We start from the raw sequence: 57,671 nt of genomic DNA, 5'->3' as shown, positions 1-57,671 counted from the left end.
AGAATGCCAAAACCATCGCAGTTGTAGGTTTATCTGCTAATCCGGAGAGAACCTCCCATCAAATTGCTAAAAGGATGCAGGAGGAAGGATATAAAATCATTCCGGTAAATCCGACAATTGATGAGGTGCTAGGGGAAAAAGCTTTCTCTACCCTGGCAGAAGTAGATGAATCGATTGATATTATTAATGTTTTCCGCCGGCCAGAGTATCTGATGGAGGTTGCAAAAGATGCCGTACAAACAGATTGTAAAATGTTCTGGGCGCAGCAGGGAATTGTAAACGAAGAAGCTTATGATTATTTAAAAAAACATGATTTTGACGTAGCGATGGATCTTTGTATTAAAGTGATACACGCTGTTTTATTAAAATAACGCAGGGGCAATTACGACCTTTCGACAGCGCGTAATTTGTTGGTTGAAGCCGCTTTGTTATTACCGCAGAAGAAAAGCTGAATCCGGGATGATAAACCGTTTTTCAGCTTTTCTCATGTTAAAGGTTTATTTGTTACTATTCACAGCCACCAAATAAAAATAATATATTTTCAGAGCTCTTCACCAAAATTTATGGTAGACAAATTAAGTTTTAAGGGTAGCCACCGCTACGGCGGACCGTTTTGCTTTCCTAGGGGCACGCTCTTCAGCTAACTTTTGCCAAGGAGATCGCTTGGCAAAAGTGGATCTTCAGAGGGTGCTAATCCCTCAGGAGTCAAAACGGTCCGCCTCCGCTAACGGTGTGTTCTATCCTGTTTGATATAGCTGTGTTAAAAACGTTAAACCAGAAAAGAATCTATTTAGAGCATAACCCCAGCACAGCTATTTTCTTTTCGCCAAAGCTATTCTTGATATGCATCATCTATGCTCCTTCAAACTGCTGAAGCAGCCATTTGAAACACAGAATGACTTTGTTATCCGACGTAAAATGATTCATTAATCACTTTATCAGATCATTTTGTATTGCATTCGCTGTAGAACGCTATATGAGCGAAGGAAAAACATGGAGACTCCTATGGGAACAGGGCGAGCTGAAGATCCACTTGAAAAGCGGTCTTCTTTTCAAGTTAGCTGAAGCCGTCCCCATGGAAAGCGGAATGTTTTTCCGTAGCGGTCATTATTCTCTAAATTTAGTTGATTTTGATGAGGAGCTCTGATGAAGCCAAATAAGTTGGCTGTGAATAGTAACGTTTATTTCATTTGCTCATACCTAAAATAAATGATTATCTTGCTTTTCTGCGATTTTTCCAATAAGATATTAATGATGTAAATATGGATATAGTGCGTTTTATCCTGATTTGAATACGTTTTTTTGAAGGTTTATCGGACCGGAAACATGTTTAGACTAGACGAAAAAACAAATTCTGCTCTATAGTGGATAAACAAGGTATTTGCTGAGGAAATACTTTTATGGAGTTAAATAAAGCTTTTATTCTTTTTTCTATTTGCGAATAAAGAACGAATGTTCTATGATGTGTATATGAGGTAGTTTGAAAGGAGAAGATGATTCGTGGAAAATGAATATCAATACTCTGACAGCTCCATCCAAGTGCTGGAAGGGCTGGATGCAGTACGAAAACGACCGGGAATGTATATCGGAAGTACAGATATTCGCGGATTACATCATCTTGTTTATGAAATTGTAGATAATGCTGTAGACGAGGCGCTAGCCGGTCATGGCAATCAAATCACGGTAACCATACATAAAGATGACAGTATTTCTGTGGAGGACAGCGGCAGAGGAATGCCGATCGGGATGCATGCGACGGGGAAACCAACCATCGAAGTTATTTTTACGGTGTTGCATGCAGGCGGAAAATTTGGTCAAGGAAGCTATAAAACAAGCGGAGGGCTGCATGGAGTAGGGGCTTCTGTAGTCAATGCTTTATCGGAGTGGCTGGTAGTAACCACCTACCGTGACGGACATAAATATGAACAACGTTTTGAAAATGGCGGTCATCCGGCAACGACGTTAGAAGATAAAGGGCCTTCCAGAAAAAAAGGTTCTTCTATTCACTTCAAACCGGACCCAACCATTTTCTCGGTAACCGCATTTAATTTTGAAACTATTTCGGAACGTTTAAGAGAATCTGCTTTCTTGCTTAAAGGTTTGAAAATTGAACTCAAAGATGAGCACAATGATGAACAGCAGATTTACCAATATCCGGATGGGCTTCAGTCTTTTGTGAAATGGCTGAATGAAGAAAAAGATGTGCTTCATCCGGTTGTCTCCTTTGAAGGAGAACAATCAGAAATGGAAGTGGACTTTGCATTTCAATTCAATGACGGTTTCGCTGAAAATATGCTCTCTTTTGTCAATCATGTACGGACCAGAGATGGCGGGACACATGAATTTGGAGCAAGATCAGCCATTACCCGCACGGTAAATGATTACGCCCGAAGAGCAGGGCTTTTAAAAGAAAAAGACAAGAACCTGGAAGGAACGGATATCCGCGAAGGACTGACAGCCATTGTATCTGTACGTGTACCGGAAAATAAGCTGCAATTTGAAGGGCAGACAAAAGGCAAATTAGGAACAACAGAAGCACGTTCTGCTGTGGACGCAGTTGTTTCTGAACACCTGAATTACTTTTTAGAAGAAAATGCAGAGACTTCTTCCCTGCTGATTAAAAAATCGATTCGTGCCAAAGAAGCACGGGAAGCTGCAAGAAAAGCGCGGGAAGAAGCCCGTACCGGAAAGAAACGGAAAAGAAAAGATTCCTTGCTGAGCGGAAAATTAACGCCGGCACAATCCAAAAATCCAAAGAGAAATGAATTATATCTAGTCGAAGGAGACTCCGCGGGCGGTTCTGCAAAACAGGGACGTGATCGTAAATTCCAGGCTGTGCTTCCGCTAAGAGGCAAGGTCATTAACACAGAAAAAGCAAAACTGGAAGATGTGTTTAAAAATGAAGAAATCTCAACCGTTATTCATACGATAGGAGCTGGTGTCGGCGGAGATTTTAATATGGATGATGTTCAATATGATAAAATTATCATTATGACAGACGCAGATACGGACGGAGCCCATATCCAGGTGCTGTTGTTAACATTTTTCTATCGCTATATGCGGCCTTTGGTAGAGGAAGGAAAAATATTTATTGCGCTCCCTCCGCTGTTTAAAATTACGAAAGGAAAAGGAAAACAGGAAAAAACACGTTATGCCTGGGATGAAGGGGAACTCCAAAAAGCAGCAAAAGAACTAAAGAATGGCTATGATATCCAGCGTTATAAAGGACTGGGCGAGATGAATGCGGATCAATTGTGGGAGACGACCATGAACCCGGAATCCCGTACGCTTATCCGTGTCTCCATTGATGATATTGCACGTGCGGAACGCAGAGTAACCACTTTGATGGGAGATAAAGTAGAACCCCGTCGTAAATGGATTGAGGGGCATGTTAAATTTGGTTTAGCAGAAGACGGAACCATTTTAGAAAATGAAAATATTCATAAAGAAGAATAGTTCGGAATTGTAAGGAGTGATTCCATTTGGATCAAACAGAGAAATATTTAGACCTTCCTTTAGAAGAAGTTATAGGGGACCGTTTCGGGAGATATAGTAAATATATTATTCAGGACCGTGCGCTGCCGGATGCCAGAGATGGTATGAAACCTGTACAGCGGCGTATTCTTTATGCCATGCATACCGAGAGAAATACGCATGATAAGAACTTCAGAAAAGCTGCTAAAACAGTCGGAACTGTCATTGGTAATTACCATCCGCATGGAGATTCTTCTGTATACGAGGCAATGGTCCGTTTAAGCCAGAATTGGAAAGTGCGTAACAGACTGGTTGAAATGCACGGAAATAACGGCAGTATTGACGGAGACCCTCCTGCAGCTATGCGTTATACCGAGGCCAGATTGTCCCCGATTGCGTCAGAACTTCTTCGGGATATTGATAAAGAGACCGTTGAATACATTCCTAACTTCGATGAAACAACCGATGAACCTGTTGTTTTGCCAGCCAAATTTCCGAATCTCTTAGTAAATGGTTCTACAGGAATTTCTGCAGGATATGCAACGGACATCCCTCCTCATAATCTGGCAGAAGTAATCGACGCAGTCATCATGCGGATTGATAAGCCCGCATCGAGTGTGGATGATTTAATGCATGTGCTGAAAGGGCCTGATTTTCCGACCGGCGGTATTATACAAGGCGTTGAGGGGATTAAAAAGGCATATGAGACCGGTAAAGGAAAAGTTGTCGTTCGCGGAAAAGCAGCGATTGAAACATTAAAAGGCAACCGGGAACAAATTGTTGTGACAGAAGTACCTTTTGAAGTAAATAAAGCCACGATGGTGAAAAAAATAGATGAACTCCGCATTGACAGGAAAGTGGAGGGCATTGCTGAAGTACGTGATGAAACAGATCGGACAGGGCTCCGTATTGTTGTTGAACTGAAGAAAGACGCAAATAGTGAAGGCATCTTAAATTTCTTATATAAAAATACCGACCTGCAGATTACGTATCATTTCAATATGGTAGCTATTAAAGATAAAACACCGACGCTTTTATCACTGCCGCAGCTGCTTGATGCGTATGTCAGCCATCAGCGCGAGGTTGTTACGAATCAGACAAGGTTTGATTTAAATAAGGCGAAGAAAAGAGCGCATATTGTGGAAGGGTTAATCAAAGCCATTTCCATTTTGGATGAATTGATTGCAACGATTCGTGCATCAAAGGATAAAGCAGATGCCAAGCGCCAGATTATGGATAAATATGGTTTTACTGAGCAGCAGGCGGAAGCCATTGTTACCTTGCAGCTGTACCGGTTAACCAATACGGATGTTGTCCAGCTAGAGGAAGAAGCCAGCGAGTTGCGGGAACAAATGGAAAAGCTGTCGAGCATTTTGGATAGTGAAAAGAAACTGCTGCAAACTATTAAAAACGATTTAAGACAAATCAAGAAAAAGTTTGCAGATAATCGCCGCACACATATTGAAGATAAAGTGGAAGAGCTGAAAATCAATATCGAAGTGACCGTGGCAAGTGAAGATGTCTTAGTTTCTGTAACGAGAGACGGTTATGTGAAACGGACCAGTTTACGGTCTTATGCAGCTTCCAATAATGAAAATTTACCGCTTAAAGATGATGACCATCCAATCAGTCTGCTGGAGGTTAATACAACGGACGATGTCATGCTGTTCACAACAAAAGGAAGATACATTCTTTGTGCTGTTCATGAACTTCCTGATATTCGCTGGAAAGATATGGGGCAGCATATTTCCCATATTGTCCCGCTGGAAAAGGAAGAACATTTGCTGAAAGTGATTCCTGTCCGTGATTTTCAGGAAGAACAAGGGTATTTAATGTTCTTTACGAAGAATGGCATGGTAAAACGGAGCGAGTTTCAGCTTTATCAGGCACAACGCCGCGGGAAAGCACTCATTGCTTTAAATCTGAAAAACGATGATGAACTCGTTCATGTTACCCGGACAGACGGTCAGAAAGATTTATTTATAACAACCCACAAAGGGTTTGGTTTATGGTATGACGAAAGTGACGTTTCCGTTGTCGGACAAAGGGCAGCCGGCGTGAAATCCATTGCCTTAAAAGATGATGATTTCGTGGTCAATGGACAAGTTTTTGATCCGGAAGCACCTAAAGATTTATTTATCATCACACAGCGCGGAGCCAGCAAACGTATGAAGTTAAAATCCTTTGAAAAGGGAACTCGTGCTAAACGCGGGTTAACGATGCTAAAAGAATTGAAGAAAAAACCGCATCGGATTCAAGGTTTCTTTATGGTGGATAATCATCAGCAAATAATTTGTTATGAAACGAAGAATGGCGAAACGCAGAAAGTCAACCCAATGGAATATTCCGTATCCGATCGTTATGGGAATGGGTCATTTATGTTTGATGCTGATAAAACCGGTGAAGTCATCGAAGTATATCAAGAAACTGTTTATGAAAAACCATTTGAGGATAATGAAGCAGAATCGTAATGGTCATATGATCTCCTTAATCATGCCAAAAGCATGATTAAGGAGATTTTTTTACCTTTTGCTTTGCCTAACTCCTAGCTTTTGATAAAATAAATATGGAAACGCATTCATTAATTGCAAAAAGGGGGCACGAGAATGGATTTTGATTTAACGAAAGAACAACAAATGATTCAACGGATGGTTTCTGACTTTGCAGAAAAGACCATCCGGCCAAGAGCAGTAGAAATTGACGTCAATGCAGCCTTTCCAAAAGATATTTTTCAAGATATGGGAGCGCTCGGTTTATTGGGGATTCCTTTCCCTGAAAGTTATGGCGGCTCAGGGGGCGATACCGTTTCGTATGCCGTTGCTGTCGAGGAAATCGGGAAGCGTTGCGGAAGTACCGGGTTAAGTTATGCAGCAGCAGTGTCGCTGGGAGCCAGCCCGATTTATTATTTTGGAACAGAAGAACAAAAACAACAATTTTTAAAACCCATCGCTGAAGGGAATTCTTTGGGTGCTTTTGGTTTAACAGAGCCAAACGCGGGTTCCGACTCCGGGGGAACGAAAACAACTGCCACCCAAGATGGAGACGAATATGTGATACAAGGCGAAAAATGTTTTATAACTAATGCCAGTTTTGCAGATTTTATTATTGTGACCGCAGTTACCAAAAAAGATGCGAATAATAAGAATAAAATTTCTGCCATTATTGTGCCGACAGACGTAGAAGGGCTGACCATCCGCAGTGATTATGACAAAATGGGAGTCCGCGGCTCAGATACCGCAGAAGTTATTTTAGATAATGTTCGTGTTCCCAAAGAAAATGTATTAGGAACAGAACATCAAGGTCATCAACAATTTTTAAAAACATTAGATGGGGGAAGAATTTCCATTGCGGCATTAGCTGTGGGAATCGGGCAGGCTGCTTTAGATCGTTCTTTGCAGTATGCGAAAGATCGGAAACAATTCGGAAAATCGATTTCCAGCTTCCAGGCAATTCAATTTAAATTAGCGGATATGGCAATGGAAATTGAATTGGCACGTAATATGGTTTATAAAGCAGCATGGTTAAAGGATCAGGATAGAAATTTCTCCAAAGAAGCTGCGTACGCCAAATTATATGCAACGGAAATGGCATTCCGTGCGGCTAACCAGGCGATTCAAATCCACGGCGGCTATGGATATATGCGTGAGTATGAAGTAGAAAGGCTGCTCAGGGATGCGAAATTATTAGAAATTGGCGAAGGGACATCGGAAATTCAGCGGCTGGTTATTGCCAGACAGTTGGGCTGCTAGAAAAGGAGAGAAATCTATGATAGAAAAAGTGTTAATTGCCAATCGTGGCGAGATAGCCAGAAGAATTATACGCAGTTGCAAACAACTGGACATCCAGACAGTAGCTGTTTATTCGGATGCCGATGAAAATGCTCTGTTTAAACAAGAGGCTGATGAGGCATACCATATTGGCCCCTCCCAAGTGCAGCAAAGCTATCTCCAGTTAGATAAAATAGTAGAAGTTGCCAAAAAGGCCCATGTCGATGCAATTCATCCCGGTTATGGTTTTTTGAGTGAAAGTCCGGCATTTGCGGAAATGTGCCGGAACGAAGGGATTATTTTTATAGGGCCGGAAGCGTCTATTTTAAAATTGATGGGAAGCAAAATCGAAGCCCGGAAAGCGATGATAGCAGCTGGCGTGCCTGTCATCCCCGGTACGGACCGTGCTGTAGAATCGGTAGAAGATGCCACCCGTTTCGCAGAACAAATCGGTTATCCTGTTATGTTAAAAGCATCTGCTGGCGGCGGCGGTATTGGAATGGAAATCGTCCATTCTTCCGAGGAATTGCAAAAAGCTTTTGAAAATAATTCTAAACGGGCTGCCTCTTTTTTCGGTGATGGAGCGATGTTTTTAGAAAAACAGATTACGAACAGCAGACATATTGAAGTGCAGGTATTAGCAGATCATCACCAGCACACCGTTCATTTATTTGAAAGAGAATGCTCGATTCAGCGCCGCAATCAGAAGGTATTGGAAGAAGCGCCTTCTCCGTCTATTTCGGAAGAACTTCGAAAGAAAATCGGGGAGACAGCTGTTATCGCTGCGGAAGCAATTCATTATACCAACGCTGGAACGATTGAATTTCTGGTCGACGAATCGGAGCATTTTTACTTTTTGGAAATGAATACACGTATTCAAGTAGAACATCCGGTGACAGAAGAAATAACAGGGCTGGATATTGTACAGGAACAAATCAACATTGCTAATAACCAGACGCTTCCCTTTACACAGGAAGAGATAACTAGAAACGGGCACGCGATTGAAGGAAGGATTTACGCAGAAGATCCGGTTCGTTTTTTCCCGTCTCCAGGTAAAATTACCGCCTTGGAACTACCTCAAGGAGAAGGTGTGCGAAATGAATGTGCGGTTACTTCCGGGGATACAGTAACGCATTTTTATGATCCGATGATTGCAAAACTCATCGTCTGCGGAAAGACACGGGAAGAAGCCATTTATAAGCTGGAAGAAGCCCTGCAGCAATTTAAAGTAGAAGGAATAAAAACGAATATACCGATGCTTCAGGAAATTATCACCTACGAGGCATATAGGAAAGGGAATACGCAAACAAACTTTTTAGATAAATATTATCAACCAAATACAGGAGGGAATTAAGATGGAAATCAAAGCATCGATGGCAGGAAATGTATGGAAAATCACAGTACAGCAAGGGGAAGCAGTGGAAGAAGGACAGGATATTGTTATTTTAGAGTCTATGAAAATGGAAATTCCGATTGCAGCAGAGAAAAAAGGTGTTTTAAAGGAATGGAAGGTGCAAGAGGGTGATTTTGTAAATGAAGGCGATACCATTGCGATTGTTGAATAAATCAGTCTGGGGTGAATGTTTATGGAACTGGTAAACTATGAAACGATAGATAATGATATAGCTGTTATCACATTTAATCGGCCGGAAGTCGCAAACGCTTTATCTTCGGATTTAATCACAGGTTTAGAGCAGTGTATTCAAAAGGTGAAAACGGACGATAACATTCGCTCGGTAATTATTACCGCCAGCGGGCAGAAGGCTTTTTGTGCCGGTGCTGATTTGAAAGAAAGAAAAACAATGAATGATGATGAAGTTGTGACTGCCGTACAGAAAATTTCCAGTGTCTGCGATGCCATAGAGAAATTAGATGTACCCGTTATTGCAGCTATCAATGGCGTTGCTTTTGGCGGAGGTCTGGAAATTGCTCTGGCTTGCGATCTGCGTATTGCAGCGAATCATGTGAAGATGGGATTAACAGAGACATCTTTAGCCATTATACCGGGAGCAGGAGGAACGCAGCGGCTGCCGCGATTAATTGGAACGGGGCAAGCAAAACTGCTTATCTATACAGCTCAATCCATCTCCGCAGAGGATGCTTTTGCTATTGGACTGATTGAGCGGTCAGTCGCCGCTTCTTTTTTACAGGATGAGGCTGTCAGTATCGCCCGGAAAATCACCAAAAATGGACCAGCCGCAATCAAACAGGCTAAAAAAGCGATTAACCAGGGGATGGATCTTCCGATGGATGAAGCGATTCAGCTGGAACATGCATCTTATAAAAAACTGATACCGACAAAAGACAGAAAAGAAGGTCTGCTTGCATTTCAAGAAAAAAGAAAGCCGGATTATCACGGAAATTAAAAGCCGGGAAGGAGCATGTTTATATGCGTAAGGAAGAAGAACTGGAGCAGTACATTGAAACAATAAAACAGGGCGGAAAACAAAAATATCATGATAACAATGCCGAAAAAGGAAAGCTTTTTGCTAGAGAAAGGATTCAACAGCTGTTTGACTCACATGATGTTATCGAAGACGGCTTATTTGCCAATGCAATGGCAGCGGATTTGCCGGCAGATGGCGTGATTACTGTAACAGGGAAAATAAACGGGCAGACGGTTTGCGCGATGGCGAATGATTCTACGGTCAAAGCCGGAAGCTGGGGACAGCGTACGGTGGAGAAAATTTTACGCATTCAAGAGACCGCAGAACGATTAGAAGTACCGATGATTTATCTGGTTGATTCTGCTGGTGCCAGAATAACAGATCAAATAGATATGTTCCCGGGAAGAAGAGGAGCGGGACGTATTTTTCATAATCAAATCAAGCTGTCCGGCAGAGTACCGCAAGTTTGCTTATTATTTGGACCCTCGGCAGCCGGCGGAGCATACATCCCCGCCTTCTGCGATATCGTTGTTATGGTCGATGGGAATGCCTCTATGTATCTGGGTTCTCCGCGCATGGCAGAAAAGGTTATTGGCGAGAAGGTTTCCTTAGAAGAAATGGGCGGAGCAAAAATGCATTGTACGACCTCGGGAGTAGGCGATGTTTTAGTAGATACCGAAGAGGAAGCGATTCAATTTGCACAGAAGTACTTAACCTATTTCCCTGCTAATTTTCGGGAAAAACCCCAACAGGTGGCGCCTGTAGAACCAAAAGCTTTTGATAAGCCCATCAGCGACATTATTCCGGAAAATCAAAACGCGGCATTTAATATGTATGATCTGATTGACCGTACAATAGACGAAGACAGCTTTTGTGAAATTAAAAAACGGTTTGCTCCGGAATTAATCACAGGTCTGGCGCGTATTGACGGACGGAGTGTAGGAATTATTGCAAACCAGCCGCGTGTCAAGGGCGGTGTTCTTTTTACCGATTCAGCAGATAAAGCAGCAAAGTTTATCCAATTATGCGATGCGTTCGAGATTCCGTTACTGTTCTTAACGGATGTGCCCGGATTTATGATTGGAACAAAAGTGGAGCAGCAAGGAATTATCCGCCATGGAGCGAAAATGCTGTTTGCGATGAGTGAAGTAACCGTTCCTAAAATTTCCGTGATTGTCCGAAAAGCTTACGGAGCCGGTCTTTATGCGATGTCAGGACCTGCTTTTGACCCTGATTGCTGTTTGGCATTTCCGAATGCACAGATTGCTGTTATGGGACCGGAAGCAGCAGTAAATGCTGTCGAAGCAAATAAAATTGCCCAAATGCCGGAAGAAGAAAGAGCAGCTTACATTCAGGAAAAGCAGGCGGCCTATAAAGAGAACATTGATATTTACCGCTTAGCTTCGGAAATGATTATTGATGATATCATTCATCCCGATCATCTCAGAAGTGAGCTGACAAGCCGCTTTTCCGTTTATCAGAATAAGAAAAAACAATTTACTGAACGAAAACATGGAGTGTACCCGGTATAGAGATATAATTGAAACGCTCAGATTTATTTGAATCTGGGCGTTTTTATACATAATATTTTAGTTTACAATAATATTATTATGTAAACTAAAATAAGTAATCCTAGAAATCAATACAAATATTCCGTATAATGAAGATATCATGCTAACTTCGGAATAACAGCGATAAAGCGATAAACAGATAGGAATAAGTTGGAAAAGGGGTAAAGGCTTGTGATCACGTATATGGAAAAAAAGGTAACAGAACAACAAATTGCAGCCCTCTATCAGGAAATGATGGATAAAGGGGATGAAGTGAATGCAGAGAAGATGCTCGATATGCTGGAAAAATACACGAACCAAGAATTTATTATTACCTTGACAGGTCATTTTTCTGCAGGAAAATCTTCACTGATTAACCATCTTTTAGAGGAAGAAATTTTAGCGAACAGCCCGATTCCTACCAGTGCAAATGTGGTTAAAATCACATCTGGAAAAGGAACTGTCAACGTGTTTTTTCATAATGGAGAAGTAGTAGAGTATCATGAACCGTATAATTTAGAACAAATTAAACAGTTCACTCAAAATAAAAATGATATTAAAAAGATGCACATCAGTACAGGAGAAGTCATTTTGCCGCCGCAAACAGCTGTTTTGGATACACCTGGTATTGATGCTGCCGATGATGTGGACAGAATGCTGACAGAAGCATCGCTGCATTTATCGGATTATCTGATTTATGTCACCGATTATAATCATGTGCAATCAGAAGTGAATCTATTATTTTTACAGGCGATGCAAGAAAATGGCCTGCCGTTTATGGTGGTTATTAATCAAATAGATAAGCATAATGAAGCGGAATTGCCTTTTGTCGAATTTGATAAAAAAATTAAACAAACGTTTGATCAATGGAATCTCCATCCTTCTTCCATTTTCTACACATCTCTCAAAAACGCTGAAGCACCGCATAATGCGTGGGGAGAATTGAAAGACACGGTATTTCATATGCTGCAATCAAAGGATGAATACATGACGATGGATGCAAGCATTCGACAAATCGTCCGTGATCATAAAGAAAAAATTCATCGAGAAATGTCGAACCAAAAAGCATCTTTGGGAGAAGTTGACGGAGTTTCCCTGACTCAAGAAATGGAAACCCTCACGCAAGAAATGGAAAAGTTGGAGCAACAGCCGAAAAATATAGCGGCCTCCTTTTTAGATGAAGTGGATCAGACCGTCAAAAATGCTTATCTGATGCCGGCTGATTTAAGAGATCTTGCAAAAAATTATTTGGAATCCGTGCAACCCGATTTTAAAGTGGGCGGCTTATTTACAAGCAGTAAAAAAACAAAAGAAGCGAAAATAGAACGAAAACAAGCCTTTATGGAAGCTTTAGAAAAGAATGTGGAAACAACTTTAAAATGGAAACTTCGTGATAAGTGGTATGAACATATAGAAACCCATCAACTTGATTCTTCTTATCAGGAAAAAGGTGTCTCTTTCCTGGAATGGTCTTTAAGTGAAGATTTGCTGGAAAGTCATTTACGTAAGGGTGCGAACCCTAATGGCGACTATGTTTTAAACTATACGAATGAAATTGCTTCCAGTTTAAAAACATATTTCAAAAAACAAATGCGGCAGTTAGCAAATGAAGTAAAACAAGAACTGGAGGCAAAGAATGAGAACGCGTTAGAAGAACGGAAACGCACGTTGGAAAGCTTGCAGGAGAAACAGGAAGAGCAGGAGGCTAATCAGGCGCTTGATAAGGAAGAGGAAGCTTATTTCAAGCATTTAGATGAACAGGAAGCCGCTCCGGAAGTATCAACAGATATTATCGCTGCGATGAAGAAAGAGCTAAAAGCCCGTCAAGTTACTCCTAAGCAGGGAACCGCGGACTTGGAAATGTTGAAAGAGGAAGCGCAGGCCGATGAACCTGCAGGTGAACAAGGTGAGACAGAAAATAAGCAGCATCATAATACTGATCAAGACGTTGTCCGTGATATAGATGATGTATTGCAAGTTGTTCAATTACCGGGTTTTGAAAGTTATCAGCAGGATTTAAAGAAACGAAAAGTATCTTTAACAGAACGATCTTATACCATTGCTTTATTCGGTGCTTTCAGTGCTGGAAAATCATCCTTTGCCAATGCGATTCTGGGCGAACGCGTTCTGCCGGTATCGCCGAATCCAACCACTGCAGCAGTCAATCGGATTCGCCCGGTCACGAAGGAAAATCAGCATCGGGACGTTATTGTCACTTTTAAATCCGAAGCCATGCTAAAGGATGACATCCAAACCCTGGCAAAAGAATGTGAGCCGCCGGATGCTTCTCTGGATGAGCTTATTACCTGGCTGGAAACAGAAGAAGTGCTGACCGATGCGCGTTTACCAAAAATGTATCAAGCGTATTTACGGGCGATGATAGCAGGTTACGGGCAGGCGAAATCGGTTATCGGCTCATCTAAGAAAATCACCTTTGATGCATTTGCATCTTACGTGACAGATGAAGAAAAAGCATGCTACATTGCATCGATGGACCTTTTTTATGATTGTGCTGTAACAAAGCAGGGCATTACGCTTGTCGATACGCCTGGTGCAGACTCCATTAATGCCAGACATACGAACGTATCCTTTGAATATATCAAACAGGCAGATGCTATTTTATATGTTACCTATTATAACCATGCGCTTTCCCGCGCAGATAAAGATTTTCTGATGCAGCTGGGAAGGGTAAAAGATGTGTTTGAATTAGATAAAATGTTTTTTATTGTCAACGCCGCAGATTTGGCCAGCAATCAAGAAGAGTTAAATCTGGTGACCGGATACGTTAAAGAACAATTAACGCAATTGGGAATTCGTTTTCCGCGTCTTTATCCTGTTTCAAGCAAGCTCTCCTTAGCAGAGAAATTAGAACAAAAACCATTGAATCAGCAGATGCAGGCTTTTGAATCTCGCTTTTATGATTTTATTCATTATGATTTAACGGCACTGGCGAAAAGAGCTGCTATCAGCGATATAGAGCGTGCAGATGAAGCGCTGGAACAATTTATTCAATCCTTAAAACTGGATCAATCAGCAAAAACAAAACGAAAAGAAGATTTACAGCATGCGTATCAGCAAATCATTCAATATGCAGAAAACCTGGATGTCACTTCAACAGAAAATCGCTGGCATCAAAAATTAGAAAAACAAACGTATTTTTTAAAAGGGCGTTTTGCTATCCGTTTCCATGACCTCTTTAAAGAAATGTATAATCCGGGGACCATCACAGAGTCCGGGAAAGCAGGACGGGAACAATTGGTGAAGCAATTTGAACAGCTGGAGTTGTATATGGAAACCGAATTGCATCAGGAGTTATTAGCTATTTCTTTACGAGTGGAGCAGCTCTTGAAAGATTTATTAAAGACCAATCAGCAGGAAATGATTGCAAAAGCGAAAGATCTGGATCCGGTTTTTTCGATAGCAGAATGGGATATGATCTCGTTTGACACACCTGATATCACGACAAAATTGTCGGTTGAACAGGAGCAAGAGCTTCAAAAATTATTTGCGCGATTTAAAGATACAAAAACGTTCTTTGTTCAAAATCAAAAAGAAGAAATCAAAGAGCAGTTATATACCATCATTGAATCAGATATTCAAACTTTCATAGAAGAAGGAAGAAGGTTAATCCAGTTGTCTTATCAAGCGCAGTGGGATCAAGGAATAGAACAGGAAAAAACAACCCTTGTCCATGAAGCGGATGTCCTTTATCAGCAATTTATCGAGCGCTTATTTGTAGAAGTGGATATGGATGATTTAGAGCAGCGCAAAGAACGAATGAACCGTATTTTGGATGCATATAGAGAGGAAGGAAATAAATCATGACAGCAAATAAAGTTTTATTAGTAGATGGAATGGCGCTTTTGTTCCGGGGATTTTTTGCAACATCTTTCCGAGGGAATTTTATGTACAATTCTAAAGGTGTTCCGACAAATGGCGTTTATCAGTTTTTACGCTATTTAACAGATGCCATTCATACGTTTGAACCGACGCATGTTGTCTGCTGCTGGGATATGGGGAGTAAAACATTCCGGACCCAGATGTATGACGGCTATAAAGCCAATCGCGATGAACCGCCGGCGGAGCTAATTCCTCAATTTGATTTAGTAAAAGAAGTAGTGGATTCTTTTGATATCCCGAATGTCGGACTGGAAAACTTTGAAGCGGACGATTGCATGGGAACACTTGCCAATATGTATAATCCGGAAAATGACGTATTTATTCTTTCTGGTGACCAGGATTTACTGCAATTGGTGAAAGAAAATATCCGTGTGGTTATTATGCGGAAAGGTCAAGGCAATTATGAAGTCTTTGACAAGGATAACTTTTATGAGAAAAAAGCACTTTCTCCTGCGCAGATCATTGATTTAAAAGGACTGATGGGAGACTCTTCCGATAACTACCCTGGAGTAAAAGGTATTGGAGAAAAAACGGCATTGAAGTTACTTCAAGAGTTTGGAACTATCGATTATTTAGTTGATAATATCGCCAATCTGCCTAAAGGGGTACAAAATAAATTACAAGCAGATATGGATATGCTTTATTTATCAAGAAATCTTGCTGAGATAAAATGTGATGTTCCGATTTCTTGTGATTTAGAAAGTTTTACATGGCATTTTCAAGAAGAAAAAGTAACCACGGAATTAAGTAAACTGGAATGGAAACATTTGGATCGGTTACTGGCACCATTAAGAGACAATTCACCCATATCATTTTAGGATGAACTGATAAAAAAAGAGGGGTATCCGTTATACCTATTAGGGGTATATCGGATACCCCTCTTTTTTGTGAGGACAATTTGGCTAAAAGGCGAACAGAATTGGAAATGACTCGTGACAAACGGGCGCCAAAGGTATATAAGTATTTGTTATTGTTAAAAATTTGGAAGCTGAAAGGGTGACATTTGGTAAAAAGGATTTCCGCCGTTATAATAGAAGAAGATAAGTTTGGAAGAAGAAATAAAGAGAAATGATAATGAAAGCGATAGAATAGACAGAAGGGAGAAAAAGTATGAGAGTAGTAGATAACATTACGGAATTGATTGGCAATACGCCTATGGTGAAATTAAATAAACTGCAGCCGGAAAATGCTGCGGAAATTTATGTGAAGCTGGAAATGTTTAACCCGAGTGGGAGTGTCAAGGACCGGGCTGCTGCGCATATGATTAATGTGGCTGAACAGGAAGGACTGATTTATCCGGGGGACACAATTATCGAACCAACAAGCGGGAACACCGGGATAGGGCTTGCGATGGCTGCCTCTGCCAAGGGTTATGAGGCCATTTTGGTGATGCCGGATAACAGTACGGCAGAAAGAAGAAATCTTTTAAAAGCCTATGGAGCGAAGGTAGTATTAACGCCAAGTGATGAAAGAATGCCGGGTGCCATTAATAAAGCGTTGGAATTGCAAGAGGAAATACCTGCAAGTTTCATCCCGCAGCAATTTAAAAATATCTCGAATCCTGATGCCCATCGTAAAACAACAGCTACGGAAATTTTAACAGACATGAATCATCAATTAGATGCTTTTATTTGTACAGCAGGCACAGGAGGAACGGTAACAGGTACAGGTGAATCATTGAAAGAGTATATTCCGGATTTACATATTTCTGTGGTAGAGCCTAAAGGTTCCCCGGTATTATCCGGGGGAGAACCGGGTTCGCATAAATTGGTGGGAACAAGTCCGGGCTTTGTACCTGAAATTTTAAATACTTCTATTTATGATGAGATTATTCAAATTAATGATGAGCAGGCACTGCATTTATTAAAAGAACTTTCACAGAAAGAGGGGTTATTTATTGGACCGTCTGGAGCAGCGGCTGTTTATGCAGCAATAGAAGTTGCCAAGCGTCTTGATCCTGAGCAAAAGGTAGTTTGTATCGCACCAGACACTGGAGAGAGATACCTGTCCATGGATTTTCTGCAAGAAGATAAATAAAAAGCAGGCGAATCACCTATTTTCTGATGTTGCATAGTTTACCAGTAAAGAAGTAAAAATACTGATTCATTATTTTAAAGCATTATTTTACTGGCGGAGCAGTGTGTACTCCGGGCAATGTCATACCAATACAAAAAAACCTTTATTTTTCATTGTTTTTCTTTTTTATTCTTGCTATAATACAGACAAATTCATTATTCATAGGTGAACGATAGAGGTGCAGAAACCATCAGTATATATGCGGAGTCAGAACAGGCCGGCGATGAAGCATATAGAAAGGGGAATTTGCCGAAGCACAATAAGCCCTGTTCTTATTGTACTGGAACCAGGATTGAATAAATCCGGTGCTGTCATATAGGGAACTATGTGGAGGGCTATCAGCTGAGAGGACATGAAAATGTTTATGCAGCAGCGGTCTCCGTTGGTGCATTTTATTTTGTGGAAATTGTTGAAGTAATGGATCATGATAAGAGAAAATAAACTTGGGAGCAGTAAAAAATAACACTGACTCTGCTTATCTTTATTACTTTCCACCCTCTAGTTTTCGAGGCACTTTAATAAAGTGCTGCCGTCTATTTTTCATTATGAAATGTTGATACTATAAAAAGGGTGTGTTGTTATGAATTTTGGGAAAGTGGTAACGGCGATGGTAACGCCATTTAATGAACAGCAAGAGATTGATTACGAAGCTTTGGATTATTTAATCGAGCATCTGATTGCCAATGGTTCCGATGGATTGGTGGTCGCAGGAACGACTGGCGAATCTCCAACGTTATCAAATGAAGAAAAGCTGGCATTATTTTCACATACGGTACAGAAAGTAAATGGAAGAATTACGGTAATTGCAGGCACAGGGTCCAATCAGACAAAAGGATCTGTTGCGTTATCGCAAGCTGCTGAAAAAACAGGTGTAGATGCCATTATGCTGGTAACGCCTTATTATAACAAACCTTCTCAGGACGGTTTATATGCGCACTTTAAAACGATAGCTGATTCCGTACAACTGCCTGTGATGCTATATAATGTACCTGGAAGAACTTCGGTTGATTTGGCAGCAGAAACGGTTATCCGCTTATCTGCGGTTGATAATATCGTATCCATTAAAGATGCAAGCGGTAATATGGATAAGGTAACTGAAATGGTGGCACAAACAGACGCGAGCTTTTCTGTTTATAGCGGAGAAGATGCAATCACATTGCCAACGCTAGCAGTCGGAGCGGCAGGAATTGTTTCGGTTTCTGCTCATGTTATCGGCAATGAGATGCAGGAGATGATTGCTGCATACGAACAAGGGGCAGTGAAAAAAGCGGCTTCTATTCACCAGCGTATTTTACCGGTTATGCAGGAAATATTTGCAGCACCAAGCCCGGCTCCGGTAAAAGCAGCATTGAACCGGAAGGGTGTAAATGTCGGCGGCGTTCGTTTACCATTGCTTCCATTAAATGATGAGCAGCTGCAATCATTAAATCAAAAATTAGACTTGTTTGAGCAAGTAAAATAATTCTATCCGATTATAAACCTCTCTAAGGTGCTTAGAGAGGTTTTAATATGTTTTTATGGTATATACGATATTTCTGAAAACATGCCACAATACCTATTAACTTGGTAAGAGGAAATGATAAAATATAATACACATCATGTACAACAGGGAAGGGAAGGGAAATCGATGAGCGAAACGTTCATTCAAGCTGACGATAGTATTACACTATGGGGAATTATTATTATTTGGGCATCTGTCAGTATTTATTTGGAACAGCGTTACAGTTGGGCGTCTAAAGTTACTGGAGCAATTATTGCGTTAGTCGGTGCTATGATTTTATCTAATACGGGTGTAATTCCGTTAGAATCACCAGTATATGATGCGGTCTGGTCTGTGATTGTTCCATTGGCGATACCGCTTTTATTATTTCACGTAAATATTAAAAAAATATGGAAAGAAAGCAGCAGATTATTGCTTATTTTTCTGCTGAGTTCGATTGGTACGGTAGCTGGAACGATTGTTGCGTTCTTTACATTGCGGAATCATATTCCGTTTTTAGACCAATTGAGCGGTATTTTCAGTGCTACATATACTGGTGGCGGAGTGAATTTTGCGGCGATGTCAGCTAAATTTGATACTCCTGAAGCCATTATCTCTTCAGCTGTGGTCGCCGATAATCTAATGATGGCATTATTATTTATTATTCTGATGATGATACCAGCTATACACCTTATCCGTAAATGGTATCCTGCACCGCATGTGGAACAAGTCGAGCAAAGTCAGTCGGATGACGATAAGACATTAGCGGAAAGTTTCTGGAAGAGAAAAGAAATTTCTTTGAAGGATATGGCGCTCTCTATTGGAACTGCTTTTCTTTTGGTTATTGTTTCGTTGAAAATTGCGGAATTCTTTGCGGCTATTATACCGAGCGGAGACAATGCTTCTTTTTTCAATAATTTATTGAGCGGTATCATTGGAGATCAGTATCTGGTTCTGACAACACTGACATTTATAGCGCTGGCTGTATTTCCCAATTATTTTTCCGGGTTAAACGGAAGTCAGGAAATTGGTACGTATCTGATCCATATCTTTTTCGTCGTTATTGGAATACCTGCTTCCATTCCTTTAATTATTCAAACAGCACCGTTATTATTGTTATTTGCATTTATAATTGTTGTGATTAATTTATTGTTGTCTCTTGTTTTTGGGAAATTATTCAAGATGAGCTTAGAGGAAATTCTTTTAGCAAGCAACGCAAATATCGGCGGACCGACTACTGCAGCTGCTTTTGCCATTGCAAAAGGCTGGAAGCAGCTGGTTGGACCAATATTAATCGTCGGAACACTGGGGTATATTCTAGGAAATTATTTAGGTACCTTCCTAGCTGTTTGGTTCGGATCTATTATGTAAGGAACTCAACTTGCGCATCTAAGAATAAGTATATAACCCTTGGTGTTCTAGGGTGAACATGATTTCTATTATCGTCCTTGCTATTAATTAAATCATCCTTCTATTTTTGGAACAGGATATGGTGTATAGCAGCCGCTCCGGCCAAGCCCTCCGCCGCAGCGGTGCCTTACACTTTACTTTCTATCCTAGTCCACAAATGTATGGAAAGACAGTTACTTTTTTAAAGAAAAATTGCTCAAATTTGTTGAAAGTGTTTCAAACATAGTATAATTTACATATATCAGTACGTTAACTGATGATGGAAGGAGTAGCGGCGGCTGATTTGGTAAATAATGGAACAGCAGCTGTGAAAGACCCGTTTGCTGCATCAAAGAGACAAAAAAGGTTGGGATAGCAATTTTCAAGCAATTATTATTTTTGCTGTTTATTATATTATTAGCTGTTTGGACAAAACCATTATGGGAAGATTCGGTTCGTGATCTAGTTCCTGATGCTGTCAATGATACGCTTTCTTCTGCAAGTGACTTTGTGACGGATGCAATCGATAATGACTTTTATTTTCGACAAATAGCAGATCAGGCATCGTCTGTGATCGATTCCATAACTGGTTCAGATACAAGCACAGAGTATGAACAAGTAGAAACACCGGAACTCACTAATCCGGAAGAACAGTCTTTTTCTGTCGGCAATGTGGAAATTGGAGATACGAGAGAACAGGTGGAAAATACGTATGGCGAACCGGAACGCCGGAGCCAAAATGAGTATGGTGTCGAGTGGTCCACTTATCATGAAAACTATCAAAACTTTATGATGGTAGCGTATGATGAGCAGGAGGTTGTGCGTGGACTTTTTACCAATCAGGATTTACTGTCCTCTCAGGATGATATTGCATTAGGTGATACTAAGTCGTTTGTCAATGAGACATTAGGTGAGCCGGAAGAAATGATTCAGAACGGCTGGTTTAATTATAACATTGAAAGTGAAGGGGAATATGATATATATCATATGGATGGAACGTATGCAACTATCTTCTATGATTTGCATGAATCAGAGGAAGTCACAGCAATACAGTTGATAGATGAGGATTTAGAATCTGCCAAAAGTACCCTTTATACGCCTGGTAGTGAAGAGTTGAAAGAAGGGCTGGAGTATCAATTATTTGACCTGACCAATGCCACTCGCGTGAATCATAATTTGTCTATTTTGGAATGGGATGAAGATGTGCGGGAAACAGCGAGAAAACACAGCACGGATATGGCTGCCAATCAATTTTTCAGTCATACGAACTTAGATGGACAATCACCCTTTGACCGAATGCAGGAAGACGATATTTCCTTCTTAAGTGCCGGTGAGAATCTTGCATATGGTCAATTCAGCAGTGTTTTTGCCCATCAGGGGTTAATGAATTCAGAGGGGCACCGGGAGAATATATTACAAGATACGTTTAGTCATTTAGGTATAGGCGTTGACTTTAACGAAAGTGATCAGCCGTTTTTCACGGAAAATTTTTATCAATAATGCGTTTTCAAGCGCCCGCAAGCAGTCAGAAAATAAAATCTGACAGTTTGCGGGTGTTTTTTACAAGGGAAGGATTCGTTTTCTATTCATTCTAATTAATAGAAGTTGTGACAACAGTGGCAGAATCTCCTTTTATTTTTATGACACTGTTTGTTACCATGATGATTTGATTCGCAGCATTTGTGATGATGGTTGTTGTTGTGATTATCCTTGCAGTGACAATGTTTTTCATGTTTGTTTTTGCATCCGCAACGTTTTTCATATCCGCTGTCACAATGATAAGATTTATAATCTTTTTGACGATAGTCGCCTCCTCGACGGCTGGTGTTGCGACAAGGGTCTTTACATTTTTCTTTAGATGAGTGATGACCGCACATAGCTTATCCCTCCTTTCTCATTCAATATACGCAAGAAAGAAAAAAGAGATTAGACAAACCTAATAGGAGCTAACACATTTTTTAATGGAGAATTGGGGAGCATGAGATGGTTTTCTTAAAAATCAACTAGAACATCACAATCCCTGTAATCATCCTGTTTCACATCTTGACGTTTTTTCTTTTTTGGAAACGGGAATTGTACAGGCAGTTGTATGGCAATAAAAATAAAGATGAATATGAAACTTTTAATTTATTCTTTCGTATAACTTGGTATAACTTGAATAAGAAGAAAAAAATGGATGAGGAGGTCTTACATTGACAGAGATTGCAATGGAACTAACAAATGTCAGTAAACGCATTAAAAACAAAGAAATTATTAAAGACGTCAACTTTCAAATAAAAAAAGGGGAAGTCTTCGGTTTTGTCGGGCCGAATGGGGCCGGTAAAACAACAACGATCCGGATGATGGTTGGCTTGATGAAGTTAACAGAAGGTGACATTCAGATTGTTGGCAAGAGCATTCAAACAGATTATAAGGAAGCGATTCGAGAAGTGGGCGCCATTGTAGAGAATCCGGAAATGTACCCTTTTTTAACAGGAAGAAAGAATTTGGAACAATTTGCCCGCATGATTCCGGGAACAACCAAAGAACGGATAGAGGAGGTTGTCCGCTTAGTCGGACTGGAAAAGGTCGTCGATCAAAAAGCAGGCGGGTACTCTCTGGGAATGCGACAACGGTTAGGCATTGCACAAGCTTTGTTACATAAACCATCCATTCTTATTTTAGATGAGCCGACCAATGGACTCGATCCATCCGGAATGAAGGAAATTCGTCAATATATCCGGACATTGGCAGAAGAAGAGAATGTCAGTGTCATTGTGTCCAGTCATTTATTGTCTGAAATTGAATTAATGTGTGACCGGATTGGCGTTATCAAAAATGGTGCTTTAATTGCCGTTGAAGATGTGGAGAAGAACAGGCAGACGGAGGAAGATGATGTATTAGAGTATACGATTACTCTCAGCAATGCGCAGGCGGCCAAAGCGCATTTGGACAGCATGGAAGGAGAAACATTCCATGTCGAGATAACAGATGAATCCACCCTGAAAACAACTGTGAAACGGGAACAAATACCAATTGTTCTGAAAGAATTATTAAACCATCATATTAATGTGTATGAGGTTCAGGCTGCGAAAGGCACGCTAGAAGATAAATTTTTCGATTTGATTGGAGAGAATGTCATTGAGTAATCTGGTTCAGCTAGTAAAAAACGAATTTATCAAATTACACCATTATAAATCCACCTGGGCAATGTATATTATTATAGGATTACTCCTGATTGGAATGGGCATGGTTACCAACTTTGTTGTGAACCCAAGCTTGATGGTTGATGAAACCTTTCAAGCAGATTTAATGCAGGCATATCAATCCATGGGATTAGAGGTTCCCGCTTATGATATGTGGGCCTTTGTGGCAGAAAATATCTCTTTGACCAGCTTCATTACCATTTTTATTATTGTTGTAGCCGCTAAAATTATTTCCAATGAATTTAAATGGGAAACGATTAAATTACTACTGATTCGCCCGGCTGGAAGAGGAACCATTTTAACTTCAAAATACATTACGGTTTTCCTTTTTGCACTGGTATTAATTCTTTATACGATTATTTTATCTATGATTATCGGACTTCTCTTTTTCGGTGTTGATTCTTGGAATCCAACCATTGTAGATAATATGGGATCAGGGTATACAGAAGTTTCGATCATGACTTCTATTGGAATGGACATTCTGTTCAGCCTTATTTCATTAATTGTCGTGGCAACTTTATCTTTCATGATTGCAATTTTATTCAAAGGCAGTGCCATGGCCATTGCAGTAAGTATCGTTATATTCGTTGCTGCACCAATGCTTACGATGCTGGTGAGTCAATATGAAATTAGTAAATATTTATTAACTGCGCATCTTAACTTGCAGAGTATTTTTGAAGGATCTCCAATAATTGAAGGAACATCCTTGGGCTTTTCGATTACCGTACTTATTGTTTACTATGTGATATTCATGGTAATAGGATGGCTGACTTTCAAGAAAAGAGATGTAGCTGGAAATTAACCGGAAAGGCGGTCTATCGTGAAAAGGACGTATGCGCTAGTGCTTTTGAGTTTCATTCTCCTTTTCGTTGCTTGTTCCAGTGATAATGAGGAAGAGAACGAAGATAATGAAAACGATGCGGGACAAAAAAATGACTCCGAAGAAAATCCAGATCCCACAACGGGAATGTTGCAGGAATTTATAAAAGAAAATCAAGATTCAGATCGGGTTGCCTTTTTAGCGACTTGGAATGAAGAACCAATAGCAAAAGTCAATACGGAATTAGCCATGCCGCTTGCCAGTGTTGTTAAAATAATCATTGCGATTGAATTCGCCGGCCAAGCAGAAGAAGGAGATATTGATCCTTCTGAAATGATAGCTATGGAGGAAGTAGACAAGTATTATTTCCCGAACACAGACGGCGGAGCACATGATGCATGGAAAAGGACATTAGAAGATGAGGAAGGCGATGTTTCTCTGGAACAAATTGCACAGGGAATGATGGATTTCAGCTCCAATGCCAATACCGATTATTTAATAGAAAGACTGGGATTAGAAGAAGTAAATAATCGGATAGAAGAACTGGATTTGAACCATCATGAGCCTATTTATCCGTTAACAGCAAGTATTGCGATTCCTCAAAGAATAATGGAAGAGAATCATTTGGAAGAAGATGAGCTGGAAGCAGCATTACATGATTTAGATGATTATGCTTACCGGCAAATAGCCGTCGATCTTTTTGAAGAATGGCAGGAAGAACCCTGGACGGACGAGGAAAAAGAAGAAGCAAGTGCTTTACTGGATATGCCGATTCAAAAGGTTTGGTCGGATCGCCTGACGCATGCGACAGCGGAAGACTATCATCACATCATGGCAATGCTGAATAAAAAGGAGCTTTACTCCGAAGCATTTTATGAGGAATTGGATGCGATTTTCAACACGGATTTAGATAATGAATCGATTGTGCGTTCCGCGCAAAAAGGCGGAAGTACTGCTTTTGTTTTGAATCAGGCTGTATACGCAGAAGATGCTGATGGGAACCGGCTGGAGATGGTTTTATTTACAAATGATCTCCATTTATCCGAACTGGAGACTGTTACGATGCAGGTCCAGGCTTTAACGGATAAATTAATCAATGAGAAAGATTTTCGTGAGGAAGTTCGAGAAAGATTAACTGAATAACAATCAAGACGTATTCCCCTAGTGCTGATTTCACATCATCGTACTAGGGGATTTTGATAATGAAGTTTTCATTTAAGCGCTAATAAAAGAATAAATAAAGAAAGAGCGGTGCAAATCAATGTCTACCTATATAAAAGAAGTGAATAAAGAAAATTGGAGAGAAATCGCAGCGTTGGAACCAGCGGAAAACCAAAAAGAGTTTATAGAGAGCATCCCTTTTTGTTTAGCAGAAAGTTTTATTGAAGCGTTGACTACTTCACTTGGACTTTACGCAGGTGATAAGCCAGTCGGCTATGCCATGGTCGGTTTTTATTTTGATGAAAAAAAGAGTATCTGGTTTGATCGGTTTATGATTGATTATCACTTTCAAGGAAAAGGCTATGCCAATCAGTTCATCCCATTAATTGAAGCATACATCAACGAACATTATGATGTACAAATCATACGATTAAGCTTTGTTCCGGGTAACGATCAAGCGGAACAATTATATAAAAAAAATGGTTTCGTCCGGACAGGAGAAAATGATCCGGAGGGAGAAATAATTATGGAGAAATATCTTTAAGTAACTATAATTATATTATGTGAACTAATTAAGTTCGAGGTTTATTCTTTAAAATACGGAATGAAGAAATGAGGAAATCTGATGAGCCGCCAAAAACAAAGAAAAGTATGTAAGAATGGACATGTTTTCTTTAAAAGTTCAGACTGTGATAGCTGCCCGACTTGCGACAAAGAAAATAAACCAGAGAGCGGTTTTCTGTCGACGCTTTCCGCTCCAGCAAGAAGAGCGCTTATTCATGAAGGTATTACAACAGAAGAAAAGCTGGCAGACTGTACCAAGAAAGAAATATTAGCTTTGCATGGTATTGGTCCAGCATCTATGCCGGCTTTAATGAAGGCGTTAGAGGATAAGGGACTTATATTTAAAACAAAATAGATAAAATCGAAGTGGAATGGTATCTCATCTAGAGGTATCATTCCACTTTTTGTATGTAACATCTGTTATTTGATGGTTTGTTAAAGCATTACTTAGAAGGATTAGAAGTGTATAGACCTGAAGGCTTAGACAAAGATATAGCTCAGGCTCATTACGAGAAAACAAAATACCCGGTAAGATAAAGGTACAATAACAAAAGGAGGAAAACGGAATGAAAAAATTCATGTTGTTTATCGGCGGATTGGTCGCATTACTGATACTTCTTGCTAACCTCGGGCCGATGATATTACTGGCATTAAGCGTATGGCTGCTCTATATATGCTTTAAAAAATTCATCAGTGCAGATTCCATCGCTGCCAAAGTAGGGTGGACGATTTTAGGATTGATTGTTGTAAGCATCACATTCTCTAATATTTATGCTGTTTTAGGCGTTGCAGCAGCTTATGCCCTTTACCTAATCTATAAGAACTGGAATACACCGGAAAGCTCTGTTGTCCACGAAATGAAAGAAGATGATGATCCATTTACCAATTTTGAAAAACAGTGGGCAGAGTTAAATAAATAAAATGAATAACATTCAAAGGAGAGATTGATTATGTCAACCAATATTTTTACACGAATGAAGGATTCTATTTCCGCAGATTTACACACAATGATGGATAAGAAGGAACAAAAAAACCCGATTGCAGCACTTAATCATTACCTGCGCCAAAGTGAACAGGAAAAAGAAAAAGTAAGGAAGCTGATTGACCGTCAATATAAATTAAAAGAAGAGTTTGCACGGGAATATATGAAAGCCCAGGATCTTGCTGATAAGCGCTTAAAACAAGCACAAATTGCAGAGCGAGCGCAGGAAGAAGAGATGCACGAATTCGCTTTAAAAGAGCATGAAGAGTATAAAAACCGTGCCGAGCGTATGAAAGCATCCAGAGAAGAAGCAATCACGCAGCTTGAAAATCTGGAGCAGAAATACGAAGAAATGAAACATCGCCTGAAGGATATGCATCTTCGCCGTATGGAGTTAATGGGGCGTGAAAACATTGCCAAAGCAAATCACCAAATTAATCGCGTCGTAGATGAATCGCCCGAAAAGCCATTTTCTAAATTTGAAGAGATGGAACAATATATCGAAAATCTGGAGTACAGAGTCAACAGCTCTTACTACCAAAGCACCTTTGATAATAAAATCGCAGCCATTGAAAATAAGCTAGATGAAAAGGAAATAAACGAGAAACGATAGCTAGGAATTGAAAAATCATGGTATACTTATACAGGCGAAGGAGATCCCTCGCCTGTATATTTTACATAAAATAAACGAAAGGAGAATGGCAGGATGTTTAAACAGCTCAGCACGAGAAATTTAAATTGGATAGGCATTACCGTTGCCATTCTTCTCATTTTTGAAATCGTCTTTTTTCATGGCGGATCACTGATATCGGCATTGATCTCCGGTTTCTTTGTATACTTTAGCTGGAAAAGACTGCATTCACTGGGCTGGAAAATCGTGTTTGCAATTGCTGCCATATCCTTCATTTTAAACGTTTTTAATTTACTTGCAGTGCGATTTTTAATTGTTGCCGTCATTGTTATTTTTATTTTAAACTATATCAAATCAACGAAGGAGCCTAGCAAAGAGAAACCCGGACTGCCTAATAAATCGGGTTTAAAAGAGGAAGATCCGCTTATTCAAGTGGATAATTTATTTGATGAACGCTTTTTTGATGACTTTCGGACAGAGGAAACATCTTATCAATGGAAAGACGTCAACATGCATGGGATTTACGGAGATCGTATCATTGATTTAAGTAATACGGTGTTGCCGTATGATACAGCAATTATCTCTATCCGGCATCTCGTAGGCAATATTGAGATTTATGTACCTTATGAAGTGGATGTGAGTATTCATCATAGTTCCATATTGGGCAGAGCATCTATTTTTGGAGAATACCACGGACGGCTGATGAACAAATCGCTTCATTATGAAACGAAAAATTATAGTACAGCACAGCAAAGAGTGAAGATTGTTACTTCTTTATTTTCCGGAGACATTGAGGTGAAACGCATATGAATACCATTATACGTTTTGTCCTTTTATCGATTGCTTGCAGTATTGTTCTGGCTGTTGCTGCGGTTGTCGCGACCTTTGTTACTTTCTCCATTCATGAAGAAGCAGGATGGAGTGCACTATGGGAAGTCCGGATTGGAGATGTATCTTTTCTTCTAACGATTCTAGCATTTGTCATAACATTCGGGTCCATTATCGGCGCGATTATCGGCTGGTATTGGAAGGGGAATTTAAAAAAAGTAGAAAAAATGCTGGCAGGGATTGTGAAAGGAGAAAAACCTTCGGAGACGGAGGATATGCCGAAAGAATTGGAAGCTATTTCTGCACAAATGAATCAAGTTCAGGAAAAGCTGCGGATACAGGCAGAACACGCTCAAAAAATTGCGACGGAAAGAGCCAATGAACGGGAACAAAGCCTGCAGGAAGTAGTGGAACAGGAAAGAAATCGCTTAGCTCGGGAATTGCATGATTCTGTCAGCCAGCAGCTGTTTGCGGCTTCGATGCTGATGTCTGCAGTTAATGAGTCAGGGCCGCCAGAGGATCCGACTTTAAAGAAACAGTTGAATATGGTGGAAAATATGATTCACCAATCACAGATGGAGATGCGGGCCCTTCTCTTACATTTACGTCCGGTAGCTTTAAAGGGCAAGTCCTTGCAGGAAGGTGTGGAAGGACTTTTAAAAGAACTGACGCAAAAAGTACCGTTAGAAATTGATGCTAAAATAGAAGATTTTCACGTAGATAAAGGAGTGGAGGACCAGCTTTTCCGCATTTTTCAGGAATCTATTTCGAACACATTACGTCATGCAAAGGCTGCAAATCTGCATATTTTATTACTGGAACGAGATGAAAATATTATCATGCGTGTGGTGGACGACGGGGTTGGCTTTGAGACAGAAGCTGTCAAAACAAGTTCTTATGGCATGCAGAATATGCGTGAACGTGCTTATGAGGTTGGCGGCACATTGAAAATTATCAGTCTTCCGAATGAAGGCACGCGCTTAGAAGTAAAAGTACCCATTGTAAGAAAGGAGGATCCGTCTGATGATTAACGTTTTATTTGTCGATGATCACGAGATGGTACGAATCGGTGTATCCGCCTATCTTTCTTCACAGCCGGATATTGATGTAGTTGCAGAAGCGGATGACGGTGCACAAGCTATTGACTTGGCGTTAGAGCTCCGCCCGGATATTATCTTAATGGATCTTGTGATGAAAGAAATGGATGGGATTGAAGCAACAAAGAAAATTATTGCATCCTGGCCGGAAGCGAAGATTATTATCGTTACCAGCTTTTTAGATGATGAGAAAGTGTATCCTGCATTGGAAGCGGGAGCTACGAGCTATATGCTGAAAACATCCAAAGCCAGTGAAATTGCCAAAGCAATTCGTGCCACCTACGAAGGGCAATCCATTCTGGAACCAGAAGTGACCGGGAAAATTATGAATCGTATGCGGACGAAGGAGGAAACTGCTTTACATGAGCAGTTAACAGAACGGGAGCAGGAAATATTATTACTAATGGCGAAAGGGAAAGCAAATCAGGAAATTGCGGATGAATTATTTATCGCGTTAAAAACAGTGAAGGTTCATGTCAGCAACATTTTAGGGAAATTAGAAGTGCAAGACCGGACGCAGGCTGTGATTTATGCTTTTCAGAATAAGCTGGTGGAATGATGGCTTCGTTCAAAATGGAAAACTGATGTGACATATATGACGTATTAGAAAAGGCAAAGCCCAAATGTATCTGAGCTTTGCCTATGTATTTTATTGACTTTGAACTTTTTGATTTTCCAAGTCTCGAGTTACTTCTACTTCGATTTGATTATGGTTTGGTTTAATTATGCCAGGAATTAAAAATAAATCGACGATAACCCAAACGCCCAATGCAAATAATACAAAACCGCCTTTGAACAACTCGTCATTAAAATAACGAGATTCTGCAAGTTTCAATTGACAAAAATTTAAGTCAACCTAATTCTCACTGGGACCGCCAAAAGCCCCCTAACCACCTTGCCCGCTAATGCGGATGTATGGGTACATTTACGTAAGATGTTCGCTGCACCATTGATGTCTGCGTTGATCAAACGGTTTGATTTGGTTTGATAGAGACCACGGTAGATGTGTTTACCGCTAAAAATAAGCTCTTTATGATTCGTTGCTGTATATACAGGGAACGGGATCATCATCAAGAAAGCTTGCCTTTGATGTATAAGACTCTTCTTGCTTCATGAACACTATATCATAACGGTCACACATAGATCCCATCTTTCTCATCCATAAGCTGTGTGGAATTTGTACAAAACGTTGATTAGCTCGTTTTCTCATGTTTCTTTTGTTTTTCCAGCCCTCGTTATGATCAACAACTATTTTACCGATTCCATGTTCCAGACAATGCTGAATCATGTGGGAGACTGTTTTATTTAAATAATCGTGTAAAATAGGCTTGCGTTTCTGAAGTATACGAATTTGTCGGGTGGTTAACTGGATTCCTTTTTGCTTGTCTTTGATGGAACCTAAGCGTGCATTTTCTTTGTTATACCATCGATTTACTGATTTTATCCGTTTGCCATCAATGATAAAAGCATTTCCTAATGTGTCGATACAAGCGGCAAAGTTGTCTATTCCTAAATCAATGGAAAGGGCTTCCTTTTTACTCAACCACCTTTTTTTAACTTCTATCTCATACACATACAAGGAATAAAACAGCATAATCGTGCAAAAGCTTAAAAAATATTCCCATTGAATCAAACTTTATTTAGAAAAACTATTAGAATCCTCCCGGGTTTCATTCGTTTCTGTTATGATTGGTTGAAACAAAGCTGTTTTAGAATATATCTAACGGAAGATTTATTTTTATGAAAAATGAAGCGGTAAAAGTAGTTCGTGAAAAGGTGGAAGAGAATAATGGAAAGAATTCTAGGAACCTATTTTGTAGATGGTCAAACAATCGAATATTCAATTACTGGAAAGGAGGGCACGCCAATTCTCGTAATGCATGGCGGGCATTCTAACTGCTATGAGGAATTTGGGTACGAGCCGCTGGTTAAGAGCGGGTTCATGCTAATTACACCATCAAGAGCAGGATATGGAAAGACGTCAAAAGCAATTGGAGAAAATTTGTCCAAAGCCAGTGATTATTATATAAAACTGTTAAATTATTTAAAAATTGATAAAGTACATCTGCTTACTATCTCCGCTGGTGGTCCAAGCGGCATTTATTTTGCATCTCACTATCCTGATCGAGTTAAAACATTAACCTTACAAAGCGCTGTTACGAAAGAGTGGCTGACACCTGAAGATAAAATATATAAGGCAGGACAGGTTTTATTCCATCCTGCTGTGGAAAAAATGACATGGAAACTCGCTTCAGGCATGAGCAATATTTTTCCAAAATTTACGTTTAAGCAGATGACTCCTGCCTTTAGCACTCTTTCATATAAAGAAATAAAAGACAACCTGTTGGACAAAGATATTGATGAAATCCAGAGAATGAATAAACGCCAACGATCAGGTTATGGATTTTTAATAGATTTATCCCAAACAAAGGAAATTACCTCTAAAAATCTGCAGTCTATTTCTTGTCCAACGCTTATTATGCATAGCAAAAATGATGGTTCTGTTCCATTGGAACATGCTTATTATGCTGATCAACAAATTCGAGATTCGGAATTATGTTTACTTGATACGTGGGGACACTTAATTTGGCTCGGGCGTGGGTCTGATTATGTAAATGAAAGGCTAGTGAAATTTCTTAATAACTTCTCTTTATAGAAAATCGGACAGGGTGGATAAAGAAAATGCAAAGTAGAAAGGAGGGGGCTAAAAGCAAGAAAAGCTCAAATATCAAACAGTAATTTGAGCTTTTCTTATGATGACAGATACAACAAGTTTATTTTTAAGGGAGCTTGAGAGATTTTACTTAGCGAGCACCGCCGCCTCCACCTCCGCCAGCTCCGGCGCCGCCACCGACGCCGGTAGCGCCCCCGCTGCCGCCTGCTGCAGTAGCAGCTGAAGTGCTGGAATGAAATCCGCCGCTGGCTAGCCCGGCGGTCCAGCTTGCACGGGTGTAGTAAGTTCCATACCAGAATTGCAGGTATACCAAGTCCTTGTCATATCTATCTTCAGGGACTAAGCTCTCTAATTTTTTAGAGAATTTATCGCTTTTACCAAGTAAAGCACTCCATAGCATCATATCTTTCAAGGAAAGCGGCTTGGAAGCATTTGAAAATTGATTGATATCTGATCCTTTCAAATAATTATCAAACTGAATCAAACGATCTGCTAGTTTTTCTCCCTCTTTACTTGGTATCGTAATAGATTGTAAAAACCCAAACACCTTTATTTCTTCAAAAGAGAACAATCCTTGCTGATCTAGATAGGCTTCGGAATAGTCCTTGAGATAATCGGCAAATGTACTGACTTCCTTCGCATGCTGTTTACCCCATTTCTGGATGGCATTATCTGTTATGACGCCATTCCTGTCTGCAGCATCCAAGAGCATGGTCCACAGCGCCATTTCATACGTTCCCTCATAGGATTCATCTTCTATTTGTTTCGTAAGCTCACTAAAGGTTAACGGATGTTTATTCCGTTCATTTTCAATATCGTTGATGGTAAGCGTCGTGCGATATTTTTTTCCAAAAACCTTACTTTCTTCTTCTGCTTCCATTGAGATGTTCTCATTCACAGACCATTTTAGCAGATAAGCTTGGAAGATATCTTCAAAATATCCAAGGTTCATCTGCGTTAAAAGGGCACTTAAACCTGCATAGTCTTCTCCATCGAAAGGCACGGCTGCATACGTTTTGCCTTTATTTTCCGCTATCCGTTTATGGATAGGTTTCATCGCGCCGGCTTCTCTTTTTACTTGATTTGTTTTACGGACAAAGAAGAAGGTTCCGATACCGATTAATAAAGAAAAACCAGCGATTGCGCTAACAATGATAACAACTAGCGTAGAATTGTCACTTGAATTATAAGTGGACCCATCCATTGCTTCTTCTTGCTGCTCAGATAACGTCATGTCTACTGTTCGTTCAGCTTGGAAGAAATCAGCCGGAAATTGCGTTAAAACAATTACATCTCCATCGGCTTCCCCATTTGACTCCCATACAATACGATCGCCTTCCAGCTGTATATCTCCATCAAAGCCAAATCCCCAGAAATTAACATTTTCCTGTGTAAATGGTTGAAATCCAGAGACTTCAACTGTTAAATTTTGCGCAGGAATATCGGAAAAGGTATCGAAGTTCCAGAGCATGGCCTGACCGTCTTCTAAATTACGTACAAGATTAGATAATGTATAGGTCACTGTATACGTATTTCCCCCGTATTCACCAATTCCCCAAACTAATTCGGCACCATCACTTGTAGATACTGTTCCATATTTTCCTGCCTTTTCTTCCCGTGAATCATCAGCGTCCCAATCGGGCTCTTCTGTAAACCCTTCAACTGAAAAATCCAGTACCTCTGACCCGTCAAGGTTGGGCATATTGATGAAAAGCTCCGTACCTTCGTCCATATCCATTTGACGATGTTCAGTCACAATACCGGAGCCATCCTCCTGCAACTCTACTTCAATATGTAAATCGCTCATTTGGTTTTCAGCAAATGCTGTGAGTGTAAGTAACATGTTCATTGAGATTGCCATCGTAAAGGCAGCAAGTATCTTCATCCACTTATTCATTTGTGTCCATCGCTCCCTCTATTCATTATAATGCAGTCTTTGTGAATGATTTTATTTTGTTTACCCATTTTAAAGCACTGCTAATCAGAAATTTATCTTTACTTATAGTGTAGCAGATTATTACTTTGCATGGGATATACATGCGGATAGCGGGCTGCCTAAATCAGGGAATGATGAATTGAAGAAAGAGGTAAAAAATAATTATAATCGTTTTCCCCCTTGTGCAAAAAGGGGAATATATGAGTTAATAAGGATGTCGGACCGATAGAATATCGGAAAGGAGGCTGATTTAAATTGATCACAAAATATGAGGTGATTTCCGCATAGCGGAAATCATAAAAAACGGGGCCGCATTTATATTGCGGTCTCCTTTTCTTTCCTAAACTATTGTATACTAAAAGTGAAAAGGCTTACGAAAATAATACTAAAATGAAAGGAGTTTTAATGATGAATGAGAAAATAATGCATGCTCGTCCCATACATCTTGATAGAAAGGATGTTCCAGCTTGTCATACAAAAATGGAAAAGAGGTGCTTCCACCTCATTTGTTGAAGGAGCTCCAGAAATATATTCAGGGAGAACTTATTTATATTCCGAAGCAAACGAATCAGCGGGCAGGGTGGGGAGAAGCGAATGGATCCCGGCTCGCCCTGGCTGAAAGAAATGAAGAGATATACCGATTATATAGAGAAGGCTATTCATTCGAGGAATTGGAGCAAACCTATAATTTATCCATGGATAGTATTCGTAAAATCGTCTATAAAACTCGTGAAAACAATCATCAAACGAAATAATGGTAAAAGCGTTACAATGTGAGAGAGACTGAAACAAAGCCCGGTAATAAAAAAGTGACACTCACTAAAAATTTTTAGTGAGTGTCACTTTTTAATATTTTTGTCCATCAGATAAAAAGGAACGTTTAAGAATGATTTTTTATTTTTTAATGTGGAGTCGTTCATTTATAACGGAGAAACGTCCGTAAAACTCCCGCCTCAAAATAAAGCGTGAAAATAAATTTATTTAGGCGGGAGATAACGGACGCTACCTCCCTGAATCACTCAACTAACACTCTGTGGGAGAAGAACGAAAACTCCCACTGAGTGAAGTTTCGTTTTATAAAAATACAAATAATATACAGATCATTACGATCGTTGTGTTTCTAAATTGCTCATAAATTTCTTGAGGTCTCTGGCAGAACGAATATGAATAAAACGGAGCCGACCTTGGTATGTATCTTTTAATGACTTTATTTGAGAATTATTTTCTTTCTTATAATTCCAAACAAAACGCAGGAAGGAAAGGTCTAATCTATCCGGATTCCCATGCGGGTTTTTCTTTCCTCTATTTTTTATATAGCGTTTGAAGATACGATATAAACAAACACTGCGGGGGAAATCTAACCAAATAACCATATCTGCATGCTTCATCCGCAATTCCAGCGTTCTGGTATAATTTCCATCAATGACCCATTTGTCTTTTCTGATTTCTTCATTTAGTTTGGTGTTAAAAGCAGCTTTAGAGGCAGTGGTATCATCGTCGATCCATTGAATGCTGTCTAAATGTACCAAGGGGATGTCTCTTATTTGAGCAATTTGAGCGGATAATGTTGATTTACCTGCGCCGGGACAGCCAATAACGATGATTCGATTGGCAATGCACTTATTTTCCTCCATCCTTTTCCCTCCAGTCTTTTCAATAAGTTTTATCAACACAAGAACTTCACTAATTTGGAAATGTATACGGATATTTGATGCTGTTGAGTGCCCGCGACAGAAAAGAAGTAATCACAACATTCCCTTTTTGAATATCCTCTTTATAAAAAAAGTATCATAGCTTATTCTATCGTATCACATCTGATTTAAAAGACCGCACTCAATTTTCTGTTGCCTAAAAAACATTAAAAATCCAAAATGAATGGCATTTGATGATTGAAAAAAGAAAAACACCGTATACAAATCTTCTTTTCGCAGGCATTTTTTGCAGGAGAAACTCTGTTTTCCCGTTTTGCCTTCTACATACAAAACCGCTATGATGAAAACAAATTTATAATTACTTGGAGATGTGGTAAACTAATGCTAAACACAGTCAAAGAAAATAAAAATAGTTATCGCGTAAACCAACCTGATTATGATGGACTTTGGAAGAATTTGATTGAAGAGTTGTTTCAAGAATTCGTGGCCTTTTTTGCACCGGACTTGTATCCGGAAATTGATTTTGAACGAGGAGTGCATTTCGAAAATCTGGAGCTTTTTCAATTTTTGATGAAAACCAAAAAAGGAACCAAGTATTCAGATAAAATCGTCAAAGTACATCTAAAGAATGGAGAAGAGAAATACGTCTTCATCCACATCGAAGTGCAGGCGGTCGGTAAAAAAGAATTTGCAGAACGCATGTTTAAATATTTTTACCGGATTTACGACAGAACCAGCCATTCGATCTACTCCATCGCTTTGTTGACAGATGCCAGTCAGAAAGAGCATGAAGACACATTCGGCTACTCTTTTTACGGCACCGAATTAACCTATGCTTATAACACTTATCGATTTTATGGAAAAGATAAAGAAGAATTGAAAAAATCGGATAATCCATTTGCTTTAGCGGTGCTTTCCGGTATGCATATTAGTGAAAACCCTGATAAAACCGACAAGGATAATAAAAAAAGGTACCGATTGAAACAGCAGCTTATCCGCCTAGCATTTGAAAAATATTCGCACCGCACCAATTATCTCGCCGCATTAGTGTATTTCATTGATTATATGATGCTGATTCCCTCAGACTTACAGGAACAACTGTATGAAACGTTACCCATTGCACAAAACAAAAAAGAGGAGGAAAAAATCATGGGTTTGGAAAAGTTAAGAGACACCCCGACGTTTGGAAAAGTGTATAGAGAAATCGAGGAGAAAGCAATCAAGAAAGGCAAGGAAGACACGGAACGGAAATTTGTTAAAAACCTTCTAGACCGGAACTATTCAGAGGAGGAAATAGCTGAATTAACTGGTCTGGGGATTGAAGAAGTAAGGAAGCTTCAGAAATCGCTTGAAAATGAATAAATATGAAAAAGAACCTATACCTGTTAATGAGTTTCCTTTAGCAGATATAGGTTCTTTTATTTTTTGAAAATAGCTGTTGAACATAATGTATTGAAGTATCAATGATATTGATGCATATTTTTCATTTTGAAATAGGCAAACAGGAAGCAGGGAAGAGAAAAATCGTATATATTTGACACTTTCATATATTCATCATATAATACTCAACGTTAAGTAAAGGATGTGACGATGATGACCCGACTGCTTGTACTTTGTATGTTAGATGCAAAACCGATGTCCGGCTATGATATTCAGCAGGCGTTGCGGATGACAGATGCGGAAAGATGGGGCGGCGTTTTAATTGGTTCCATTTATCATGCGCTTAAAAAATTAGAGAAGGATGGCTATATTACCATTGACAAGGTGGAACAAACCGGTCACCGGCAAAAGTTTACCTATCGAATTACCGAAGAAGGAAAAGAACATCTGAAAGAATTGATTCGCGAAGCTTTAACTGCTTCATCCGTTCAATACCCTTCTTCTTTATATGCAGGCATCTCTTTTTTTGAAAAACTTCCAGTTGAAGAAGCGCGCCAAGCTTTGGAACAACAGCGGGTAGCTTTGGAAAATGAATATCAAAGTGTCGAAACAGGATGGCAGGAAAAGAATGCAGCCCTGGAAGGCAACATTCCGCCCATGGTACAGCTGGTTTTTGATAATATGTTTGCTACGATCAGACTTCAACAGGATTTCGTCGAAAAGGCATTAGCATATTTAGAAAATAATAATTAATAATCTCCCTCTCTGTATCGGAGGGAGAAAAAAATACACTTATAGTCAATGTTGAGTAATCAAAATTAAATAAATATAAGGTGTGTTTGATGCAAGATAAATAACGGCACTAGCATCAGTGAAGTTGTGAATTGCTGCGGTTATTGGTGGAGGCGGAGCGTAAACGAGGCGGAAAAATCAATCACTCCTTCTCCTCTTCAGGAGTAACAGAAGAAAGGAGACAATGGATCATTTAAAAAGAGGAGAAGTTGTTTTATACAACACAGAATAAAGGGAAAGAAGGGAAAAAATGAATCAGGAACAAAATGTAAAAAAAGCTCAAAAGAGCGCCTTGTTTGTTGTAACGTTAGCTATCTTCACTGATATGCTGCTATATGGAATGATTGTTCCTATTTTGCCTGACTATGCGGAATCCTTAGGTATCTCTCAAACTGCAATCGGCATTTTATTCGGCAGCTATGCAGCGGCTCTATTAATCGCGACTCCTGTTTTTGGAGTAATCTCTGATAAAGTCGGACGGCGTGGTCCGATGCTTTGGGGGATTTTAGGGCTTACGATTGCAACCCTCCTATTTGCATTTGCGAATACGTTTTGGCTTTTGCTGATTTGCCGTATTTTACAAGGAATTGCAGCAGCAGCCACGTGGACAGCCGGGCTTGCGCTTCTCGCTGATTTCTACCCATCCAAAGAACGGGGAAAAGTGATGGGGATTGCGCTGTCAGGGCAAGCAATGGGGATCTTGCTAGGTCCGACATTTGGCGGCTGGCTCTATCAGTTGGGCGGTTATATGCTTCCATTCTTTGTAGCTGCCGGGCTTGCCCTTATCGATGGTTTGCTGCGTATATTTTTATTGAAGGAAGAACCTCATCGAAAGGGAGAAGACACTTCAGGAGCTTGGATTTTATTGAAAAACCGTACCTTGCTTTTGATTGTTGGAGCAGTGGTTATCGGAGCGGCTATTCCAAGTGTGCTGGAACCGACATTTCCAATGCATCTGCAACATGTATTCGATGCATCTCCAGGAGTTATCGGCTTATTATTTGGAGTTCCTTCACTTGCTTATGCGTTTGCAGCGCCGATTGTCGGAAGTGTTTCAACAAAGCTTGGCCATCCTAAAACCATTACAATTGGTTTAGCAATCACTGCTGTTTCACTGGTACTTGTTGTTATGCCGACAACGATATGGCTGCAAGTTGCGGCCCTAGCTTTGGTTGGCATCAGTATGGGAACAGTGCTTGCACCGACGCTTCCTGAACTTGCTGATATTGCACAGAAAAATCAAACACAAGCATATGGGGTTACCTTTGCTATTTATAATACCGCTTATTCTATAGGAATGATGGTTGGACCGATAAGCAGCGGTACATTCGCCGATATTTTCGGATTACAATCAAGCTATGTAGCAATTGCTGTGATAGTGTTGGTATATATGCTGTTTTTTGCGGTGATAACACAGTTAAAAAAGAAAGTGTAGGAAGATTTTCATAGGAAGAGCTTTAGAAGACGTGATAAAAAGAAGTCTTGGTGCTTTTTAACTGCCAGCCCTTGACATCTAAAAATGTTCAGTATAAAATATAGTCAGTAAAACTGATTATATGCGGAGGTGATTATTATATACGAAGTGAATCAATCGTGGGGATATCTGATAAGTAAAATCGCTCAAGATATGGCTGAAAGTTTTACAAAAGAATTGACACACTATGAGATTTCATCAAGAGATTACGGGATTCTGTCTGCTATTTATAATAATGAGAACTTAACGCAAAAAGGTATTGGATTTGAATTACAAATCGACCGGACAACAATGGTGCAATTAATTGATAGTCTGGAATCGAAAAACTTGCTGAAACGGGTTAGTAATCCAGCTGACAGAAGGGCAAACCTTATTCGGATCACAGAGAAAGGGCGTGCGATTTTAGAGGAAAAATGGGAAGCGCTTGAAAGTTGTGAAAAAGAAGTAGTCCATCAGATGACGGCGCATCAAAAGAAAGCAATCAGAGAGATATATGATTATTTACAAAAGGAGATACCAGAGAATGAATAAAATAGCGTATTTAGAGAATCATTTAGAGTTAACATATAGCCCAATGGATTATTTGAATTATACAAAAGAACATGAAGGTGCATGCATCTTAGTGGATGTTAGAAATGCCCCGCCGCATTTGAAAAAAGAGAAAATTCAAGGAGCAATTGAAATTCCCTTAAACGAATTAGGGGAAAGAGTGCAGGAGCTGCCCAAGGATAAGATGATTGTTGTCTATTGCTGGGATACATGGTGCAACATGGGCAAAAAAGCAAGCCTGCTGTTATTAAAAGAAGGATATGATGTGAAAGAGCTGCTTGGCGGCATTGCTTCTTGGAATATAATGAAACTTCCGGTAGAAGCTTTATAGGCCATAGTTTAGATTGAAGCAGCGGAGTATAGAGCACTGCTTCTATATTAAAACAAAAAACAATAATGTATCGAGCAGAGAGAAAAGTTAATTAACTTTTCTCTCTGCTCGATTATGGCGTCTTTCATATCACATAATCTATTCTTTGCCATTTATAAAACCTCATTAGACACTTAAAACATGATTTCTGTTCTAGATTACTTTAACAGAAAGTATAGTTATACATATAATTACTCTTTTGAACTAACAATAAAATGAAATTTCAAATTAAATAACTCATAATAATAAGATTAAGTTTGACATAATAAACTTTATATCTACTATAAATAATAACTCTTGTTCATCTTATTACTTTGACACATAGAGTAATAATTGATAATATTACTCTATCAGATATAATTGTGCGATAAGGGAGGGGTATTATGATTAGAAGCGATATTATACGCGGTCATCTAGAATCGATGGTTTTACGACTGATTTATGAAAATGATCAGTATGGTTATGAAATCTCAAAACAAATTAGTTTAAGAACAGAAAACCGCTTTCAAATTAAAGAGGCGACATTATATGCCATCTTCCAACGTCTGGAGAAGAAAGCATTAATTGAATCCTACTATGGTAAAGTTTCTCGAGGCGGGAGAAGGAAATATTACAGAATTACCATGTTAGGAAAAGCTTATTTAAGAGAAGCGGCCAGGGAGTGGGAAGAAACAAAAGAAGTTATTGATTTATTTATGGAAGGGTTAGATGAAAGAAAATAAAAATTGGCTATGATGAAACAGGTATTTAGAATGGGTAAATGCAGGGAGAGTATATTTAATCTAAGATATAGATTAGGATAAACATTTTAATGAAGAAAAAGTGTCTTACTCATGACCAAGTAGAAGAGAACATGAGTAAGTGGTGGGGTGAGGTAGTCATTATGGCAGCTGAAAAATTAGAAACTATCGGTTTTTGTACAGGAAATGATAAACCTTCTGAACGAAAACCCTGCACTTCTAATAAGTTGAAATGGTCAGCTATTATTTATAATATCTGTTATTTCTTTCATCGCTTTTTTCGCTTCTGGAATAGGATAAAGCACAAAGATATGATTCATTTTCGGATATTCAAAGTAATTTAGTTGTATTCCTTGTAGGGTAAGTCTATTCCTGAACTCTCTGGCATCTGGTAACAGCACTTCATGCGTCCCTACAAATAAAGTGATTTCTCCGAGCCCGTTTATTTCGCCGTTGATCGGACTGAGTAAATAGTGATTCGGATCTGTGTCCCCTGCATATGCTCTCCCCATTTGAATCAAACCATAAATTCCCAGCATCGGATCTTTACGTTCGAATGCATGAGCTTCTGGATTTTGCATCGTAATATCAAGCCAAGGCGAAAGCAATATGATATGCCGAGGTTGTGGAAGCTCTTTTTCCAGGAGCAATTGTGCTAAAGCTAATGCAAATCCCCCTCCAGCAGAGTCGCCCATTAAAATTACATTTTCTTTCTCTGATGTTTCTAAAATCCATTCATATATGGGAAGCACTTTATCAAATGACTCTTTATATTGATGATTAGGTGCTTTTGGATAGATAGGAACGTAGATTTTAGTATTGGTATCTTTTGCTAACTTCCCAATAAAATTCCAATGGTATATCGACGGCTGTTTTATGTAGCCTCCACCATGCAGATAGAGGATTACTTTTTCTGGAGTCTTTTTCTTCTGGTGAAATATATAATATTCCATTCCATCAAACGTCTGTTTTTTAATGTTATACTTAGCCTGAATATACTTAGGCAGGACATATGGCTTTTCATTCTCCATTTGCTTTTCTTTTAAAAATTTTTCGTATAATTTGGGTTTGGTAAAGTTAGCTTTATTACTCAGCTTTGTGAGTAAACGCTCTGCAAGCCAACTTTGAATACTTCGCATATCCGTTTCCTCCTGTACGCCATTTCTCATTTGCATTGATGTTCAGCATTTAAAAGCAGTATCTTCTCGATAAAGTTTCATGTGACTTTACTTTAACAAAAAAGCCATCTCCTTCAGTATATAGCAAAAGATAATGGCTGCATTCCTGAACTTCTATAATACCATTTTTGGTTCGTCCTTCTTCAATCAATATAATCAAATGATTTCTCCTCAATTATAATACATGAGCTGTGAATTCTAAATACCATACAAGTATTTACTTTTCACCATTCCTCTCTTCCTCTTTGCAAACACCGGCGTAAATGAATGGAGCCCATAAACCTGCTAGGACATATTCTTTTTGCGGGAATCGAGGAATATTATAATATCAACCTACTAACATATAGATGTTGTACCAAATGGCTTTTATCATTCTTTTGAACCAATTGGCATACACATTTGTATAGATTTCATAAGAAAAGAGGGTCGGATCGCGCATTGCGAATATCATAAAAAAACAACTGCAAGGAAGGAGATTAGAAATGAAAAAGTTTTATCTTATGCTTTTAGCGACTATTTTAGCATTGGTATTAGCAGCTTGCGGCGGAGATGACAGCAGTGATGAAGGAGCGGACAATACAGAAAATGGGGAAGAAACAGCGTCCTCTGGAGAAGAAGAAGAAGATGGAGAATCTGTCAGTGCTGAAGCCGGGGAAGAAGTGTTTCAAACTAATTGTGCCGGCTGCCATGGTCAAGACTTATCAGGAGAAGCCGGTCCGGACTTAACCGAAGTCGGCAGTGCCTATTCCCAGGATGAAATTGCTGATATCGTTGCGAATGGAACAGATGGGGGAATGCCAGCTTTTTCAGATATGGAGGATGATGATTTGGAAGAACTGACAGAGTGGCTGAGTGAGCATAAATAATAGGCAATAAAAAATGAACATGAAAATGCTCCTTTTTTCAGCAGACATCGAAATAATAAAAGAAACTAGCTTTAGAGAGGTACTCCCTTTTACGAATATAGCATTTGCAGCCAAGAATTCATGCATAGAAATAGTTGCATTTTTCTCGCTGAAAGTCTATGTTAAATACAAAAGATGTAGTAAATAACGTAAAAGACAAAACAGAAATAGAGGAAGGGTGTATTTTCTTGGTTCTTCAATTAAATATTCATGTTAAAGATGTGGAATCCCCTAAACAACGGACATTACTTGTGTCGGAACAAAGCACTTTTGAAGAATTGCATTTGTATCTGCAAGTCGCATTTGCGTGGTCAGACACACACTTGCACTTTTTTTCGCAGAATGGTACCACGATTGTTCCGCAAGAAGAAGATTTCAAGCACCAGCCAAAGGCGGTTAATGAAGAAACAGCGGTTTTATCGGATTACTTAAAAAAGTCTGGCGATCAGTTGACGTATATTTATGATTTGAATATGGATTGGCAGCATACCATTACGTTGGAACATAAAGCAGAGCTGCCAATGGATTTACCTCTGCCTTTTTGTATAGCGGCAGAAGGGGAAGCCCCTCTGGAACAGACGGTGGAGCAGGCGTATTCGTTTTCTGACAATGAAGAACTTATCGAATCTATTAATCATCAATTGAGTGTATTTTATGAAGATTGGCTTCTTGATGGGGAGGACCACGAAGAAACAGAACCGGATGAAACAGAATGGAATCAATTATTTGATGCTGCCGATCGAGTGAAAGCGGATAAACCATGGCTTGAAATCCGTGATGATCAAATTATTGCGATCTGGTCGGACAGAATAAATGATTATGTGTACTGTTCCATTATGGGAAATGCAGGGGAAAGTTATGGCGTTTCTGGTTTCTTGGGAGACAGAGGTTTATTATCTTATCTGGATCTGCTGGAAGAAGATCCGTTTGAAGATGATTTAGCAGTTCTTTTTAATCAATATTCTCTGACGGTGAATTTTAATGACAGAGAAGAATTAAACGAGGATGAATATGATTTGATTAAAAGTCTTGATAGAAAGTATCGCGGGAGGCTTCAATGGCCATCTTTTGTCAGCATGATTCCGGATACGGTTCCATGGAGCTTTAATCAAGAGGAATGCTTGATTTTCACAGAAGTGTTGTCTAAGTTGGATACGCTCCTGTCCCAAACGGAAAGTCTTTCGAATGAGGTGCCAAGCTTTGATGATGGTGAAATACTTGCTCTAAATAAAGAAGGGGAGCAAACGATTCTCTCCAAAGATAAGCAGGTTACACAAGCGATTACATTTCCCAAATTAGAATTAGAGTTGTCAGAAATAGAATGGAAGCGGGAAGGAAATAAAATAGATAAAATCAATGGAGCGGAATTGGAACTGGCATTTATCCAGGCGGGAGAACCGGTACAGAGAACACCGCAATCTCGGCCTTTTCTTCCATATATCCTCGTGTTTATAGATCGGAATACGGGAACAGTATTACAATATGATTTAGTAGATTCAGTTTACTATACGGAAGGCATCCAAAAAAGAATATTCCAGCTTTTTGATAAAATAGAAACGTTACCGAAAACAGTGTATATGTTTGATGATTTCTTTGCCATGCATGCAGAACCGCTTTTTAATAAATTGTCTATTCCTTTGGTGAAAACAGAGGAATTACATGGCGTAAATCAGTTTATCAAGATGATGAATGAGGACGGACTTTTTGAATAAATTTTTGAATAAATCCGTGCAGCAAAAAATCCAAGCTAAAGCTCAGGCTTGGATTTTTTGCCGTATATTTGATATCAAGTGACTTTTTTAAATTTGACGTCATCTTTATCTTTTTCGGCAGACTTATTTGCCCAAATTGTTGCGATAATAGGGCCTGATATATTATGCCAGATGGCACCCCACACACTTGGTAGTGCTGCAAGCGGGCTGAAGTGAGTCGTTGCCAGGGAAACGCCAAGGCCAGAATTTTGCATGCCTACTTCGATGGAAATAGCTCTCCGGTCGTTTTCATCCAGCCCGAGAAGCCGTGCTGTTATATACCCCAAAAATAAGCCAAAACTATTATGCAAGAATACTGCAGCGAAGACAAGCGCTCCGGCAGAAGCAACATTAGGAGCATTTGCCGCTGTCACAGCTGTTACAATGATTAGAATAGCTGTCACAGATATTAATGGAACAATGGCAATGCTTTTTTCAACAGCAACAGGGAAGAAGCGCTGAACCAAGAATCCAAGAATAATCGGGATAATAATAACCTGGACAATGGATAGAAACATAGCCACTGGATTAACCGGCAGCCACTGACCGGCAAATAAATAAAGCAAGAGCGGTGTCATAACAGGCGCAAGCATCGTTGACAAAGCAGTCATGGCAACAGAAAGTGCAACGTTACCTCTTGCTAAATACACCATCACATTCGATGCGGTGCCGCCTGGAACGGAACCTAATAAAACCAGACCGGCCGCAAGTTCTGCAGGTAATCGCAGTAAATAGGCAATGCCAAAAGCAACGAGCGGCATGATTAAATATTGTGCGGCTATTCCGATAATAACGGGTAATGGACTGGTTATTACTAATTTAAAATCCACAGGTTTTAATGTCAGCCCCATTCCAAACATAACCACGCCGAGCAAAAGTGTAATAAAGCTTCCAAAAACAAGGAAGGCGGAAGGGAAGATAAACGAAATAACCGCAGCTATAATGACGAGAATTGCAAAATATTTACCGGCTAGTGCGCTTATCTTCTCCAGTGTTTTCATAGCTTGCTCCCATTATTACTATCGATAATTTTATCCGGATTTAAGATATTATTCGGATCTAACGCTTTTTTAATATTTATCATCACATCGAGAGCAGTACCGTGCTCCTGGCGTTGATAAGGTTTCTTTCCGACACCTACACCGTGTTCCCCTGTACAGGTTCCACCGCGTTCTAACGCATAATGTACTATATTTTCATTAAACTGTTTTGCTTTTTGAACTTCTTCTTCATTCTCCATATCAATCATAATCAATGAATGGAAATTTCCATCACCGACATGACCTAATATCCCGCCTGGAATATTTAATTTTTCTAATTCTTCTCCGGCATAGTTAACGGAATTTGCTAATTCGGAAATAGGAACGGCCACGTCTGTTAACATCATCTTTTTCCCGGTATAATCATGCACAAAAGCATATGCTAAGTTATGTCGGGCGTCCCACAGATGGTTGCGTGCTGCATTGTCTGTTTCAGAGGTGAAAGTATCACAAGCATGGTCCTGCATAATTTCCTTGGTAAAGGCGACATCCTCTTGCAAACCAGACGCGTTTCCGTGAAATTCTAAGAAGAGAGTCGGCATTGCCGGATAATCAGTCTCACTAAATTTATTAATTTGTTCCACTGAAGCTTCATCTACGAATTCCACTCTGGCAATGGGGATTCCTGCGTGCAAAATAGAAGTTACCGCTTCAATGGCATTTGTCAGAGTTGGAAAAGTGGCCCGGGCTGCTACAATATGTTCTGGTATACCATACACTTGAAGTGTCAGTTCCGTGAAGCAGCCAAGTGTTCCTTCCGAACCGATAAACAGTCCGTTTAAATGATAACCGGAAGCAGACTTTGCTGCCAGGCTGCCTGTATGGATGACGCTGCCATCTGCAAGTACGACTTCCATATCACGAACCTGATCCCTCATCACGCCATATTTGACAGTTGTGGTACCGCTTGCATTCGTTGAAGCCATGCCCCCAAGTGTGGCATTTGCCCCGGGATCTACAGTGAAAAACAGGCCATATTTCTTTAATTCTTTATTCAGCTGTTCTCTTGTAACTCCCGGTTGGACTTTGACAAGCAAATCGTCTTCTTTAATTTCCAGAATTTGATTCATCCATGAAAAATCAATGGTAATTCCATTTTGATAAGGAATGACATGTCCTTCTAAACTTGTACCGACACCAAAAGGCGTTACAGGGGTTTGGAACTTTTGTGCTACTTCCATAATATGGGTGACATCTTCTGTTGACTTCGGGTAAACAATGATATCCGGCAAGCTTGTCTGATGATAGGTTTCATCTCTGCTATGTAGTTCTTTTACCGTGTCATTGGTAGAGATTTGGTCGCTTGCTAATATGGCATCTAATGCTTGTATAACTTGTTTCATCATTTTTCTCCTTTCAAATTGCCTAAATGGAATTTCTTTTGCAGTTACATACCGCTGCAATGATTATATATATTAATTTTATTATAAATACTTTTCAGATTAATTCAATGATTAAAAAAGAATTTAGAAGCATTATAGGATTTTTTTGAAAAGAGGAAACGGTTAAGAGCTGTATATACATTTTGTATTTAAACCCCGACTAGTCCGTGATTACATTCGAACGAGTCGGGGTTTATGTATTTATCATATATAGCTTCCGCTCCGGTCAAGCCCCCCGCTTTCCTATAGGAGTCTATGGTTTTTCCTCTAGGACTGCGCTTACTCGCCCCATCGAAAACATTTGTGCATCGCAGGGCGAGCTGAAGATCCACTTGAAAAGCGGTCTTCTTTTCAAGTTAGCTGAAGCCGTCCCCATGGAAAGCGGAGTGTTTTCCCGTAGTGGTCATATTAACCTGACAACATTGAGACCTGTGATTACTCGGTCTATTAAAACCGTTGCTGCGCTTAATCGTCCCCTCAAAATCGTCGCTAGTTAGTTTTATCGCTATTTACCAGTATTGATAATCGCAGACCCAACCTAAAGATGTAGTGTTCTTAGTCTATCATAGGAATGGCATCAACTAATTTCAACCGTATAGAACATTCCGCCGCAGCGGTCGCCTTACACTTTACTTTCTATCCTAGTCAACAGATATATGAAAGAAACGATCAATCATTGTTCCTGTGGAAGTTACTTTTTTAAGTGAGTAAGTTGAGTTAATTACTTACCGGATTTAACATTCTTTCAATTTTCCCCATAATTAAATCCGCTACGATGGCCATTAATGCAGTAGGAACAGCACCTGCTAAAATAATCGCTGTTCCATCGGTTGCGTTTGTACCGCGTACGATAATAGCTCCAAGTCCTCCAGCACCAACAAAGGTTCCGATTGCTACAACGCCAATGCCGACAACCAGAGCTGTGCGGATTCCTGCCATTATAACACTGACAGCAAGCGGCAATTCTACTTTTAATAGCAGCTGAAACTGTGTCATTCCGGAAGCGTAGGCAGCTTCTTTTATTGTCCGATCAACTCCAATTATTCCTACGTACGTATTTTGAATAATAGGTAATAAAGAGTAGAAAAACACCGTTACAACAACTGTAGTCGTTCCAAGTCCCATCACCACCATAGTAATCGCCATAAATCCTAATACGGGAATGGTTTGAATAATACTGCCCAATGTCATTACAAATCCGCTTAATTTGCCATATCTGGCAATCAGAATGCCGATTGGGATCGAAATAATGGAAGCGAATAGAACACCGTAAGCTGCCATTAAAAAATGCCGGTAAAATTCTGTCCAAATGTAAAACCCATTTTGAGATACATAGGTTATAAACTGTTCCCAGGCGCTCATTCCGTTACCTCCTTGTCTTCAAAATAGTTATTTTCTTCAAGAAAATCGCGGGCAATGATCGAAGGACTGACTAACTCTACATCGCCTCTGTAATTCATTTCCTGCATGTCCTCTGTTGTTGCAGTGTCACTTAGCTTTTGCATAATTTCTTCGATTTCCGGATGCTCTCTTAGAATTTCGTTTCTCGCAACAGGAGAAGCATCATAAGGAGGGAAAAATTCATCCTCCAGTATTGTTAAATCATAAGCAGCAACTCTGCCGTCTGAAGAATTACCAAGCACTGCATCCATACTACCTGAAGAAGCTGCTTGATACACGAGACCGGTTGCCATCGGATAGACATTACCAAAAGCAAAGTGTGTCTCCGTAAAAGCTTCGTAACCGTCTCCAGAACGGTTGACCCAAGCATTGTCTACTCCGAAATTCATCTGATCAGCAAATGGTTTTAGATCATCAACATGGGTGATATCTTCTTCCTCTGCAAATTCTTGTGTCACAGAAATAGTATAACTATTCTCAAATCCGTACGAATCGCTCCAGGTCTGGTCAAATTTTTCATCAAATTCTTTTTTTACAATTTCCATTGCTTGGTCAGGGTCTGTAATACCTTCATAATTTAAGACGCCTTCCAAATCCGTTCCTGTATATCTGGTGGCTGTAATATCCACTTCATCTTGCATCATTGCCTGATGGAAAACCATCGAAGAGCCTAAATTTGTAACCAATTCAGTGTCTAAATCTGTATAATGCTCAATCATTTGAGCGAGTGTATTACCCCAAATTTCAGATTCTACCGTGTTCAAGGTTGCAATCCGAATCGTATTTTCTGAAGGCCCGCTGAGACCTGGTAATGAACAACCTGATAGAAGAAGGACTGAAAGAAGGGGAATAATCAATAATTTCTTCATATATGATCCTTCCTTTACGCCGTTTTTCGTAAGGCTTTAGATGTTAGTCCTTTTTCAAGGAGTGATAATAATCCGCTGGCAATTAACGCTAAAATAGTTGCCGGAACCGTACCAAGAACAATCAGCTCCGGTTGATAAAGATTCAGGCCATCAAAAATAAGGTCGCCTAAACCGCCGCCGCCGATAAATGCTGCAAGTGTTGCCCAGCCAATTAAGTAAACCGTTGCAAAACGGATACCTGACATAATAACTGGTAAAGCGAGCGGAAGCTCTACTTTGCGGATAATCTCCATATTATTCATTCCCATCCCTTTACCTGCTTCTTTTAAACTTGCATTTACTTCCTTGACACCCGTATACGTATTTCGAAGGATGGGAAGTACGGAATAGATAAACAAAGCAACAATCGCTGGTACCGTGCCTACACCAAGAAAAGGCATCAAAAAGGCCAGAATAGCCAGACTCGGAATAGTCTGCAATATGCCAACGAATGATATAAACCGATCCGCTGATTTGCTTGGTATACGGGTCAGTAAAATTCCTAACGGGACAGCAATTAGTATACCTAATACGATAGCTGCAATAGAGATATACAAATGCTCTCCTGTTTTTTCTAACAAATCCCATCCATAAGATGAGAGTGTATCCATCATTGTTTGCATTTTTATTTTGCCTCCTTAGGATTCGATAATGCCGGCTTCTTTTGATTCATCACCCCAGATGGTGTTATAAACCATATCTGCCAGAGCAGCTCTGGTGACAATACCTACTAATCTCTGCTCTTCTGTGATAACAGGTACATAAGCGGTGCCTCGCCGAAGCATACGATGCATCGTATCCTGGAGCAGGCTGTTTTTATCAACAGCATATTTTACAGTATCCATCACTTCATAAACATGATTTTTCTTTTTGTAATTGGAATCAACCATTTCAATATCGATATATCCTTTTAAAATGCCTGATTCATCAACGACCAGCAGCGAATCAACACGGTTGGCATGCATTCTTTGGATAGCATCTCTTAAACTGCTTTCCTCGTCTATCGTAATTGGGTCCGGATACATAATCTGTTCGACAAAAGTTATTTCCGGGCGGCTTTCTAATAACCGGTCTTTGCCAATAAAGTCTTCTACAAACTCTGTTGCTGGATGGCGGAGAATATCATCTGGCGTACCAACTTGGACAATTTTGCCTTGATTCATGATAACGATTTTATCAGCAAGCTTGATTGCCTCATCCATATCATGCGTGACAAATACAATCGTTTTATTCATTTCTTTTTGAAGCTTTTTGAATTCCTCTTGTAAGCTGTCGCGCGTAATTGGGTCCAGCGCTCCAAAAGGTTCATCCATTAAAATTAATGGGGGATTCGTTGCCAATGCTCTAAGTACTCCGATTCGCTGCTGTTGACCGCCACTCAGCTCATGCGGATAACGATCTAAATAATCTTCCGGTAAATTGACTAAGGAAATCAATTCTTTAGCCCGCTCCTGTTGTTTTTCTTTATTCCATTTCAATAGGGAACCTACCAGAGATATATTTTCTCCTACTGTCATATGCGGCATTAATCCAATTTGCTGTATGACATAACCAATGGATCGCCGAAGCTGGACGGCATCCTGTTCTAAAATATTGGTGCCATCTATCAAAATTTCTCCGCTTGTAGGTTCGATGAGACGGTTAATCATCTTCATGGTTGTGGTTTTTCCACATCCGCTTGGTCCAATGAAAACGACAAATTCTCCCCGTTCCACGTTCAGGTTCAGGTTATGAACGGAGGGAGTGTCATTTCCATCGAATTTTTTTGTGACTTCTTTAAATTCTAGCATTTAAAGCACCTCCATAACTTATTCCGTCAAAACTTAAAATCAGACTTATAAAGTATAATCAATAATCCAATAAAAACGAAAATCCGAAAAAATCGATTCTATACGTAAAATCTGTGCAATTTAAACTTTACAAACTTTATATAAGGGTTTATCTTAGAATTGCTTTTATTTACTTGGAATTTCTATCAAATATGAATTTTTGATTTTTATTTAATCCGTGGTAAAGTAGCTCATATACCGTAACAAAGGGGACTTGACAATGGAATCATATTCAAACAATCAATTACTTCAGGAAATCAGCGCTTGCGAGAATCTTCTTACAGATCGAATCGCCGATAATATGGAGACTTTTGGTGTGTCGTCAACGATTGGACGTCTGCTGGGTATTATTTATATGAACCGGGAGGCGATGACATTAGATGCACTTGCCGGCGAAACAGGTATGAGTAAAACCAGGATGAGCCAGGTCATGCGGGAAATGATTTCACTTGATATAGCAGAGAAAGAACATGTGAAAGGCAGCCGCAAAGATCATTATAATGTTGAACGCGATTATGCGCAGACGTTTATATCCTTATTTACAAGGAATTGGTCAGAAGTAGTAAAGCGTAATACCAATTTAGAACGTCGTTTAAGGGAGCAAATTCGTCATTTAGAGACTTTCTTAACGGAAGATTCCCCAGAGGAAGTAAAGAATCGGCTGGAAAGTTTACAAAAAGAATTAGATGAATGGCAAGCTTATTATCAATGGATTGATGGTCTTGTCGACTTTTTCGAAAGCGGCGAGATTTTTAAACATGTTCCTATTGTCACCCCAAATACGAAGGAGGAAATGCATGATGAAAAATAAACGTATTATTACTGCGGCATTGACAGGTGCTGGCGATACAACGGAGAAAAGCAAACATGTCCCGATTACACCTAAAGAAATTGCGGAATCTGCTATTGAATCAGCAAAAGCAGGTGCTGCCATTGCACATATTCACGTCCGTGACCCGAAAACGGGAAAACTTAGTCACGATGTGGAACTTTTTAGAGAGACGGTAGAACGAATCCGTGAATCCGATACGGATGTCATTATCAATATTACTGCCGGTGGCGGCGGCGACTTTGTTCCCAATCTCGAAAACCCGACACAGGGCGGCCCTGGTACAGATATTCAAACACCAAAAGAGCGGCATGAACCGGTCGGAAAACTGCTTCCGGAACTCACTACACTGGATTGCGGCAGCTTGAATTTTGGCAATCAGGTTTATTTAGGGCCGGAAGACTGGCTGCGTGAACATGCTAAACTGATTCAAGAAAGCGGCGTAAAACCGGAAATGGAAGTATTTGATACTGGACATATCCGTCTTGCGAATCAATTAATTTCGGAAGGATTAGTGGAAGGATCGCCAATGTATCAGTTTTGTCTTGGTATTCCGTGGGGAGCGGATGCAGATGCAGAAACGATAGAATATATGAAAAGACGAATTGTCGACGGGTCCCACTGGTCCGCATTTGGTATTGGCCGGATGCAGCTGCCGATTGTTGCACAGGCTGCTTTACTTGGCGGGAATGTCCGTGTCGGATTGGAAGATAATCTATATCTGGAAAAAGGCGTACTCGGTACGAATGCTCAGTTAGTAGATCAGGCTGTTAACATACTAAATAGTGTGAAACTGGAACCAATGACAGCAGCGGAAGCAAGAGAACAATTAAATCTAAAAACATTTAAGTCTTAAGAGGTGAATTATGGCACAAAAAACAATGGCTGTTTTAGGAACCGGTGTTATTGGTAATGGCTGGATCGCGCGCTTTTTAGCAAGTGGTCATCAGGTCCATGCGTTTGATCCGGATCCTGGTGCAAAAGAAAAAACAGAAAAAATGATTGATGATATTTGGATGACATTGGAAGAATATGGAATAAGCGATGAAGCAGCAAAGGAAAACCTGACTTTTTATGAAACTCTAGAAGAAGCTGTAAAAGAAGCTGATCTGGTACAGGAAAATGTTCCGGAACAAGAAGCATTGAAGAAAAAAGTGCTGGCACAAGTAGATGCAGCTGCCAAACCGACTGCAATCATTGCATCCAGTACCTCCGGCTATATGCCTTCTGTACTGCAGGAGGATTGCGAGAATCATCCGGAACGGGTTGTTGTCGCACATCCGTTTAATCCAGTTTACTTAATCCCGCTTGTGGAAATTGCAGGTGGCAAGCAGACTGAAAGAAGTTATATGGAAAAAGCAGAAAAAATGTATGAAGACATGCATATGAAGCCGCTTGTGATGAAAGGTGAAATCGACGGCCATATTGGTGACAGATTGATGGAAGCAATCTGGCGTGAAGGGCTTCATATTGTGAACGATGGTGTAGCGACTACCGAAGAAGTAGATAAAGCCATTGTTTATGGACCTGGTCTTCGCTGGGCATTGATGGGGCCGTTTTTGACACTTCATTTAGCTGGCGGCAAGGATGGTATGAGACACATGCTGGAACAATTCGGACCTGCATTGAAACTTCCTTGGACACGTCTGGTGGCTCCAGAGTTGACGGACGAATTAAGTGAAAAAGTAATTTCAGGAACTGCAGAACAAAGCGGAGACGTCCCAATTGAAGATCTGGAACATCGCCGTGACCGTTTCTTAATTAAATTGATGGCTTTGTTAGAGGAAGAAGGTTTCTGGCCGGCAGAAAGGTTGCTTTCATATGACAGAAAGTAAGCAGATATGGGAGGGGCGTGTGTTGCCTGAATGGGTAGATTATAATGGTCATCTGAATGATGCGTATTATGCTTTGATTTTCAGTCACAGCCTGGATGCTTTGATGGATGACATTGGTCTGGATGAAGATGGCAGAAAAGCACAAGCTTATACCATTTTCACCCTAGAAGCCCATATTAAATATTTAAAAGAAGCACATGAAAACGAAGAGTTGTATACGAATGTTACCGTGCTGAATCGGGACGCAAAGCGTATGCATCTCTGGTTTGAAATGAAAAACAAAGAAGATGACACCGTGGCAACCAGTGAACAGATGGTGATGGGGATGGATGAATCATCCGGACGCCCGGCACCATTTCCGGAATCTGTTGAGATAAAGGTGAAACAACTGCCAGAATTAGCTGAAGAAAACTGGCCTGCGGGAGCAAATAAGCCGATGGGCATCCGCAAGAAAAAGTAAGAAGTATGTGATATGCTCTCTTATCCATGTGAGGGGAAAAAGTAACATTCCTTGCAGCTGATAAGGGAGCATTTCCTATATTCATATAAGAGACAAAGTTTGAATCGCAACCCAACCGTTTCAACGCAGAACCATTCAAAAAACAGAAAATATTAACATACGGATGAAAAATATGTTATACTGCTCCTTGAGTAAAAATGAATAAAGTCTACTTTATAAGTAGGAGAGGTTCTAGGTACACCCTCTATAAAAAACTAAGGATAACCATACTGATTAAACCTTAGGTATGGTTTTTTCATATTTTAGGGTGTATAGAATTCTCTTTTTCAAATTGGAAAGGGGATTTTTTTATGGAAAAAAATAATAACCGAGCAGTTGTTGTCTTTAGCGGCGGTCAGGATAGTACCACCTGTTTATTTTGGGCATTGGAAAAGTTCGAGCATGTAGAGTTAGTTACCTTTGACTACAGTCAGCGCCATAGTTTAGAGATTGAGGTGGCAAAGGAAATCGCTGCAGATCAAGGGCTGAAACATCATATTTTAGACATGTCTTTACTGAATCAGTTAGCTCCCAATGCGTTAACAAGAGACGATATCGAAGTCGAGAACGCGGAAGATGGAGGGGTTCCTAATACCTTTGTGCCGGGAAGGAATTTACTGTTTCTTTCTTTTGCAACGATTCTAGCCAATCAAATTAATGCCAAGCATATCGTTACTGGTGTATGTGAAACCGATTTTAGCGGGTATCCGGATTGCCGTGATATCTTTACCAAATCATTAAATGTCACCTTGAATCTCTCTATGGATGAAGACTTTGTCATTCATACCCCGTTAATGTGGCTGGACAAAGCAGAGACGTGGGAATTAGCGGACGATCTGCGAGCCTTTGATTATGTAAGAGAACGAACGTTAACCTGTTATAACGGGGTGAGAGGTGCAGGGTGTGGAGAATGTCCGGCATGTCAATTGCGCCAACGGGGATTAGATCAATACTTGGAAAAAAGACAGGAGAGGAATGTGTGATGTTCGGGTTTCGTATTGTCGAAGAGTTACAAAAGCTGGATAAAGATATTCAAAGGGAACAGCTGGCTTATCATCAGAAACGGGTGATGGTAAGTAAAGAATTTATATTCGATGCTGCCCATCATCTGCATTGTTATGAAGGAAAGTGTAAAAATCTTCATGGTCATACATATCAAGTCGTCTTTGGTATCAGCGGTTTTGTGGATGAGATAGGGATGGTGATTGATTTTGGTGATATCAAAGAAATTTGGAAAGATAAGATTGAAGTATTTTTAGATCATCGTTATTTAAATGAAACCTTACCGAAAATGAATACTACTGCGGAAAATATGGTCGTCTGGATGTTTGAACAAATGGAAGCAGCCATCCAAAAACTTCCCAACCAATGCCGGGTAGAATTTGTTCGTTTATTTGAAACACCGACAAGCTATGCAGAAGCAAGACGGGAGTGGATGGATCATGCGTAAAATACCAGTCTTAGAGATATTTGGCCCTACGATTCAAGGGGAAGGAATGGTCGTAGGAAGAAAGACGATGTTTGTTCGAACCGCTGGATGTGATTACCGGTGCGCCTGGTGTGATTCCGCATTTACATGGGATGGAAGTGCTAAAGAAGACATTGTACCGATGACGAGTGCGGAAATTTGGCAGCGGCTGCAAGAAATAGGCGGGAATTACTTTGATCATGTGACGATTTCAGGCGGGAATCCGGCTTTGTTAGCTGCTATGGATGATTTGATTGATTTGCTTCATGAACATCATATGGAGGTTGCCCTGGAAACACAGGGAAGCCGTTACCAGGATTGGTTTGTCAAAATCGATGATCTGACTATTTCTCCTAAACCGCCCAGTTCTAAGATGAAAACGGACTGGGAGAAATTAGATGATATTATTCATCAACTGGAAGTCAATGAGCGATTCATACATACCAGCTTAAAGGTAGTGATTTTTGATCAAGAAGACCTTCGCTATGCTGAAAAAGTACATCAGCGTTATCCGAAGATTGCTTTTTTCCTACAGGTAGGGAATGATGATTTAGAGGAGATAGAGCCGCAGCACTTATCGCAGCATTTATTGAATAAATATGAGTGGTTAATTGACCAAGTAGTGGCGTCAAGTATGCTGAACCGTGTTCGCGTCCTTCCGCAGGTACATGCATTAGTCTGGGGAAATAAGCGAGGGGTTTAGGTAAAAGATAAATCTGCAGTTCATCTATAATAGAAATGATGAAGAAAAACTGTTATCATTTTAGCAAAACAGATAATAAAATGATAGCAATGGAGGGCACTTATATTGATTCATCTTATATTCGGAATTGCTGCAGATAGTGGTTTAAAACATGCTTTTCGGGAGCAAAACCATCAAATTATCGGGTTCCCGATCGATTTTTCTACGGGCCCGATCAACCATATTCATCAGCCTGAGGGTATCAAGGAGCATTTTAATTGGAAGGCTTCCTCTTTTCAAGAGAAAGCGGACTATGACTATGGTATGGAGCAAGTTGCTTTTCAAAGGGCGCTGAAACAGCTATCCGAAATAAAAGAAGGGGACAAGCTGACCATCTGGACTTGTGAAAATGCGTCGGAGCAAATCGGCCTGCGAATCAGCTGTTATTTATTAAAAGAGAAGAAGGTGGAATTAACACGGATAAATACTGCTGAAGCAATGAAGAAATATATGAATGGAAAAAACATTAATCCTGCATTTCGAGCTTGTGGATAACAGCACTTATTCACAAGCTTGATTTTTCCTTTCATTCCATTATATTTCATAAATGGTAATACACTCTGATTCAATAAGACTTATTCCCTTCAAAAAGCGCACAAATTCCCCCTCCCCATTTAAGAGGCGTTTCTTCCAATATTTAACTTGGGTATTATCATGCTAACTGGTGTACTTTTTGAAGCATTTTCATCCAAATAGAAAAACGAGAAAAGGTATTAGCTAATTTTAATTTCCATCGGCGTGCATGCGTCGTTAGAACACCTGGTATATCAAAAAATACTCTTCGAAATCTGGAAATCGTGAACTTGGAATAAGCAGACGGGCAAATTTCTTGCGTAAATAAAAGATAGACATTATAAGCCATCATTTTCAGCCATAAATCGGCAGCATTGGCATAAAACGCATCCCCAGAAACCTGATCGGATCCAAAGCCCGTTTTAGATTCTTTGATGTAATTTTCCATACAGGCGCGATGGTTATAAAAGCGCCAAATCTCATCTCCAGCATCTTCCATATTCGTGACAAGTGCCTGATACTCCCAAAGAAAT

At 39.9% G+C, this 57,671-nt stretch carries 54 protein-coding genes and 2 riboswitches (1 of these 56 running past the window's edge); of the genes, 42 read left to right on the top strand and 12 right to left on the bottom strand.

The features are described from left to right. The 14 genes from ACFQ19_RS09095 to ACFQ19_RS09030 all read left to right on the top strand — a co-directional run. A protein-coding gene (locus ACFQ19_RS09095; RefSeq protein ID WP_379591763.1) for a CoA-binding protein crosses the window boundary here: on the top strand, positions 1-371 show its 3' portion. The gene continues 46 nt to the left of window position 1, outside the view; the window shows 371 of its 417 coding nt (coding positions 47-417); the start codon falls outside the window, past its left edge; its stop codon occupies positions 369-371. Positions 372-1,500: 1,129 nt separating this feature from the next. After that, on the top strand, positions 1,501-3,456 hold the full coding sequence (gene parE, locus ACFQ19_RS09090) for a DNA topoisomerase IV subunit B (RefSeq protein WP_379591762.1): 1,956 nt from the start codon (positions 1,501-1,503) through the stop codon (positions 3,454-3,456). Between the two features lie 26 nt (positions 3,457-3,482). After that, positions 3,483-5,945: a DNA topoisomerase IV subunit A gene (gene parC, locus ACFQ19_RS09085; RefSeq protein ID WP_379591761.1), complete on the top strand. Its 2,463-nt coding sequence runs from the start codon at positions 3,483-3,485 to the stop codon at positions 5,943-5,945. Between the two features lie 135 nt (positions 5,946-6,080). Continuing rightward, the gene (locus ACFQ19_RS09080) at positions 6,081-7,223 is read left to right on the top strand and encodes an acyl-CoA dehydrogenase family protein (RefSeq protein WP_379591760.1); all 1,143 of its coding nucleotides are present in this window, start codon (positions 6,081-6,083) and stop codon (positions 7,221-7,223) included. 16 nt (positions 7,224-7,239) lie between these two features. Next, positions 7,240-8,595 carry an acetyl-CoA carboxylase biotin carboxylase subunit gene (locus tag ACFQ19_RS09075; protein ID WP_379591759.1) on the top strand — a complete coding sequence of 452 codons (1,356 nt, stop codon included), beginning with the start codon at positions 7,240-7,242 and terminating at the stop codon, positions 8,593-8,595. Position 8,596: 1 nt separating this feature from the next. Then, positions 8,597-8,806: an acetyl-CoA carboxylase biotin carboxyl carrier protein subunit gene (locus ACFQ19_RS09070; protein WP_379591758.1), complete on the top strand. Its 210-nt coding sequence runs from the start codon at positions 8,597-8,599 to the stop codon at positions 8,804-8,806. A gap of 21 nt (positions 8,807-8,827) precedes the next feature. Beyond that, positions 8,828-9,607 (top strand): enoyl-CoA hydratase-related protein, encoded by a 780-nt coding sequence (locus tag ACFQ19_RS09065; RefSeq protein WP_379591757.1) that lies wholly within the window; start codon positions 8,828-8,830, stop codon positions 9,605-9,607. A 23-nt stretch (positions 9,608-9,630) separates the two neighbouring features. Continuing rightward, a complete protein-coding gene (locus tag ACFQ19_RS09060) occupies positions 9,631-11,160 on the top strand; it encodes an acyl-CoA carboxylase subunit beta (protein WP_379591756.1) in 1,530 nt (509 codons plus the stop codon). Positions 11,161-11,370: 210 nt separating this feature from the next. Continuing rightward, complete coding sequence (locus ACFQ19_RS09055; RefSeq protein ID WP_379591755.1) at positions 11,371-15,003, top strand: dynamin family protein; 3,633 nt, start codon at positions 11,371-11,373, stop codon at positions 15,001-15,003. Then, positions 15,000-15,896, top strand: a complete 897-nt coding sequence (locus ACFQ19_RS09050) for a 5'-3' exonuclease (RefSeq protein ID WP_379591754.1) — start codon at positions 15,000-15,002, stop codon at positions 15,894-15,896. Before ACFQ19_RS09055 ends, ACFQ19_RS09050 begins: the two co-directional genes overlap by 4 nt. Positions 15,897-16,188: 292 nt before the next feature. After that, complete coding sequence (gene cysK, locus ACFQ19_RS09045; protein WP_379591753.1) at positions 16,189-17,115, top strand: cysteine synthase A; 927 nt, start codon at positions 16,189-16,191, stop codon at positions 17,113-17,115. A gap of 204 nt (positions 17,116-17,319) precedes the next feature. Next, positions 17,320-17,500: riboswitch (Lysine riboswitch) on the top strand. A gap of 234 nt (positions 17,501-17,734) precedes the next feature. Next, positions 17,735-18,616 carry a 4-hydroxy-tetrahydrodipicolinate synthase gene (gene dapA / locus ACFQ19_RS09040; RefSeq protein ID WP_379591752.1) on the top strand — a complete coding sequence of 294 codons (882 nt, stop codon included), beginning with the start codon at positions 17,735-17,737 and terminating at the stop codon, positions 18,614-18,616. Between the two features lie 165 nt (positions 18,617-18,781). Next, positions 18,782-20,005 (top strand): DUF819 family protein, encoded by a 1,224-nt coding sequence (locus ACFQ19_RS09035; RefSeq protein ID WP_379591751.1) that lies wholly within the window; start codon positions 18,782-18,784, stop codon positions 20,003-20,005. Between the two features lie 417 nt (positions 20,006-20,422). Next, positions 20,423-21,523 (top strand): CAP domain-containing protein, encoded by a 1,101-nt coding sequence (locus tag ACFQ19_RS09030; protein ID WP_379591750.1) that lies wholly within the window; start codon positions 20,423-20,425, stop codon positions 21,521-21,523. A 91-nt stretch (positions 21,524-21,614) separates the two neighbouring features. Here the strand turns inward: ACFQ19_RS09030 and ACFQ19_RS09025 are convergent, their stop codons facing one another. After that, positions 21,615-21,755 (bottom strand): hypothetical protein, encoded by a 141-nt coding sequence (locus tag ACFQ19_RS09025; RefSeq protein ID WP_379591749.1) that lies wholly within the window; start codon positions 21,753-21,755, stop codon positions 21,615-21,617. Between the two features lie 460 nt (positions 21,756-22,215). On the opposite strand from ACFQ19_RS09025, the gene ACFQ19_RS09020 reads away from it, so the two are divergent. The 10 genes from ACFQ19_RS09020 to ACFQ19_RS08975 all read left to right on the top strand — a co-directional run bounded on the left by ACFQ19_RS09020 (position 22,216) and on the right by ACFQ19_RS08975 (position 29,850). Beyond that, entirely contained in the window at positions 22,216-23,151 is a 936-nt protein-coding gene (locus ACFQ19_RS09020) for an ABC transporter ATP-binding protein (protein ID WP_379591748.1), read from the top strand. Then, positions 23,144-24,010 (top strand): ABC transporter permease, encoded by an 867-nt coding sequence (locus tag ACFQ19_RS09015; RefSeq protein ID WP_379591747.1) that lies wholly within the window; start codon positions 23,144-23,146, stop codon positions 24,008-24,010. Before ACFQ19_RS09020 ends, ACFQ19_RS09015 begins: the two co-directional genes overlap by 8 nt. Before the next feature lie 18 nt (positions 24,011-24,028). Further along, positions 24,029-25,171 carry a serine hydrolase gene (locus ACFQ19_RS09010; RefSeq protein WP_379591746.1) on the top strand — a complete coding sequence of 381 codons (1,143 nt, stop codon included), beginning with the start codon at positions 24,029-24,031 and terminating at the stop codon, positions 25,169-25,171. 118 nt (positions 25,172-25,289) lie between these two features. Next, complete coding sequence (locus tag ACFQ19_RS09005) at positions 25,290-25,733, top strand: GNAT family N-acetyltransferase (protein ID WP_379591745.1); 444 nt, start codon at positions 25,290-25,292, stop codon at positions 25,731-25,733. Between the two features lie 81 nt (positions 25,734-25,814). Next, positions 25,815-26,108, top strand: coding sequence for an RNA polymerase alpha subunit C-terminal domain-containing protein (locus tag ACFQ19_RS09000; protein ID WP_379591744.1), 294 nt, complete (start codon positions 25,815-25,817; stop codon positions 26,106-26,108). Positions 26,109-26,319: 211 nt separating this feature from the next. Beyond that, positions 26,320-26,673, top strand: coding sequence for a lmo0954 family membrane protein (locus ACFQ19_RS08995; protein ID WP_379591743.1), 354 nt, complete (start codon positions 26,320-26,322; stop codon positions 26,671-26,673). A gap of 30 nt (positions 26,674-26,703) precedes the next feature. After that, the gene (locus tag ACFQ19_RS08990) at positions 26,704-27,348 is read left to right on the top strand and encodes a PspA/IM30 family protein (RefSeq protein WP_379591742.1); all 645 of its coding nucleotides are present in this window, start codon (positions 26,704-26,706) and stop codon (positions 27,346-27,348) included. Positions 27,349-27,441: 93 nt separating this feature from the next. Then, the gene (liaF, locus tag ACFQ19_RS08985; protein WP_379591741.1) at positions 27,442-28,176 is read left to right on the top strand and encodes a cell wall-active antibiotics response protein LiaF; all 735 of its coding nucleotides are present in this window, start codon (positions 27,442-27,444) and stop codon (positions 28,174-28,176) included. Then, positions 28,173-29,225 carry a sensor histidine kinase gene (locus ACFQ19_RS08980; protein ID WP_379591740.1) on the top strand — a complete coding sequence of 351 codons (1,053 nt, stop codon included), beginning with the start codon at positions 28,173-28,175 and terminating at the stop codon, positions 29,223-29,225. The genes liaF and ACFQ19_RS08980 overlap by 4 nt, the downstream gene beginning before the upstream one ends. Further along, positions 29,218-29,850 (top strand): response regulator, encoded by a 633-nt coding sequence (locus tag ACFQ19_RS08975; protein WP_379591739.1) that lies wholly within the window; start codon positions 29,218-29,220, stop codon positions 29,848-29,850. The genes ACFQ19_RS08980 and ACFQ19_RS08975 overlap by 8 nt, the downstream gene beginning before the upstream one ends. A gap of 471 nt (positions 29,851-30,321) precedes the next feature. On the opposite strand, the gene ACFQ19_RS08970 is transcribed toward ACFQ19_RS08975, so the two are convergent. Further along, positions 30,322-30,885 (bottom strand): transposase, encoded by a 564-nt coding sequence (locus ACFQ19_RS08970; RefSeq protein ID WP_379591843.1) that lies wholly within the window; start codon positions 30,883-30,885, stop codon positions 30,322-30,324. Positions 30,886-31,080: 195 nt separating this feature from the next. Here ACFQ19_RS08970 and ACFQ19_RS08965 point away from each other — a divergent pair, with 195 nt between their 5' ends. Next, positions 31,081-31,947 (top strand): alpha/beta fold hydrolase, encoded by an 867-nt coding sequence (locus ACFQ19_RS08965; protein ID WP_379591738.1) that lies wholly within the window; start codon positions 31,081-31,083, stop codon positions 31,945-31,947. A 148-nt stretch (positions 31,948-32,095) separates the two neighbouring features. Here ACFQ19_RS08965 and ACFQ19_RS08960 read toward each other — a convergent pair whose 3' ends face one another. Continuing rightward, entirely contained in the window at positions 32,096-33,862 is a 1,767-nt protein-coding gene (locus tag ACFQ19_RS08960) for a DUF2207 domain-containing protein (protein WP_379591737.1), read from the bottom strand. Positions 33,863-34,368: 506 nt separating this feature from the next. Here ACFQ19_RS08960 and ACFQ19_RS08955 point away from each other — a divergent pair. Next, the gene (locus ACFQ19_RS08955; protein WP_379591736.1) at positions 34,369-34,656 is read left to right on the top strand and encodes a CD3324 family protein; all 288 of its coding nucleotides are present in this window, start codon (positions 34,369-34,371) and stop codon (positions 34,654-34,656) included. A 348-nt stretch (positions 34,657-35,004) separates the two neighbouring features. Here ACFQ19_RS08955 and ACFQ19_RS08950 read toward each other — a convergent pair whose 3' ends face one another. Continuing rightward, positions 35,005-35,535 carry an isopentenyl transferase family protein gene (locus ACFQ19_RS08950; protein ID WP_379591735.1) on the bottom strand — a complete coding sequence of 177 codons (531 nt, stop codon included), beginning with the start codon at positions 35,533-35,535 and terminating at the stop codon, positions 35,005-35,007. 399 nt (positions 35,536-35,934) lie between these two features. On the opposite strand from ACFQ19_RS08950, the gene ACFQ19_RS08945 reads away from it, so the two are divergent. From ACFQ19_RS08945 to ACFQ19_RS08920, 6 genes are all read left to right on the top strand, one after another. Further along, positions 35,935-36,915 (top strand): Rpn family recombination-promoting nuclease/putative transposase, encoded by a 981-nt coding sequence (locus tag ACFQ19_RS08945; RefSeq protein ID WP_379591734.1) that lies wholly within the window; start codon positions 35,935-35,937, stop codon positions 36,913-36,915. A 231-nt stretch (positions 36,916-37,146) separates the two neighbouring features. Continuing rightward, positions 37,147-37,686, top strand: coding sequence for a PadR family transcriptional regulator (locus tag ACFQ19_RS08940; RefSeq protein WP_379591733.1), 540 nt, complete (start codon positions 37,147-37,149; stop codon positions 37,684-37,686). A gap of 289 nt (positions 37,687-37,975) precedes the next feature. Beyond that, positions 37,976-39,160, top strand: coding sequence for an MFS transporter (locus tag ACFQ19_RS08935; protein WP_379591732.1), 1,185 nt, complete (start codon positions 37,976-37,978; stop codon positions 39,158-39,160). A 147-nt stretch (positions 39,161-39,307) separates the two neighbouring features. Further along, positions 39,308-39,730, top strand: a complete 423-nt coding sequence (locus ACFQ19_RS08930) for a MarR family winged helix-turn-helix transcriptional regulator (protein ID WP_379591731.1) — start codon at positions 39,308-39,310, stop codon at positions 39,728-39,730. Beyond that, entirely contained in the window at positions 39,723-40,079 is a 357-nt protein-coding gene (locus tag ACFQ19_RS08925; protein ID WP_379591730.1) for a rhodanese-like domain-containing protein, read from the top strand. The genes ACFQ19_RS08930 and ACFQ19_RS08925 overlap by 8 nt, the downstream gene beginning before the upstream one ends. A gap of 422 nt (positions 40,080-40,501) precedes the next feature. Continuing rightward, positions 40,502-40,840, top strand: coding sequence for a PadR family transcriptional regulator (locus tag ACFQ19_RS08920; protein WP_379591729.1), 339 nt, complete (start codon positions 40,502-40,504; stop codon positions 40,838-40,840). A gap of 254 nt (positions 40,841-41,094) precedes the next feature. On the opposite strand, the gene ACFQ19_RS08915 is transcribed toward ACFQ19_RS08920, so the two are convergent. Continuing rightward, entirely contained in the window at positions 41,095-41,997 is a 903-nt protein-coding gene (locus tag ACFQ19_RS08915; RefSeq protein ID WP_379591728.1) for an alpha/beta hydrolase fold domain-containing protein, read from the bottom strand. A gap of 521 nt (positions 41,998-42,518) precedes the next feature. Here ACFQ19_RS08915 and ACFQ19_RS08910 point away from each other — a divergent pair. Both ACFQ19_RS08910 and ACFQ19_RS08905 read left to right on the top strand, forming a co-directional pair. Further along, complete coding sequence (locus ACFQ19_RS08910) at positions 42,519-42,902, top strand: c-type cytochrome (protein ID WP_379591727.1); 384 nt, start codon at positions 42,519-42,521, stop codon at positions 42,900-42,902. A gap of 158 nt (positions 42,903-43,060) precedes the next feature. After that, positions 43,061-44,653, top strand: a complete 1,593-nt coding sequence (locus ACFQ19_RS08905) for a plasmid pRiA4b ORF-3 family protein (RefSeq protein WP_379591726.1) — start codon at positions 43,061-43,063, stop codon at positions 44,651-44,653. Positions 44,654-44,727: 74 nt separating this feature from the next. On the opposite strand, the gene ACFQ19_RS08900 is transcribed toward ACFQ19_RS08905, so the two are convergent. The 6 genes from ACFQ19_RS08900 to ACFQ19_RS08875 all read right to left on the bottom strand — a co-directional run bounded on the left by ACFQ19_RS08900 (position 44,728) and on the right by ACFQ19_RS08875 (position 51,213). Next, the gene (locus ACFQ19_RS08900; protein WP_379591725.1) at positions 44,728-45,693 is read right to left on the bottom strand and encodes a bile acid:sodium symporter family protein; all 966 of its coding nucleotides are present in this window, start codon (positions 45,691-45,693) and stop codon (positions 44,728-44,730) included. Further along, complete coding sequence (locus ACFQ19_RS08895) at positions 45,690-47,078, bottom strand: FAD-binding oxidoreductase (RefSeq protein ID WP_379591724.1); 1,389 nt, start codon at positions 47,076-47,078, stop codon at positions 45,690-45,692. Before ACFQ19_RS08895 ends, ACFQ19_RS08900 begins: the two co-directional genes overlap by 4 nt. A gap of 753 nt (positions 47,079-47,831) precedes the next feature. Beyond that, positions 47,832-48,476 (bottom strand): ABC transporter permease, encoded by a 645-nt coding sequence (locus ACFQ19_RS08890; protein ID WP_379591723.1) that lies wholly within the window; start codon positions 48,474-48,476, stop codon positions 47,832-47,834. Then, positions 48,473-49,384: an osmoprotectant ABC transporter substrate-binding protein gene (locus ACFQ19_RS08885; protein ID WP_379591722.1), complete on the bottom strand. Its 912-nt coding sequence runs from the start codon at positions 49,382-49,384 to the stop codon at positions 48,473-48,475. Before ACFQ19_RS08885 ends, ACFQ19_RS08890 begins: the two co-directional genes overlap by 4 nt. Positions 49,385-49,398: 14 nt before the next feature. Further along, a complete protein-coding gene (locus ACFQ19_RS08880; RefSeq protein WP_379591721.1) occupies positions 49,399-50,046 on the bottom strand; it encodes an ABC transporter permease in 648 nt (215 codons plus the stop codon). Positions 50,047-50,061: 15 nt separating this feature from the next. Next, on the bottom strand, positions 50,062-51,213 hold the full coding sequence (locus tag ACFQ19_RS08875; RefSeq protein ID WP_379591720.1) for a betaine/proline/choline family ABC transporter ATP-binding protein: 1,152 nt from the start codon (positions 51,211-51,213) through the stop codon (positions 50,062-50,064). A gap of 259 nt (positions 51,214-51,472) precedes the next feature. Here ACFQ19_RS08875 and ACFQ19_RS08870 point away from each other — a divergent pair, with 259 nt between their 5' ends. From ACFQ19_RS08870 to ACFQ19_RS08835, 8 genes are all read left to right on the top strand, one after another. Further along, the gene (locus ACFQ19_RS08870) at positions 51,473-52,063 is read left to right on the top strand and encodes a GbsR/MarR family transcriptional regulator (RefSeq protein ID WP_379591719.1); all 591 of its coding nucleotides are present in this window, start codon (positions 51,473-51,475) and stop codon (positions 52,061-52,063) included. Then, positions 52,053-52,937, top strand: coding sequence for a BKACE family enzyme (locus tag ACFQ19_RS08865; RefSeq protein WP_379591842.1), 885 nt, complete (start codon positions 52,053-52,055; stop codon positions 52,935-52,937). Before ACFQ19_RS08870 ends, ACFQ19_RS08865 begins: the two co-directional genes overlap by 11 nt. Positions 52,938-52,947: 10 nt before the next feature. Continuing rightward, positions 52,948-53,916: a 3-hydroxyacyl-CoA dehydrogenase NAD-binding domain-containing protein gene (locus ACFQ19_RS08860; RefSeq protein WP_379591718.1), complete on the top strand. Its 969-nt coding sequence runs from the start codon at positions 52,948-52,950 to the stop codon at positions 53,914-53,916. 19 nt (positions 53,917-53,935) lie between these two features. Beyond that, entirely contained in the window at positions 53,936-54,376 is a 441-nt protein-coding gene (locus ACFQ19_RS08855) for a thioesterase family protein (RefSeq protein ID WP_379591841.1), read from the top strand. A gap of 219 nt (positions 54,377-54,595) precedes the next feature. Further along, a riboswitch (PreQ1 riboswitch) is annotated at positions 54,596-54,640 on the top strand. 86 nt (positions 54,641-54,726) lie between these two features. Further along, complete coding sequence (gene queC / locus ACFQ19_RS08850; RefSeq protein ID WP_379591717.1) at positions 54,727-55,398, top strand: 7-cyano-7-deazaguanine synthase QueC; 672 nt, start codon at positions 54,727-54,729, stop codon at positions 55,396-55,398. Continuing rightward, positions 55,398-55,865 (top strand): 6-carboxytetrahydropterin synthase QueD, encoded by a 468-nt coding sequence (gene queD, locus ACFQ19_RS08845; RefSeq protein ID WP_379591840.1) that lies wholly within the window; start codon positions 55,398-55,400, stop codon positions 55,863-55,865. Before queC ends, queD begins: the two co-directional genes overlap by 1 nt. Then, positions 55,858-56,586, top strand: coding sequence for a 7-carboxy-7-deazaguanine synthase QueE (queE, locus tag ACFQ19_RS08840; RefSeq protein WP_379591716.1), 729 nt, complete (start codon positions 55,858-55,860; stop codon positions 56,584-56,586). Before queD ends, queE begins: the two co-directional genes overlap by 8 nt. 105 nt (positions 56,587-56,691) lie before the next feature. After that, entirely contained in the window at positions 56,692-57,120 is a 429-nt protein-coding gene (locus tag ACFQ19_RS08835) for a DUF1835 domain-containing protein (RefSeq protein WP_379591715.1), read from the top strand. 157 nt (positions 57,121-57,277) lie between these two features. On the opposite strand, the gene ACFQ19_RS08830 is transcribed toward ACFQ19_RS08835, so the two are convergent. Then, positions 57,278-57,671 (bottom strand): transposase (locus tag ACFQ19_RS08830; RefSeq protein WP_379591714.1); only part of this gene is annotated, 394 nt, incomplete at its 5' end.

Source organism: Oceanobacillus locisalsi, assembly GCF_042675985.1.
Classification (GTDB): domain Bacteria; phylum Bacillota; class Bacilli; order Bacillales; family Amphibacillaceae; genus Oceanobacillus; species Oceanobacillus locisalsi.
This window is presented reverse-complemented; position numbering and strand designations above follow the sequence as displayed.

Coding starts and splice junctions, on each gene's coding strand:
- ACFQ19_RS09080 (WP_379591760.1), top strand. CDS start 6,081: ATGGATTTTGATTTAACGAAAGAACAACAAATGATTCAACGGATGGTT.
- ACFQ19_RS09075 (WP_379591759.1), top strand. CDS start 7,240: ATGATAGAAAAAGTGTTAATTGCCAATCGTGGCGAGATAGCCAGAAGA.
- ACFQ19_RS09070 (WP_379591758.1), top strand. CDS start 8,597: ATGGAAATCAAAGCATCGATGGCAGGAAATGTATGGAAAATCACAGTA.
- ACFQ19_RS09065 (WP_379591757.1), top strand. CDS start 8,828: ATGGAACTGGTAAACTATGAAACGATAGATAATGATATAGCTGTTATC.
- ACFQ19_RS09060 (WP_379591756.1), top strand. CDS start 9,631: ATGCGTAAGGAAGAAGAACTGGAGCAGTACATTGAAACAATAAAACAG.
- ACFQ19_RS09050 (WP_379591754.1), top strand. CDS start 15,000: ATGACAGCAAATAAAGTTTTATTAGTAGATGGAATGGCGCTTTTGTTC.
- cysK (WP_379591753.1), top strand. CDS start 16,189: ATGAGAGTAGTAGATAACATTACGGAATTGATTGGCAATACGCCTATG.
- dapA (WP_379591752.1), top strand. CDS start 17,735: ATGAATTTTGGGAAAGTGGTAACGGCGATGGTAACGCCATTTAATGAA.
- ACFQ19_RS09035 (WP_379591751.1), top strand. CDS start 18,782: ATGAGCGAAACGTTCATTCAAGCTGACGATAGTATTACACTATGGGGA.
- ACFQ19_RS09025 (WP_379591749.1), bottom strand. CDS start 21,755: ATGAAAAACATTGTCACTGCAAGGATAATCACAACAACAACCATCATC.
- ACFQ19_RS09005 (WP_379591745.1), top strand. CDS start 25,290: ATGTCTACCTATATAAAAGAAGTGAATAAAGAAAATTGGAGAGAAATC.
- ACFQ19_RS09000 (WP_379591744.1), top strand. CDS start 25,815: ATGAGCCGCCAAAAACAAAGAAAAGTATGTAAGAATGGACATGTTTTC.
- ACFQ19_RS08995 (WP_379591743.1), top strand. CDS start 26,320: ATGAAAAAATTCATGTTGTTTATCGGCGGATTGGTCGCATTACTGATA.
- ACFQ19_RS08990 (WP_379591742.1), top strand. CDS start 26,704: ATGTCAACCAATATTTTTACACGAATGAAGGATTCTATTTCCGCAGAT.
- liaF (WP_379591741.1), top strand. CDS start 27,442: ATGTTTAAACAGCTCAGCACGAGAAATTTAAATTGGATAGGCATTACC.
- ACFQ19_RS08980 (WP_379591740.1), top strand. CDS start 28,173: ATGAATACCATTATACGTTTTGTCCTTTTATCGATTGCTTGCAGTATT.
- ACFQ19_RS08975 (WP_379591739.1), top strand. CDS start 29,218: ATGATTAACGTTTTATTTGTCGATGATCACGAGATGGTACGAATCGGT.
- ACFQ19_RS08970 (WP_379591843.1), bottom strand. CDS start 30,885: ATGCTGTTTTATTCCTTGTATGTGTATGAGATAGAAGTTAAAAAAAGG.
- ACFQ19_RS08965 (WP_379591738.1), top strand. CDS start 31,081: ATGGAAAGAATTCTAGGAACCTATTTTGTAGATGGTCAAACAATCGAA.
- ACFQ19_RS08960 (WP_379591737.1), bottom strand. CDS start 33,862: ATGAATAAGTGGATGAAGATACTTGCTGCCTTTACGATGGCAATCTCA.
- ACFQ19_RS08950 (WP_379591735.1), bottom strand. CDS start 35,535: ATGGAGGAAAATAAGTGCATTGCCAATCGAATCATCGTTATTGGCTGT.
- ACFQ19_RS08945 (WP_379591734.1), top strand. CDS start 35,935: ATGCTAAACACAGTCAAAGAAAATAAAAATAGTTATCGCGTAAACCAA.
- ACFQ19_RS08940 (WP_379591733.1), top strand. CDS start 37,147: ATGACCCGACTGCTTGTACTTTGTATGTTAGATGCAAAACCGATGTCC.
- ACFQ19_RS08935 (WP_379591732.1), top strand. CDS start 37,976: ATGAATCAGGAACAAAATGTAAAAAAAGCTCAAAAGAGCGCCTTGTTT.
- ACFQ19_RS08925 (WP_379591730.1), top strand. CDS start 39,723: ATGAATAAAATAGCGTATTTAGAGAATCATTTAGAGTTAACATATAGC.
- ACFQ19_RS08920 (WP_379591729.1), top strand. CDS start 40,502: ATGATTAGAAGCGATATTATACGCGGTCATCTAGAATCGATGGTTTTA.
- ACFQ19_RS08915 (WP_379591728.1), bottom strand. CDS start 41,997: ATGCGAAGTATTCAAAGTTGGCTTGCAGAGCGTTTACTCACAAAGCTG.
- ACFQ19_RS08910 (WP_379591727.1), top strand. CDS start 42,519: ATGAAAAAGTTTTATCTTATGCTTTTAGCGACTATTTTAGCATTGGTA.
- ACFQ19_RS08905 (WP_379591726.1), top strand. CDS start 43,061: ATGTTAAATACAAAAGATGTAGTAAATAACGTAAAAGACAAAACAGAA.
- ACFQ19_RS08900 (WP_379591725.1), bottom strand. CDS start 45,693: ATGAAAACACTGGAGAAGATAAGCGCACTAGCCGGTAAATATTTTGCA.
- ACFQ19_RS08895 (WP_379591724.1), bottom strand. CDS start 47,078: ATGATGAAACAAGTTATACAAGCATTAGATGCCATATTAGCAAGCGAC.
- ACFQ19_RS08890 (WP_379591723.1), bottom strand. CDS start 48,476: ATGAGCGCCTGGGAACAGTTTATAACCTATGTATCTCAAAATGGGTTT.
- ACFQ19_RS08885 (WP_379591722.1), bottom strand. CDS start 49,384: ATGAAGAAATTATTGATTATTCCCCTTCTTTCAGTCCTTCTTCTATCA.
- ACFQ19_RS08880 (WP_379591721.1), bottom strand. CDS start 50,046: ATGCAAACAATGATGGATACACTCTCATCTTATGGATGGGATTTGTTA.
- ACFQ19_RS08875 (WP_379591720.1), bottom strand. CDS start 51,213: ATGCTAGAATTTAAAGAAGTCACAAAAAAATTCGATGGAAATGACACT.
- ACFQ19_RS08870 (WP_379591719.1), top strand. CDS start 51,473: ATGGAATCATATTCAAACAATCAATTACTTCAGGAAATCAGCGCTTGC.
- ACFQ19_RS08865 (WP_379591842.1), top strand. CDS start 52,053: ATGAAAAATAAACGTATTATTACTGCGGCATTGACAGGTGCTGGCGAT.
- ACFQ19_RS08860 (WP_379591718.1), top strand. CDS start 52,948: ATGGCACAAAAAACAATGGCTGTTTTAGGAACCGGTGTTATTGGTAAT.
- queC (WP_379591717.1), top strand. CDS start 54,727: ATGGAAAAAAATAATAACCGAGCAGTTGTTGTCTTTAGCGGCGGTCAG.
- queD (WP_379591840.1), top strand. CDS start 55,398: ATGTTCGGGTTTCGTATTGTCGAAGAGTTACAAAAGCTGGATAAAGAT.
- queE (WP_379591716.1), top strand. CDS start 55,858: ATGCGTAAAATACCAGTCTTAGAGATATTTGGCCCTACGATTCAAGGG.